General features: G+C 66.5%; 52 protein-coding genes, 2 tRNA genes and 1 other RNA gene (1 of these 55 running past the window's edge). 32 read left to right on the forward strand and 23 right to left on the reverse strand.

Annotated features, from left to right (window positions below; genetic code table 11):
* The first annotated feature begins 1,188 nt into the window (after nt 1-1,188).
* The 3 genes from ASE28_RS28830 to ASE28_RS28840 are packed head-to-tail and all read left to right on the forward strand — an operon-like array spanning nt 1,189 to nt 2,987.
* Nucleotides 1,189-1,839 (forward strand): OmpA family protein, encoded by a 651-nt coding sequence (locus ASE28_RS28830; protein ID WP_057269515.1) that lies wholly within the window; start codon nt 1,189-1,191, stop codon nt 1,837-1,839.
* The gene (locus ASE28_RS28835) at nt 1,836-2,432 is read left to right on the forward strand and encodes a DUF2894 domain-containing protein (RefSeq protein ID WP_057269516.1); all 597 of its coding nucleotides are present in this window, start codon (nt 1,836-1,838) and stop codon (nt 2,430-2,432) included. The genes ASE28_RS28830 and ASE28_RS28835 overlap by 4 nt, the downstream gene beginning before the upstream one ends.
* A 48-nt stretch (nt 2,433-2,480) precedes the next feature.
* Nucleotides 2,481-2,987, forward strand: coding sequence for a DUF2127 domain-containing protein (locus tag ASE28_RS28840; RefSeq protein ID WP_235516244.1), 507 nt, complete (start codon nt 2,481-2,483; stop codon nt 2,985-2,987).
* A 96-nt stretch (nt 2,988-3,083) separates the two neighbouring features.
* On the opposite strand, the gene ssrA is transcribed toward ASE28_RS28840, so the two are convergent.
* The 4 genes from ssrA to ompA form a co-directional block, all read right to left on the reverse strand.
* Nucleotides 3,084-3,470, reverse strand: a transfer-messenger RNA (tmRNA) gene (gene ssrA, locus ASE28_RS31715).
* Between the two features lie 12 nt (nt 3,471-3,482).
* On the reverse strand, nt 3,483-4,148 hold the full coding sequence (gph, locus tag ASE28_RS28845; protein WP_057269665.1) for a phosphoglycolate phosphatase: 666 nt from the start codon (nt 4,146-4,148) through the stop codon (nt 3,483-3,485).
* Between the two features lie 46 nt (nt 4,149-4,194).
* Nucleotides 4,195-4,920 carry a bifunctional 2-polyprenyl-6-hydroxyphenol methylase/3-demethylubiquinol 3-O-methyltransferase UbiG gene (ubiG, locus tag ASE28_RS28850; RefSeq protein WP_057269666.1) on the reverse strand — a complete coding sequence of 242 codons (726 nt, stop codon included), beginning with the start codon at nt 4,918-4,920 and terminating at the stop codon, nt 4,195-4,197.
* Nucleotides 4,921-5,124: 204 nt separating this feature from the next.
* Complete coding sequence (gene ompA, locus ASE28_RS33465; protein WP_057205917.1) at nt 5,125-5,769, reverse strand: outer membrane protein OmpA; 645 nt, start codon at nt 5,767-5,769, stop codon at nt 5,125-5,127.
* 222 nt (nt 5,770-5,991) lie between these two features.
* Between ompA and gyrA the strand changes: the two genes are divergently transcribed.
* The 16 genes from gyrA to mnhG all read left to right on the forward strand — a co-directional run bounded on the left by gyrA (nt 5,992) and on the right by mnhG (nt 24,772).
* A complete protein-coding gene (gyrA, locus tag ASE28_RS28860; RefSeq protein ID WP_057269518.1) occupies nt 5,992-8,664 on the forward strand; it encodes a DNA gyrase subunit A in 2,673 nt (890 codons plus the stop codon).
* Between the two features lie 145 nt (nt 8,665-8,809).
* A complete protein-coding gene (gene serC, locus ASE28_RS28865) occupies nt 8,810-9,919 on the forward strand; it encodes a 3-phosphoserine/phosphohydroxythreonine transaminase (protein ID WP_057205913.1) in 1,110 nt (369 codons plus the stop codon).
* 52 nt (nt 9,920-9,971) lie between these two features.
* Complete coding sequence (pheA, locus tag ASE28_RS28870) at nt 9,972-11,069, forward strand: prephenate dehydratase (RefSeq protein ID WP_057205911.1); 1,098 nt, start codon at nt 9,972-9,974, stop codon at nt 11,067-11,069.
* 99 nt (nt 11,070-11,168) lie between these two features.
* Complete coding sequence (locus ASE28_RS28875; protein WP_057205909.1) at nt 11,169-12,053, forward strand: prephenate dehydrogenase; 885 nt, start codon at nt 11,169-11,171, stop codon at nt 12,051-12,053.
* Entirely contained in the window at nt 12,053-14,104 is a 2,052-nt protein-coding gene (locus tag ASE28_RS28880; RefSeq protein ID WP_057269519.1) for a bifunctional 3-phosphoshikimate 1-carboxyvinyltransferase/cytidylate kinase, read from the forward strand. Before ASE28_RS28875 ends, ASE28_RS28880 begins: the two co-directional genes overlap by 1 nt.
* Before the next feature lie 195 nt (nt 14,105-14,299).
* The gene (gene rpsA, locus ASE28_RS28885; RefSeq protein ID WP_057205905.1) at nt 14,300-15,985 is read left to right on the forward strand and encodes a 30S ribosomal protein S1; all 1,686 of its coding nucleotides are present in this window, start codon (nt 14,300-14,302) and stop codon (nt 15,983-15,985) included.
* 73 nt (nt 15,986-16,058) lie between these two features.
* A complete protein-coding gene (locus tag ASE28_RS28890; RefSeq protein WP_057206225.1) occupies nt 16,059-16,409 on the forward strand; it encodes an integration host factor subunit beta in 351 nt (116 codons plus the stop codon).
* Nucleotides 16,410-16,521: 112 nt separating this feature from the next.
* Nucleotides 16,522-16,782: lipopolysaccharide assembly LapA domain-containing protein (locus ASE28_RS31720; protein ID WP_157422179.1), on the forward strand; the 261-nt coding region annotated here is incomplete at its 3' end.
* Between the two features lie 5 nt (nt 16,783-16,787).
* Nucleotides 16,788-17,942 (forward strand): lipopolysaccharide assembly protein LapB, encoded by a 1,155-nt coding sequence (gene lapB / locus ASE28_RS28900; RefSeq protein WP_057205903.1) that lies wholly within the window; start codon nt 16,788-16,790, stop codon nt 17,940-17,942.
* A 77-nt stretch (nt 17,943-18,019) separates the two neighbouring features.
* Entirely contained in the window at nt 18,020-18,427 is a 408-nt protein-coding gene (locus tag ASE28_RS28905) for a helix-hairpin-helix domain-containing protein (protein WP_057269521.1), read from the forward strand.
* Between the two features lie 137 nt (nt 18,428-18,564).
* Complete coding sequence (locus ASE28_RS28910; protein ID WP_057269522.1) at nt 18,565-21,546, forward strand: monovalent cation/H+ antiporter subunit A; 2,982 nt, start codon at nt 18,565-18,567, stop codon at nt 21,544-21,546.
* On the forward strand, nt 21,546-21,911 hold the full coding sequence (locus ASE28_RS28915) for a Na+/H+ antiporter subunit C (protein ID WP_057269523.1): 366 nt from the start codon (nt 21,546-21,548) through the stop codon (nt 21,909-21,911). Before ASE28_RS28910 ends, ASE28_RS28915 begins: the two co-directional genes overlap by 1 nt.
* Nucleotides 21,911-23,629, forward strand: coding sequence for a monovalent cation/H+ antiporter subunit D (locus ASE28_RS28920; protein WP_057269524.1), 1,719 nt, complete (start codon nt 21,911-21,913; stop codon nt 23,627-23,629). The genes ASE28_RS28915 and ASE28_RS28920 overlap by 1 nt, the downstream gene beginning before the upstream one ends.
* Nucleotides 23,629-24,123, forward strand: coding sequence for a Na+/H+ antiporter subunit E (locus ASE28_RS28925; RefSeq protein WP_057269525.1), 495 nt, complete (start codon nt 23,629-23,631; stop codon nt 24,121-24,123). The genes ASE28_RS28920 and ASE28_RS28925 overlap by 1 nt, the downstream gene beginning before the upstream one ends.
* Entirely contained in the window at nt 24,120-24,398 is a 279-nt protein-coding gene (locus ASE28_RS28930) for a K+/H+ antiporter subunit F (RefSeq protein WP_057205891.1), read from the forward strand. Before ASE28_RS28925 ends, ASE28_RS28930 begins: the two co-directional genes overlap by 4 nt.
* Complete coding sequence (gene mnhG / locus ASE28_RS28935; protein WP_057205889.1) at nt 24,395-24,772, forward strand: monovalent cation/H(+) antiporter subunit G; 378 nt, start codon at nt 24,395-24,397, stop codon at nt 24,770-24,772. The genes ASE28_RS28930 and mnhG overlap by 4 nt, the downstream gene beginning before the upstream one ends.
* Nucleotides 24,773-24,782: 10 nt before the next feature.
* Here mnhG and ASE28_RS28940 read toward each other — a convergent pair whose 3' ends face one another.
* Genes ASE28_RS28940 through ASE28_RS28950 form a run of 3 tightly spaced genes read right to left on the reverse strand, consistent with a single transcriptional unit; the run spans nt 24,783 to nt 30,016 of the window.
* Nucleotides 24,783-28,427: a hydantoinase B/oxoprolinase family protein gene (locus ASE28_RS28940; protein WP_157422180.1), complete on the reverse strand. Its 3,645-nt coding sequence runs from the start codon at nt 28,425-28,427 to the stop codon at nt 24,783-24,785.
* A gap of 2 nt (nt 28,428-28,429) precedes the next feature.
* A complete protein-coding gene (locus ASE28_RS28945; RefSeq protein WP_082604398.1) occupies nt 28,430-29,434 on the reverse strand; it encodes a TRAP transporter substrate-binding protein in 1,005 nt (334 codons plus the stop codon).
* A gap of 51 nt (nt 29,435-29,485) precedes the next feature.
* Entirely contained in the window at nt 29,486-30,016 is a 531-nt protein-coding gene (locus ASE28_RS28950) for a winged helix DNA-binding protein (RefSeq protein WP_057205885.1), read from the reverse strand.
* Nucleotides 30,017-30,189: 173 nt separating this feature from the next.
* Between ASE28_RS28950 and ASE28_RS28955 the strand changes: the two genes are divergently transcribed.
* The 5 genes from ASE28_RS28955 (at nt 30,190) to ASE28_RS28975 (ending at nt 34,389) form a co-directional block, all read left to right on the forward strand.
* Nucleotides 30,190-31,167 (forward strand): TRAP transporter substrate-binding protein, encoded by a 978-nt coding sequence (locus tag ASE28_RS28955; protein ID WP_057269527.1) that lies wholly within the window; start codon nt 30,190-30,192, stop codon nt 31,165-31,167.
* Between the two features lie 13 nt (nt 31,168-31,180).
* On the forward strand, nt 31,181-31,690 hold the full coding sequence (locus tag ASE28_RS28960) for a TRAP transporter small permease (RefSeq protein ID WP_057269528.1): 510 nt from the start codon (nt 31,181-31,183) through the stop codon (nt 31,688-31,690).
* Nucleotides 31,691-31,705: 15 nt separating this feature from the next.
* Nucleotides 31,706-33,013 (forward strand): TRAP transporter large permease, encoded by a 1,308-nt coding sequence (locus ASE28_RS28965; RefSeq protein WP_057269529.1) that lies wholly within the window; start codon nt 31,706-31,708, stop codon nt 33,011-33,013.
* 32 nt (nt 33,014-33,045) lie between these two features.
* The gene (crcB, locus tag ASE28_RS28970) at nt 33,046-33,432 is read left to right on the forward strand and encodes a fluoride efflux transporter CrcB (RefSeq protein ID WP_057269530.1); all 387 of its coding nucleotides are present in this window, start codon (nt 33,046-33,048) and stop codon (nt 33,430-33,432) included.
* A 93-nt stretch (nt 33,433-33,525) separates the two neighbouring features.
* Nucleotides 33,526-34,389, forward strand: a complete 864-nt coding sequence (locus tag ASE28_RS28975; RefSeq protein WP_057269531.1) for a TIGR00730 family Rossman fold protein — start codon at nt 33,526-33,528, stop codon at nt 34,387-34,389.
* Nucleotides 34,390-34,483: 94 nt separating this feature from the next.
* Here ASE28_RS28975 and ASE28_RS28980 read toward each other — a convergent pair whose 3' ends face one another.
* The 9 genes from ASE28_RS28980 to ASE28_RS29020 form a co-directional block, all read right to left on the reverse strand.
* Nucleotides 34,484-35,554: a FecR domain-containing protein gene (locus ASE28_RS28980; RefSeq protein WP_057269532.1), complete on the reverse strand. Its 1,071-nt coding sequence runs from the start codon at nt 35,552-35,554 to the stop codon at nt 34,484-34,486.
* 19 nt (nt 35,555-35,573) lie between these two features.
* Nucleotides 35,574-36,914 carry a surface lipoprotein assembly modifier gene (locus tag ASE28_RS28985; protein ID WP_057269533.1) on the reverse strand — a complete coding sequence of 447 codons (1,341 nt, stop codon included), beginning with the start codon at nt 36,912-36,914 and terminating at the stop codon, nt 35,574-35,576.
* Between the two features lie 174 nt (nt 36,915-37,088).
* Complete coding sequence (locus ASE28_RS28990; RefSeq protein WP_057205866.1) at nt 37,089-38,264, reverse strand: MFS transporter; 1,176 nt, start codon at nt 38,262-38,264, stop codon at nt 37,089-37,091.
* Nucleotides 38,261-40,042 (reverse strand): DNA recombination protein RmuC, encoded by a 1,782-nt coding sequence (rmuC, locus tag ASE28_RS28995; RefSeq protein WP_057269534.1) that lies wholly within the window; start codon nt 40,040-40,042, stop codon nt 38,261-38,263. The genes ASE28_RS28990 and rmuC overlap by 4 nt, the downstream gene beginning before the upstream one ends.
* A gap of 76 nt (nt 40,043-40,118) precedes the next feature.
* Nucleotides 40,119-41,105 (reverse strand): D-glycerate dehydrogenase, encoded by a 987-nt coding sequence (locus ASE28_RS29000; protein WP_057269535.1) that lies wholly within the window; start codon nt 41,103-41,105, stop codon nt 40,119-40,121.
* An 18-nt stretch (nt 41,106-41,123) separates the two neighbouring features.
* Nucleotides 41,124-42,533, reverse strand: a complete 1,410-nt coding sequence (locus ASE28_RS29005; RefSeq protein ID WP_057269536.1) for a sodium:proton antiporter — start codon at nt 42,531-42,533, stop codon at nt 41,124-41,126.
* 52 nt (nt 42,534-42,585) lie between these two features.
* Nucleotides 42,586-43,818 (reverse strand): nicotinate phosphoribosyltransferase, encoded by a 1,233-nt coding sequence (gene pncB, locus ASE28_RS29010; protein WP_057269537.1) that lies wholly within the window; start codon nt 43,816-43,818, stop codon nt 42,586-42,588.
* A 137-nt stretch (nt 43,819-43,955) separates the two neighbouring features.
* A complete protein-coding gene (locus ASE28_RS29015) occupies nt 43,956-44,423 on the reverse strand; it encodes a thioesterase family protein (RefSeq protein WP_057205856.1) in 468 nt (155 codons plus the stop codon).
* Between the two features lie 2 nt (nt 44,424-44,425).
* Nucleotides 44,426-45,394: a histone deacetylase gene (locus tag ASE28_RS29020; RefSeq protein ID WP_057269538.1), complete on the reverse strand. Its 969-nt coding sequence runs from the start codon at nt 45,392-45,394 to the stop codon at nt 44,426-44,428.
* Between the two features lie 200 nt (nt 45,395-45,594).
* Between ASE28_RS29020 and ASE28_RS29025 the strand changes: the two genes are divergently transcribed.
* The 3 genes from ASE28_RS29025 (at nt 45,595) to ASE28_RS29035 (ending at nt 48,437) form a co-directional block, all read left to right on the forward strand.
* Nucleotides 45,595-46,143 carry a phasin family protein gene (locus ASE28_RS29025; protein ID WP_057205851.1) on the forward strand — a complete coding sequence of 183 codons (549 nt, stop codon included), beginning with the start codon at nt 45,595-45,597 and terminating at the stop codon, nt 46,141-46,143.
* Nucleotides 46,144-46,489: 346 nt separating this feature from the next.
* On the forward strand, nt 46,490-47,542 hold the full coding sequence (locus tag ASE28_RS29030) for an extracellular solute-binding protein (RefSeq protein ID WP_057269539.1): 1,053 nt from the start codon (nt 46,490-46,492) through the stop codon (nt 47,540-47,542).
* Between the two features lie 136 nt (nt 47,543-47,678).
* Nucleotides 47,679-48,437 carry a 3-hydroxyacyl-CoA dehydrogenase gene (locus ASE28_RS29035; RefSeq protein ID WP_007857914.1) on the forward strand — a complete coding sequence of 253 codons (759 nt, stop codon included), beginning with the start codon at nt 47,679-47,681 and terminating at the stop codon, nt 48,435-48,437.
* Between the two features lie 76 nt (nt 48,438-48,513).
* Here ASE28_RS29035 and ASE28_RS29040 read toward each other — a convergent pair whose 3' ends face one another.
* Nucleotides 48,514-49,107, reverse strand: coding sequence for a GNAT family N-acetyltransferase (locus tag ASE28_RS29040; RefSeq protein WP_057269667.1), 594 nt, complete (start codon nt 49,105-49,107; stop codon nt 48,514-48,516).
* A gap of 74 nt (nt 49,108-49,181) precedes the next feature.
* Between ASE28_RS29040 and ASE28_RS29045 the strand changes: the two genes are divergently transcribed.
* Nucleotides 49,182-50,105: a LysR family transcriptional regulator gene (locus tag ASE28_RS29045; protein ID WP_057269540.1), complete on the forward strand. Its 924-nt coding sequence runs from the start codon at nt 49,182-49,184 to the stop codon at nt 50,103-50,105.
* Nucleotides 50,106-50,196: 91 nt separating this feature from the next.
* Here ASE28_RS29045 and ASE28_RS29050 read toward each other — a convergent pair whose 3' ends face one another.
* The gene (locus ASE28_RS29050) at nt 50,197-50,640 is read right to left on the reverse strand and encodes an SHOCT domain-containing protein (RefSeq protein ID WP_057269541.1); all 444 of its coding nucleotides are present in this window, start codon (nt 50,638-50,640) and stop codon (nt 50,197-50,199) included.
* A gap of 189 nt (nt 50,641-50,829) precedes the next feature.
* The gene (locus ASE28_RS29055; protein WP_057269542.1) at nt 50,830-51,387 is read right to left on the reverse strand and encodes a hypothetical protein; all 558 of its coding nucleotides are present in this window, start codon (nt 51,385-51,387) and stop codon (nt 50,830-50,832) included.
* A gap of 261 nt (nt 51,388-51,648) precedes the next feature.
* Between ASE28_RS29055 and ASE28_RS29060 the strand changes: the two genes are divergently transcribed.
* Nucleotides 51,649-52,005: a hypothetical protein gene (locus tag ASE28_RS29060; RefSeq protein ID WP_057269543.1), complete on the forward strand. Its 357-nt coding sequence runs from the start codon at nt 51,649-51,651 to the stop codon at nt 52,003-52,005.
* A 224-nt stretch (nt 52,006-52,229) separates the two neighbouring features.
* Here ASE28_RS29060 and ASE28_RS29065 read toward each other — a convergent pair.
* Nucleotides 52,230-52,305, reverse strand: a tRNA-Asn gene (locus tag ASE28_RS29065).
* Between the two features lie 88 nt (nt 52,306-52,393).
* Nucleotides 52,394-52,469: transfer RNA gene (locus tag ASE28_RS29070), tRNA-Asn, on the reverse strand.
* Between the two features lie 205 nt (nt 52,470-52,674).
* Between ASE28_RS29070 and def the strand changes: the two genes are divergently transcribed.
* A complete protein-coding gene (gene def, locus ASE28_RS29075; RefSeq protein ID WP_057269544.1) occupies nt 52,675-53,214 on the forward strand; it encodes a peptide deformylase in 540 nt (179 codons plus the stop codon).
* A 153-nt stretch (nt 53,215-53,367) separates the two neighbouring features.
* Here the strand turns inward: def and ASE28_RS29080 are convergent, their stop codons facing one another.
* Nucleotides 53,368-53,910, reverse strand: coding sequence for a GNAT family N-acetyltransferase (locus tag ASE28_RS29080; RefSeq protein ID WP_057269545.1), 543 nt, complete (start codon nt 53,908-53,910; stop codon nt 53,368-53,370).
* An 86-nt stretch (nt 53,911-53,996) separates the two neighbouring features.
* Here ASE28_RS29080 and ASE28_RS29085 point away from each other — a divergent pair, with 86 nt between their 5' ends.
* Together ASE28_RS29085 and ASE28_RS29090 are read left to right on the forward strand one after the other, a co-directional pair.
* Nucleotides 53,997-54,578, forward strand: a complete 582-nt coding sequence (locus ASE28_RS29085; protein ID WP_057269546.1) for an XRE family transcriptional regulator — start codon at nt 53,997-53,999, stop codon at nt 54,576-54,578.
* 117 nt (nt 54,579-54,695) lie between these two features.
* The gene (locus tag ASE28_RS29090; protein ID WP_057205816.1) at nt 54,696-54,932 is read left to right on the forward strand and encodes a hypothetical protein; all 237 of its coding nucleotides are present in this window, start codon (nt 54,696-54,698) and stop codon (nt 54,930-54,932) included.
* Nucleotides 54,933-55,075: 143 nt separating this feature from the next.
* Here the strand turns inward: ASE28_RS29090 and ASE28_RS29095 are convergent, their stop codons facing one another.
* Nucleotides 55,076-55,668, reverse strand: partial view of a molybdopterin-dependent oxidoreductase gene (locus ASE28_RS29095; protein ID WP_082608313.1) — the 3' portion only. 4 nt of this gene lie beyond the right edge of the window; only the last 593 of its 597 coding nucleotides appear in the window; its start codon lies beyond the right edge, outside the window; it ends in the stop codon at nt 55,076-55,078.

The raw sequence follows: 55,668 nt of genomic DNA on the forward strand, positions 1-55,668 counted from the left end.
GCGCGCAGGCGCCCAGACGGTGGAACAGCAGCGCGCCGTGGGCCAGGCCCTGGAAGGCACGGCCACGCAGCTCGACCGCGCGCTGCAGGCGGCCACGCAGTCCTTCGAGCAGCGCGCCAACGCCCTGCTGGCATCGCTGCAGGACACGGTCGCCCAATCCCACACGGCCCAGGTGCAGGCAGACCAGCAGCGCCTGGAGACCTGGAGCCGCTCCATGGAAGGCATGGCCGGCACGGTCACCGCAGAGCTGCAGCGCGCAGGCGCCCAGGCCGCGGAGCAGCAGCAGGGCCTGTACCGCACCCTCGAAGACACCGCCGCCCAGCTCACCGAGCGCATGTCCGGCCAGGTGCAGCAGACCCTGGGCAGCACTGCCCGGCTGATGGAGCAGTCCGACGCGCTGCTGCGTACGCGCGTGGACGCCGAGGCCCGCTGGGAGCAGGCCCAGGGCGAGCGCATGGACGCACTCACCGGCGTGTGGCGCACCGAGCTGGCGGCCCTGCGCGACGACGAGGCCGCGCGCGGCCAGGCTGCGGTGGACCGCCTGGACACCCTGCAGGCCGCCGTGGCCGGGCACCTGGCCACGCTGGGCTCGGCCCTCGAAGCGCCGCTCACGCGGCTGCTGCAGACCGCCTCCGACGTGCCGCAGGCCGCGGCCGAGGTCATCACCCAATTGCGCCAGGAAATGACGCGCCTGGGCGAGCGCGACAACATCGCATTGGAAGAGCGCACGGCCATGATGGAGCAGCTCTCCGCCCTGCTGCATTCCGTGAACGAGGCCGCAGGGCAGCAGCGTGCGGCCATCGAGTCGATGGTGGGCTCGGCCACGCAGGTGCTGGAACAGGCCGGCCAGCAGTTCATCGAAGCGCTGGGCACGCAGGCCGGCAAGGTCGACGAGGTGGCCGTGCATGTGGCCGCCAGTGCCGTGGAGCTGGCCAGCCTGGGCGAGTCGTTCAGCCATGGCGTGGGCCTGTTCACCGCCAGCAACGACAAGCTGGTGCAGGGCCTGCAGGGCATCGAAAGCGCCATCGGCCAGTCCCTGGGCCGCAGCGATGAGCAACTGGCCTACTACGTGGCCCAGGCGCGCGAGGTGATCGACCTGAGCATCTCCTCGCAGCAGGGCATCGTCGAAGACCTGCGCCGCCTGCATGGCCAGGCGGCCGCCGCAGCATCGGCGCAGGGAGTGGCCGCGTGACCAGCTACGACGACACCCTGGACGACGCCACCGAACAGACCGCCCCGGTCTGGGCCGTCTTCGGTGACCTGATGGCCGGCCTGCTGGGCGCCTTCGTGCTGATCCTGGTGGGCGTGCTGGTGGTGCAGATCGACCTGGTGGCCAGCCTCAAGCAGGAGGTGGAAAAGCGCCAGATGGAAGAGCAGCGCCGCATGGCCCTGGAGAAAGCCCTGGCCATCCCCCTGGCCAGCGGCCGCGTAACCGTGAGCAACGGCCGCATCGGCATCAGCGGCAGCGTGCTGTTCGGGGCCGGTTCGGCCGAGTTGCGGCCCGAAGGCCGCCAGTTGCTGACAAGCCTGGTGCAACCCCTGCTGGTTTACCTGCGCGAGCGTGACGAAATGCTGATGGTGAGCGGCTTCACCGACAACACCCTGCTGCGCAGCGGCGGCAACCAGCGCTTTGCCGACAACCTCGAGCTTTCGGCCCAGCGCGCATTGACCGTGACGCGCGCCCTGGCCGAAGAGGGCATGCCCTCCTCCCAGGTGTTCGCCGCCGCCTTCGGCGCTGAGCAGCCCGTGGCCGACAACGCCGACGAAAAGGGCCGCGCGCTGAACCGGCGTGTGGAGATGGCACCCGTGCCCAAGGCCCCCCAACCCAAGCCGCCATGAGCGAGCAGCCCACGCTGGAGTCATTGAAGGCGGATGGCAAGGATGGCCACGACGCCGCGCGCTTTCACTACCTGGAGGCGCTGGCGCGGCGCATGCAGGCGCAGCCGCCCGCCGTGCAGGCGCTGCTGCAGCAGCGGCTGCAGGCCGCCGTGGCCGACTACGCCGCGCGGGCCGGCACTGCGCCCGCCACACCTCCAGCACCACCCTTGGCCACTTGCACAACGGACTCGCCCCTGGCCCAGCTCAACCGCGACCTGGCCGCACGCGCCCAGGCCGAGGCCGACCACGTACGCACCAGCGAAAGCAGCAGCACCTCGGAGATGAAGAGCGTGCGCCAGTTCAGCGAGGTCTGGTCCAAGATCTCCGCCGAGCAGCAGGTAACGCAGGCACTGCACAAGGCGCCCGAAAACGCCGGCCCGCTCAACTCGCACAAGCTCATGCTGCGCTCGCTGGGCCTGATGCGCACCCTTTCGCCGGACTACCTGCGCCGGTTCATGGCACAGATGGATGCGCTGCTCTGGCTGGAGCAGACGAATGCCGATCTGGCGCGCCCGGCGCCCAGGGCCCCACGCACCAGCAAGCCCAGGCGATAGATACAGAGAGAGCGCGCGCGCGCATCGCCCGCAGCTACGATGGCAGGCATGCACCGACGACCCACCCCATCGAATCAGCCGCCTGCACGCCGCGATGGCGCCCCGCCCCATCGCCAGGCACTGCGCGCCATCGCCGCATTCGAGGCGCTCAAGGGCTTTGCAGCGCTGGCGGCGAGCCTGGGCTTCGTGGGCCTGCTGCACCACGACCTGCACCACGTCGTGGCATCGCTCATCGGCCATATTGGCCTCAAGCCCTGTGACCGCTACCCCGCCATGGTCCTCACCGACATCGACCAGTTGCTCAGCGCCGACCTCCGCCCCTTGTTGCTGGCCGCGACGGCCTATGTGCTGGTGCGCTTTACCGAAGCCTATGGCCTGTGGAAGGACCGGTGGTGGGGCGAGTGGCTGGGCGCTCTCTCGGGCGCGCTGTACATCCCGTTCGAGCTGTGGCACTTCGCGCACCACCCGAGCGTGGCATCGGCCGCCGTGGCGCTGGCCAACATGGCGGTCGTGGGATTCCTGGGGCAACAGCTGTGGCGGCGCCGGCAGGGGTGATCGTGCACCAATCCGCGCCAAATGGCACGAACTTGCAGGCAATGGCCAAGAAAAAAGGCGCTCATCCGATCAGGATGAGCGCCTTTGGTCGATAGGTGGTGGAGCTGGCGGGAATTGAACCCGCGTCCGCAAGCCTTCACCGGGCAGATCTACATGTTTAGCGGTCTGATTTGAGTCTCGCCACCTGTGTCGCGCAGTCGCACGCTACACAGGCCGCCAGTACCCTTAAGTCTCGCCCCAATCCAAGGTACCCGGATCGGAGCCAGCCCATGTAATTATCCTTGCAGCCGGGAGGCTCTGATTGCTCAGAACCCCCTTGCCCAGCCCATCGGCCAACTGTTGCAAGGCTCACTGGCAATTAAGCAGCGAGTGCGAAACGTTCGTCGTTTGCAGTTAGTTTGTTAAATCGAGATTTACGAGCGTGAATCAAGCTCGACATGCACCACACCGGCTCCGAACCCACGTCGAAACCAGGACAGCCCCAGACTTCCTATTTTAGGCCTGTCCCAGCAGTTGCAAGAGCTCGGAGGGAGATTTAATTGCAGCGTGTGCGCCCCAGGCATGCGGGGCCTGCGCGGAGCCCAAGTAGCCATAGGTAGCTGCGACCGTGCCCATGCCGGCGGCCAGGCCCGCCACGATGTCGCGCTCGTCATCGCCTACGTAGATGCATTGGCTGGCATCGATTTTCAAGCGGGCGGCCGCCTCCAGCAGTGGGGCCGGGTGCGGCTTGGCGTGCGGTGTGGTGTCGCCGCTGACCACGGCACCCGCGCTGGAAAACAGCGGCATGGCGCGCGTGAGCGGGTCGGTGAAGCGCATGGCCTTGTTGGTCACCACACCCCAGGCCAGGCCCCGGGCCTGCAGCGCCTGGATCAATGCCGGCACGCCGTCAAACACCTCGGTGAGCACCGTCATGCGCGCTTCGTAGTTGGCAAAGAACTCCTCGCGCAGGGCGGCAAACCCCGCATCCTCGGGCTTGAGCCCGAAGGCCTCGCCCAGCATGCCGCGCGCACCGGCACCGGCCATGGGGCGGTAGCGCGCCAAAGGCAAGGATTCCAGACCCCGGTCGGTGCGCATCTTGTCGGCGGCAGCAGCCAGGTCGGGGGCGCTGTCGATCAGGGTACCGTCCAGATCGAACAGCACGGCGCGGATGTTGTGGAAGATGGGTGTCACAGGGGGAGTCGTCACAGGCAAGGGTTGTCAGGTCGAATCAAGCGGGGCGCTGTGTAGCGAACATGTAGTTCACACTGGTGTCTGCACTGAGCCAGTAACGCTTGGTGATCGGGTTGTACTCCAGCCCGCGGGTCTGCTGCACGTCCAGGCCGGCAGCACGGCAATGCGAGGCCAGTTCGCTCGGGCGGATCATCTTGGCGTACTCGTGCGTGCCGCGCGGCAGCATGTTGAGCACGTACTCGGCCCCGACGATGGCCAGCATGAAGGCCTTGGCATTGCGGTGGATGGTGGAGAAGAACACCCAGCCGCCGGGCTTGACGAGTTCGGAACAGGCCTTGACGACGGATGCCGGGTCGGGTACGTGCTCCAGCATTTCCATGCAGGTCACCACGTCGAAGCTGGCGGGTTGCTCCGCAGCGAGCGCCTCCACGCTGATTTCGCGGTACTGCACCTCTTTGGTGCCGGCTTCGAGTGCATGCAATTGGGCCACGCGCAGGGCCTTGCTGGCCAGGTCGATGCCCGTCACGTCGGCCCCCTTGCGGGCCATGGAGTCGGCCAGGATGCCGCCGCCGCAGCCCACATCGAGCACGCGCTTGCCGCCCAGCCCGCACAGGGCGTGGATCCAGTCCAGGCGCAGGGGGTTGATCTGGTGCAGCGGGCGGAACTCGCTCTCCGGGTCCCACCAGCGGTGGGCCAGTGCAGAAAACTTGGCCAGTTCGGCCGGGTCGGCGTTGAGGGGGATGGTGGTCGTTTCTTCGCTCATGGTGTGCATTGTCAACGATGATGGCCGCCGCAATGACTTCGCGCCTAAAGCCGGGCTCCAGAGAGTTTTCGGACCGCGTCTATATATATGTGCAACGTGCCATGGATTCACCCCAGGGCACTTTGTACCAGTACAAAATTCGAAAAGGTCCAGACGAAAAAAAGCCCCGTTGCCGGGGCTTTCTTGTGCGGAGCAATCGAAAGATTACTGAGCGCGGGTGCCAACCACTTCGATTTCCACGCGGCGGTTCTTGGCGCGGCCTTCAGCGGTCTTGTTGTCAGCCACTGGTTGCTTTTCGCCCTTGCCTTCGGTGTACACGCGGTTCTTTTCGATGCCCTTGGACACCAGGTAAGCCTTGACGGCTTCGGAACGGCGGACCGACAGCTTCTGGTTGTAAGCATCGGAGCCCACGGAGTCGGTGTGACCCACAGCGATGATGACTTCCAGGTTGATGCCCTTGACCTTGGAGACCAGGTCGTCCAGCTTGGCCTTGCCTTCTGCCTTCAGCACCGACTTGTCGAAGTCGAAGAATGCGTCGGCAGCGTAGGTCACCTTGCTGGCCATGACTGCGGGAGCAGCAGGCGTAGGTGCAGCAGCGGCAGGTGCTGGAGCAGCGCCAGGAGCTGGAGCAGCAGCAGGTGCGGGAGCTGGAGCCACGATGGCGCCATCGCAGCCTGGAGCAGCGGTAGCCGGCGTCCAGTTGGCATTGCGCCAGCAGTATTCGTTGGTGCCGTTCTTCCAGACCAGTTGGCCAGAAGCATCTCTCCAGTTGTCAACGGTTTGGGCGCCAGCGGCGGTTGCGAGCGCTGCAGAGGCAAACAACATCGCCACTTTGTTCAGTTTCTTCATGGTTCTCCTCTTGGGGAAAAAGCCGCAGCCTCGCTGCGAATCAGGACGCTTGAGGTGACCATCACCCAAAGCGTTCAAACGATTGTGCCATACGTAACTAGGCAAAAGCGCCCGCACCGCATTGGGGCCCGTAGGACAAAACCGTAATTGCGACGATATGTTGCGGGAGCGCGACACGCTTTCCCCTCTAAAATGATTCTCCTTCGCCGCCACCGCCGTCCTATGACCCAGTTTGCCAAAGAAACCCTGCCCATCAGCCTCGAAGAGGAGATGCGGCGCAGTTACCTCGACTACGCGATGAGCGTGATCGTGGGCCGGGCCCTGCCCGATGCGCGCGATGGACTGAAGCCCGTACACCGGCGCGTGCTGTATGCCATGCACGAGATGGGCAACAACTACAACAGCAAGTACCGCAAGAGTGCCCAGGCGGTCGGCGAGACGATGGGTAAGTACCACCCGCACGGTGACTCGGCCATCTACGACACCATCGTGCGCATGGCCCAGCCGTTCAGCCTGCGCCACCCGCTGATCGATGGCCAGGGCAATTTCGGTTCGGTCGATGGCGACAACGCCGCAGCCATGCGGTACACCGAAATCCGCCTGGACAAGATTGCCCACGAAATGCTGGCCGACATCGACAAGGAGACTGTCGATTTCGGACCGAACTACGACGGCAGCCTGACAGAGCCGATCGTGCTGCCCAGCAAGCTGCCCAACCTGCTGGTCAATGGTTCGTCGGGCATCGCGGTGGGCATGGCCACCAACATCCCGCCGCACAACCTGAACGAAGTGGTCGATGGCTGCCTGCACATGCTGCGCAACCCCGATGCCACCGTCGATGATCTGATGGAGATCATCCCCGCGCCCGACTTCCCCACGGCCGGCATCATCTACGGCATCAACGGCGTGAAGGATGGCTACCGCACCGGCCGCGGCAAGGTGGTGATGCGCGCCAAGTGCCACTTCGAGGACATCGACCGTGGCCAGCGCCAGGCGATCATCGTCGACGAGCTGCCCTACCAGGTCAACAAGAAGACGCTGCAGGAGCGCATGGCCGAGCTGGTGCACGAGAAGAAGATCGAGGGCATCAGCCACATCCAGGACGAGTCCGACAAGTCGGGCATGCGCCTGGTGATCGAACTCAAGCGCGGCGAAGTGCCCGAGGTGGTGCTCAACAACCTGTACAAGCAGACGCAGCTGCAGGACACCTTTGGCATGAACATGGTGGCGCTGATCGACGGCCAGCCCCGCCTGTGCAACCTGCGCGACCTGATCAGCGTCTTTTTGCAGCACCGCCGCGAGGTGGTCACCCGCCGCACGGTGTTCGAGCTGCGCAAGGCGCGCGACCGCGGCCACGTGCTCGAAGGCCTGGCCGTGGCGCTGGCCAACATCGACGACTTCATCGCCATCATCCGCAACGCCCCCACCCCGCCGGTGGCCAAGGCCGAGCTGATGGCCCGCCCCTGGGACAGCAAGCTGGTGCGCGAGATGCTCACCCGCACGCGTGCCGACGGCGGCGTGATCAGTGCCGACGACTACCGCCCCGACTCGCTGGAGAAGGAATTCGGCATGGGCCAGGACGGCCTGTACCGCCTGTCGGAAACGCAGGCCCAGGAAATCCTGCAGATGCGCCTGCAGCGCCTCACCGGCCTGGAGCAGGACAAGATCGTTGCCGAATACAAGGAAGTCATGTCGGTCATCGAAGACCTGCTGGACATCCTGGCCAAGCCCGAGCGCGTCTCGACCATCATTGGCGAAGAGCTCACCTCCATCAAGACGGAGTTCGGCCAGAACAAGCTGGGCGCACGCCGCAGCATCGTCGAGTACAGCGCGCAGGATCTCTCCACCGAGGACCTGATCACCCCCACCGACATGGTGGTGACGCTCAGCCACACGGGCTACATCAAGAGCCAGCCGCTGTCCGAGTACCGCTCGCAAAAGCGCGGCGGGCGCGGCAAGCAGGCCACGGCGACGAAGGAAGACGACTGGATCGACCAGCTCTTCATCGCCAACACGCACGACTACATCCTGTGCTTCTCCAACCGCGGCCGGCTGTACTGGCTCAAGGTTTGGGAAGTGCCTGCGGGCTCGCGCGGCTCGCGCGGCCGCCCCATCGTGAACATGTTCCCGCTGCAAGAGGGCGAAAAAATCAACGTGGTGCTGGCGCTCACGGGTGACATGCGCACCTTCCCGGCCGACCGCTACGTGTTCATGTCGACCAGCATGGGCACCGTGAAGAAGACGGCGCTCGACGAATTCAGCAACCCGCGCAAGGGCGGCATCATTGCCGTCAACCTCGATGACGGCGACTACCTGATCGGCGCCGCACTCACCGATGGCCAGCACGACGTGATGCTGTTCAGCGACGGCGGCAAGGCCGTGCGCTTCGACGAGAACGACGTGCGCCCGCTGGGCCGCCAGGCCCGCGGCGTGCGCGGCATGACGCTGGAAGACGGCCAGAGCGTGATCGCCATGCTCGTGGCCGAGGACGAAACGCAAAGCGTGCTCACCGCCACCGAGAACGGCTACGGCAAGCGCACCAGCATCGTCGAGTACACGCGCCATGGCCGAGGCACCAAGGGGATGATCGCCATCCAGCAGAGCGAGCGCAACGGCAAGGTCGTGGCCGCCACCCTGGTGCATGCCGACGACGAGATCATGCTGATCACCGACAAGGGCGTGCTGGTGCGCACTCGTGTCTCCGAGATCCGGGAACTGGGCCGGGCCACGCAGGGCGTGACTCTGATCGCCATGGACGAAGGCTCCCAGCTCAGCGGCCTGCAGCGCATCGTGGAGAACGACGCCAACGTGATCGATCCCGAGGGTTCGGATGAGGGTGGCGCTGGCACCGAAGGCGATGCGGCGCCAGGCGCCGACGGCACTCCCGAGTCCTGACGACGAACCGCTTGCAGGCTGCGGCACACCGGGGCGCCGGGTGCCGCAGGCCCTACCCATCGGGCAGCAGGCAACAGCAGTGCGGGCCACAGCGGGCAGCAAGCCGCCAGGCCCATCGAACGACAGTCTTATTTTTCGTTTTCAGATGAACCGCCCCTACAACTTCTCCGCCGGCCCCGCCGCCATCCCCGCCGAAGTGCTGCAGCAAGCCGCCTCCGAAATGCTGGACTGGCATGGCAGCGGCATGGGCGTGATGGAGATGAGCCACCGCGGCAAGGAGTTTCTGTCCATCTACCAGCAGGCCGAGGCCGACCTGCGCACGCTGCTGGCCGTGCCGGCGAACTTCAAGATCCTGTTCATGCAGGGCGGCGGCCTGGCCGAGAACGCCATCGTGCCGCTGAACCTCTCGCGCGCCGCCGCAGTGGACTTCGTGGTCACCGGCAGCTGGAGCCAGAAGTCGCAGAAAGAGGCGCGCAAGTACGCCTCCGAGGTCAACATCGCCGCCAGCAGCCAGGACAGCGACTTCACGACCCTGCCCGACCCGGCCACCTGGAACCTGAGCCGCGGCGCCAGCTACCTGCACATCTGCAGCAACGAGACCATCAACGGCATCGAGTTCCACGAGCTGCCCGACCTCAAGGCCCTGGGCTCGGATGCCCCTCTGGTCATCGACTTCTCGTCGCACGTGGCTTCGCGCGGCGTCGACTGGTCGCGCGTGGGCCTGGCCTTCGGCGGCGCGCAGAAGAACCTGGGCCCTGCCGGCCTGACCCTGGTGGTGGTACGCGAAGACCTGCTGGGACACGCCTTGCCCGCCTGCCCGAGCGCCTTCGACTACAAGACCGTGGCGGACAACGAGTCCATGTACAACACCCCGCCCACCTGGGGCATCTACGTGGCGGGCCTGACCTTCCAGTGGCTGCTGCGCCAGCGCGAAGGCGAGCTGACCGGCGTGGCCGCCATGGAGCAGCGCAACATCGCCAAGGCCGAGCTGCTCTACAACGCCATCGACGCCTCGCAGCTTTATGTGAACAAGGTGGCCGCCAACTGCCGCTCGCGCATGAACATCCCCTTCTTCCTGCGTGACGAGTCGCGCAACGATGCCTTCCTGGCCGGCGCGCGCGAGCGCGGCCTGCTGCAACTCAAGGGCCACAAGTCCGTGGGCGGCATGCGCGCCAGCGTCTACAACGCCATGCCATTGGCCGGTGTACAGGCGTTGGTGGACTACATGCGAGAATTTGAACAAAAGCGCGCCTGAGCCCCTACCCCTCCCTCTCATCCGGACGCCAGCCCGAAAAGTTGCCTCTTACATGACCCAACCGCAAGCCTCCCCTGATCTCGCCAGCCTGCGCGTGCAGATCGACTCCATCGACCAGCAATTGCTCACGCTGCTCAACCAGAGGGCCCTGGTGGCCGAACAGGTCGGCGAGGTCAAGAAGCGCGAGGGCACGCCGTTCTTTCGCCCCGACCGCGTGGCCCAGGTCATCGACAAGATCCAGACCGCCAACCCGGGCCCGCTCAAGGGCCCGCACGTGGCCGCCATCTGGCGCGAGATCATGTCGGCCTGCCTGGCGCTCGAATCGCCCCAGCGCGTGGCCGTGCTCGGCCCCGAGGGCACCTTCTGCGAGCAGGCGGCCATCGAGTTCTTCGGTGGTGCGGCCGACCTGATGTACTGCGCCAACTTCGACGAAGTGTTCCACGCCACGGCCGCAGGCAGCGCCCAGTACGGCGTGGTGGGCGTGGAGAACTCCACCGAAGGCGTGGTCACGCGCTCGCTCGACCTGTTCCTGCACACCCCCACCCATGTGGTGGGCGAGGTCAGCCTGCTGGTGCGCCACAACCTGCTGCGCACCAGCAATTCGCTGGACGGCATCGAGGCGGTGCTGGCCCACCCCCAGGCCCTGGCGCAGTGCCAGGCCTGGCTGTCCAAGCACCTGCCGCATGCCGAGCGCCGCCCGGTGTCGAGCAATGCCGAAGGCGCCCGGCTGGCCACGACCAACCCTGCCTGGGCCGCGCTGTCGAGCGAACGCGCTGCCACCCAGTTCGGCCTGCACATCGTCTCGCATGCCATCCAGGACGATGCCTACAACCGCACGCGATTTGCCATCATCTGCCTGCCGCACACGCTGCAGACGCCCCCTCCCTCGGGCAAGGACTGCACCAGCCTGGTGGTCTCGGTGCCCAACCGGCCCGGCGCCGTGCACGACCTGCTGGTGCCGCTCAAGACCCACGGCGTGTCCATGACGCGCTTCGAATCGCGCCCCGCGCGCACCGGCCAGTGGGAGTATTACTTCTATATCGACCTGGACGGCCACCCCGCCCAGCCCCACCTGGCGCGCGCGCTCGAAGAGCTGCGCAGCCTGTGCGCCTTCTACAAGGTGCTGGGCACCTACCCGGTCGCGCCATGACGCCAGCGCGCACCGCCCGATGCCTGGCCACCGCCCCCCTGGGGACGGCTGCGCTCTCGCGGGGAACAGCCCCGCACCGATACATGCCGGAATCGCACCATGTTTGAACAATTGGGACTCATCGGCTGCGGCCTCATGGGCGGCTCCTTCGCCCTGGCGATGAAAAAGGCCGGCCTGGTCAAGCGCGTGGTCGGCTACAGCAAGTCGCCCTCCACCACCGACCGTGCGCGCCAGATGGGCGTGATCGACGTGGAGGCCCCCTCGGCCCTGCTGGCCGTGGCCGGCGCCGACATCGTGCTGGTGGCCGTGCCCGTCTCCGCCACCGAAGCCACGCTCAAGGCCATCAAGCACCTGGTCACGCCCAACATGCTGATCATGGACGTGGGCTCCACCAAGGCCGACGTGGTGCAGGCCGCACGCCGCGCGCTGCGCGACCAGGTGGGCTCGTTCGTGCCCGCCCACCCCATCACGGGCCGCGAGGTCGCGGGCGTGGAGCATGCCGATGCCGAGTTGTACACCGGCCGCCAGGTCATCCTGACCCCTACCGAGAAAACGCTGACCACCCAGCTCAGCCAGGCCGAGACCGTGTGGACTGCGCTGGGCTGCCGCGTGAGCAGCATGTCGCCCGAATCGCACGACGCGGCCTTTGCCGCCGTGAGCCACCTGCCCCACCTGCTGGCCTTTGCCATGATGAACAGCATCACGGGCCAGAACGATGGTGACGACTTCCTGTCGCTGGCCGGCCCCGGTTTTCGCGATTTCACGCGCATTGCCGCCAGCGACCCCAAGGTCTGGCGCGACATCCTGCTGTCCAACCGCGAGGAATTGCTGGCCCAGTCGCGGCTGTTCCAGCAGACCCTGCAGAACATCGAGCAGGCCATGCAGAAGGGCGACGCACAGGCTCTGGAAGACATGATCACCCTGGCCAGCGAGACCCGCGCGCACTGGCGCATGGGCGCGCAGCGCACGAGCAAGGGGCGCTGATGTTCAGCACGCCCTATCTCGACCTGCCGGCCCTGGACGCGGCAGGCGGCGAAGTCCACCTGCCCGGCTCCAAGAGCATCTCCAACCGCGTGCTGCTGCTGGCCGCACTGAGCGCAGGCACCACCACCGTGCACGACCTGCTGGCCTCGGACGACACGCGCGTCATGCTCGATGCCCTGCGCCAGATCGGCTGCACGGTGGACGAGGACGGCAGCAACACCGTGCGCATCACCGGCCTGGGCGGCGCCACACCCCGCTCACCCGCCCAACTCTTCATGGGCAATGCCGGCACGGCCATGCGCCCGCTCACCGCTGCGCTGTCGCTGCTGGGCGGCGAGTTCGAGCTATCGGGCGTGCCGCGCATGCACGAGCGCCCCATCGGCGACCTGGTCGATGCGCTGCGCCAGCTCGGTTGCCAGATCGACTACCTGGGCAATGATGGCTACCCGCCGCTGCGCATTGCGCACGGCCAGGGTGTACCGGCCCTGGCGCTGGCCGCGCCCATCCGCGTGCGCGGCGACGTGTCCAGCCAGTTCCTCACCGCCCTGCTGATGGCGCTGCCGCTGGCGGCGCGCACCCAGGACATCGTGATCGACGTGGTGGGCGAGCTGATCTCCAAGCCCTACATCGCCATCACGCTGCAGCTGCTGACCCGATTCGGCATCGAGGTCACGCACCAGGACTGGCAGCGCTTCACCATTGCCGCTGGCAGCCAGTACCGCTCGCCTGGCGACATCCATGTGGAGGCCGACGCCTCCTCGGCCAGCTACTTCATCGCGCTGGGCGCCATTGCCGCGGGACACGAAGGCCTGCCCGAAGGCATCCGCATCCATGGCGTGGGACTCGACTCCATTCAGGGCGACATCCGCTTTGTGGAGGCCGCGCGCGCCATGGGCGCGCACGTCACCGGCGGCGCCAACTGGCTGCACATCCGCCGGGGTGAGCCCGGCGAGGGCTGGCCGCTCCAAGCCATCGACCTCGATTGCAACCACATTCCCGACGCGGCCATGACATTGGCGGTGATGGCACTGTACGCAGAGGGCACCACCACGCTGACCAACATCGCCAGCTGGCGCGTGAAGGAAACCGACCGCATCGCCGCCATGGCCACCGAGCTGCGCAAGCTCGGCGCCTCGGTGGAAGAAGGCGCCGATTTCATCCGCGTGACCCCGCCCGCGCAGTTGGCCGACTGGAAGGCCGCCAGCATCCACACCTACGACGACCACCGCGTGGCCATGTGCTTCTCGCTCGCGGCGTTCAATCCGGCCAGGTTGCCGGTGCGCATCGAAGACCCCAGGTGCGTGGCCAAGACCTTCCCGGACTACTTCGAGGCACTGTTTTCGGTGGCGCATGCCGCCACCGAGCGCACCCCGGTGATCTGCATCGACGGCCCCACTGCGTCGGGCAAGGGCACCGTGGCGGCGGCCGTGGCCCAGCGCCTGGGCTACCGCTTCCTAGACTCGGGTGCCATGTACCGCATCACGGCGCTGGCGGCCATCCGCCAGGGCCTGGCCATCGACGCGGCGCACGAAACCCGCATTGCCGACATGGCCAAGACCCTGCCCGTGCACTTCGAGGGCGGGCGCGTGCTGCTCGGCCAGGACGACGTCACCGACGATATCCGCACCGAAGAGGCGGGCATGAACGCCTCCCGCGTATCGTCCCTGCCCGCCGTGCGCGAGGCCCTGGTGGACCTGCAGCACAGCTTTCGGCGCCTGCCGGGCCTGGTGGCGGACGGCCGCGACATGGGCACGGTGATCTTCCCCGAAGCCCCGCTCAAGGTGTATTTGACGGCCAGCGCCGCGTGCCGCGCGGAGCGCCGGTATAAGCAGTTGATTTCAAAGGGATTTTCAGCTAACATAGCCGACCTTCGTGCAGACCTAGAGGCGCGCGATGCGCGGGACAGTTCCCGCAGCGTCGCCCCCTTGAAGCCCGCGCAGGACGCCCTGGTGCTGGACAACTCCGAATTGACGATTGATGAAGCCGTCGATCAGGTACTTGTCTGGTGGCAGGAGCGGCAGCCTTTCGCAGCCCCGGCCGCGCAGGGCTGACTGGCAGGGCCGCAAGGCGCTGCAAGCCAGGGCGCAAGCCCTGCACGGCCCCAATGGCACCGCTCGCTCACCAGCGCACGGGCCCTGTGGATCAACCACCACCTAACCGCGGCTTTGCCGCAAAAAACCACCGCAAGCAGCTATAAAAACGGAAGCAATGGTGCTCCCGGAATCCTGTTTGTGGCAAGGAAACACATGTCAGAATCTTTTGCCGCCCTTTTTGAAGAATCCCTGCAGCGTACCGAAATGCGCCCAGGCGAAGTGATCACCGCCGAAGTCGTGCGCGTGGAACACAACTTCGTCGTGGTCAACGCCGGCCTCAAGTCCGAAGCCTACGTACCGCTGGAAGAATTCAAGAACGACAAGGGCGAAGTCGAAGTCCAAGTGGGTGACTTCGTGTCGGTGGCCATTGGCTCCATCGAAAACGGCTACGGCGACACCATCCTGTCGCGCGACACCGCCAAGCGCCTGGCTTCGTGGATGAGCCTGGAAAAGGCCCTGGAATCCGGCGAATTCGTCACCGGCACCACCAGCGGCAAGGTCAAGGGCGGCCTGACCGTTCTGGTCAACGGCATCCGCGCGTTCCTGCCCGGTTCGCTGATCGACACGCGTCCTATCAAGGACCTGACGCCTTACGAGAACAAGACCCTGGAATTCAAGGTCATCAAGCTCGACCGCAAGCGCAACAACGTGGTGCTGAGCCGCCGCGCCGTGGTGGAAGCCTCCATGGGCGAAGAGCGCGCCAAGCTGATGGAAACCCTGAAGGAAGGCTCCATCGTTCAAGGCGTGGTCAAGAACATCACCGAATACGGTGCGTTCGTGGACCTGGGCGGCATCGACGGCCTGCTGCACATCACCGACATGGCATGGCGCCGCGTGCGTCACCCATCGGAAGTGGTGACGGCGGGTCAGGAAATCACCGCCAAGATCCTCAAGTTCGACACCGAAAAGAACCGTGTCTCGCTGGGTCTGAAGCAAATGGGCGACGACCCATGGATGGGCGTGAACCGCCGCTACCCCCAGAGCACGCGCCTGTTCGGCAAGATCACGAACATTGCTGACTACGGCGCGTTCGTCGAACTCGAGCCGGGCATCGAAGGCCTGGTGCACGTCTCCGAAATGGACTGGACCAACAAGAACATCGCTCCCGCCAAGCTGGTTTCGCTGGGCGACGAAGTCGAAGTCATGGTTCTGGAAATCGACGAAGACAAGCGCCGCATCAGCCTGGGCATGAAGCAGTGCAAGGCCAACCCATGGCAAGAATTCGCACAGGACACGAAGCGCGGTGACCGCGTCAAGGGTCCTATCAAGTCGATCACCGACTTCGGCGTGTTCGTGGGTCTGGCTGCCGGCATCGATGGCCTGGTTCACCTGTCCGACCTCTCGTGGAACGAACCCGGCGAAGCCGCCGTTCGCAACTACAAGAAGGGCCAGGAAGTGGAAGCCATCGTGCTGGCCGTGGACGTGGACCGCGAACGCATCTCGCTGGGCATCAAGCAGCTCGACGGCGACCCGTTCACCACGTTCGTGACCGTGAACGACAAGGGCCAGACGGTGACCGGCAAGGTCAAGACCGTGGACGCCCGTGGCGCTGAAATCGACCTCGGCGAAGACATCGTGGGCTACCTGCGCGCTTCGGAAATCTCCCGCGACCGCGTGGAAGATGCCCGCAACGTGCTCAAGGAAGGCGACGAAGTCACCGCTGTGGTGGTCAATGTGGATCGCAAGACCCGCAACATCCAGCTGTCGATCAAGCAAAAGGACATGGCCGACGAGCAAGGCGCCATGGCCAACCTGAGCCAGCAATCGAGCCGCGAAAGCGCCGGTACGACCAGCCTGGGCGCCCTGCTGCGCGCCAAGCTGGACAACTCCGACAAGTGATAATCTGACCCCTTGAAGGTCAGTCAGCGGGCGCCTAGTGCGCCCGCTGCTCATTCACCCCTACATTGACGCCATGACCCGCTCTGACCTTGTTGAAGAACTGGCCGCCCGCTTTGGCCAGCTCACCCACCGCGATGCCGAATACGCCGTCAAGACCATTCTTGACGCGGTGGGCGACGCGCTGGTGCGTGGCCATCGCATCGAGATCCGGGGTTTTGGCAGCTTCTCGGTGAACCACCGTCCACCGCGCATGGGCCGCAACCCACGCAGCGGCGAAGCCGTGGCGATCCCGGAAAAGCGCGTGCCCCATTTCAAGCCAGGCAAGGCCCTGCGCGAAGCCGTGGACAAGCGCACAGCGGAGATGGAAGACGACGGTGCGCCCGCCCCGGCAGCCGCGGCCAAGGCCACGGGCACCTCGGGTTGACACGCCGGGCGAACGGATCGCCCACAGGGACGCGCATTCCCCACACGGGTGCGCACCATCCCAGGGACGGCTTCACCGCCGCCTTAGAATCTCCCCACCACCGGGGAGCCCCATGAAATACCTCCTGTGGCTGCTCAAGGCAGCCATTTTTTTTACCCTCTTCGCTTTCGCGCTGAACAACCAGCAGGACGCCACCGTGCACTTCTTCTTCGGCACGCAGTGGCGCGCGCCGCTGGTGCTGGTCGTGCTCACGGCCTTCTCTGCCGGCCTCATCGTGGGCGTGCTGGGCATGGTGCCGCGCTGGTGGAAGCACCGCAGCGTAGCCCGCCAGGCCCTCAAGCAGGCCCCACCCGCCACCCCCGCCAAGGCCGCCNATCCATGGAATTTGACCTCAGCTGGATTTTGCTGGGCCTGCCGCTGGCCTTCGTGCTCGGCTGGCTGGCATCGCGTTTCGACCTGCGCCAACTGCGTGCCGAGAACCGGCGCGCACCCAAGGCCTACTTCAAGGGCCTGAACTTCCTGCTCAACGAGCAGCAGGACCAGGCCATCGATGCCTTCATCGAGGCGGTGCAGAACGACCCCGACACCTCGGAGCTGCACTTTGCCCTCGGCAACCTGTTTCGCCGCCGCGGCGAGTACGACCGGGCCGTGCGCGTGCACGAGCACCTGCTCTCGCGCGGCGACCTCAGCCGCACCGACCGTGAGCGCGCCCAGCATGCGCTGGCGCTCGACTTCCTCAAGGCCGGCCTGCTCGACCGGGCCGAAGACGCACTGAACCGCCTGGAGGGCACGCCCTTCGAGGCCCAGGCCCGCCTGGCCCTGCTGGCCATCTACGAGCGCTCGCGCGACTGGCCGCATGCCACCACCATCGCGCGCAAGATGCACGATGCCGACCAGGGCGACTTCAGCACCCGCCAGGCGCATTACCTGTGCGAGCAGGCTGCCACCCTCAGCGGCCAGGCCGACCATGCCGGCGCCCTGGCCCTGCTGGAGCAGGCCGTGGCCGCCGCCCCCGGCGCCGCGCGCGCCCGCATCGACATGGCGCGCCTGCAGCACCTGATGGGCCAGCCTGCGGCCGCGCTGGCCACCCTGAAGGCGCTGGGCGAACACAACCCTGCCGCCCTGCCCCTGGCCGCACCGCTGATGGTCGAGGCCGCAGCCAGCACCGGGCGCAGCACGGAAGCCCAGGCACTGCTGCAGGAGCACTACGACAGCGCGCCATCGCTCGACGTGCTGGAAAGTCTGGTCGCCATCGACACGGCGCAGGGCGCAGGCGAAGGCGCCCGCCAGCGCTATGTGGACCACCTGGACAAGGAAAAATCCCTGGTGGCCGCCGCCAAGTGGCTGGCCGGCGAAAAGCTGGAGCACGAGTCCTTCCACCCGCAGGTCCAGCGCGCGCTGGACCACGCCGTCAAGCCGCTCACGCGCTACCGCTGCGCGGCCTGCGGCTTCGAGGCGCGCCAGCACTTCTGGCAATGCCCGGGCTGCCAGACCTGGGACAGCTACCCGGCTCGGCGCGTGGAAGAACTGTAGCGGTGGCACAAGCGACTTGATCCCCGGGCGCCGACCGATATGATGATCGGCACCACAATACCGAGGGAGTCGTATCCATGTTCAAGAAATTCCTGCTCATCATCGCCCTGCTGTTTGCGGGCACCGCATTTGCCGCCGTGGACGTGAACAAGGCCAGCGCGGCCGAACTGGACGGCATCAAGGGCATCGGCCCGGCAATGTCCGAGAAGATCATCAACGAGCGCAAGGCCAGCGAGTTCAAGGACTGGAACGACTTCATCGGCCGCGTCGGCGGCGTGGGCGAGAAGACGGCGGCCAAATTCTCGGCCGACGGCCTGACGGTCAACGGCAAGCGCTTCAGCGCCGCCGCACAGGCCAAGGCCGACAAGAAAAAGGAAGATGCCAAGGCCAAGGAAAAATCCTCCGCCAAGGACAAGAAGGAGCCCAAGGCCAAGAAGGACAAGGCCGCCGAGCCCGCAGCCCCTGCAGCCAGTACAGCCAAGTAGCAGGCAGCGCCCACTTGGCACCCAGGTACAGGCCCGCTTCGGCGGGCTTTTTCATGGGCGCCGCCAGCCCCCCGAAGGCGCCGTCTCTCCGGACTTCACAAAGGGACTTTCGAGGCACACCCTAAAATCGTTCGGGCATGCCCCTGATCACCCTCATCCTTCTCCCCTTCATCGGCAGTCTTCTGGCGGCCATCCTGCCCGCCAACGCCCGCAACACCGAGTCCACCCTGGCCGGGCTCATCGCCCTGTTCTGCACGGTGCAGGCGGCGCTGTACTTTCCGCAGATCGCGGGCGGCGAGGTGCTGCGCCAGGAGATCACCTGGCTGCCCGCGCTGGGCCTGAACCTGGTGATACGGCTCGACGGCTTTGCCTGGATGTTCTGCATGCTGGTGCTCGGGGTGGGGTCGCTGGTGGTGCTGTATGCGCGCTACTACATGTCGGCGGCCGACCCGGTGCCGCGCTTCTTCTCGTTCTTCCTGGCCTTCATGGGCGCCATGGTGGGCGTGGTGCTCTCGGGCAACATCATCCAGATCGCGCTGTTCTGGGAGCTGACCAGCCTGTTCTCCTTTTTGCTGATCGGCTACTGGCACCACCGCAAGGATGCGCGGCGCGGGGCGCGCATGGCGCTCACCGTCACCGGCACGGGCGGGCTGTGCATGCTGGCCGGCATGCTGGTGCTGGGCCACATCGTGGGCAGCTACGACCTCGATCATGTGCTGGCCGCAGGTGCATTGATCAAGGCGCACCCGCTGTACCTCACGGCGCTGGTGCTGATCCTGCTGGGCGCCTTCACCAAGAGCGCCCAGTTCCCGTTCCACTTCTGGCTGCCCAATGCCATGGCGGCGCCCACGCCGGTGTCGGCCTACCTGCACTCTGCCACCATGGTCAAGGCCGGCGTGTTCCTGCTGGCGCGGCTGTGGCCGGCGCTGGCAGGCACGGAGCAGTGGTTCTGGCTGGTGGGTGGCGCGGGCCTGTGCACGCTGCTGGTGGGTGGCTATGCGGCCATGTTCCAGAACGACCTCAAGGGGCTGCTGGCCTACTCCACCATCTCGCACCTGGGGCTCATCACGCTGCTCTTGGGCCTGAACAGCCCGCTGGCGGCCGTGGCGGCGGTGTTCCACATCATGAACCACGCGACCTTCAAGGCCTCGCTGTTCATGGCGGCCGGCATCGTCGACCATGAAAGCGGCACGCGCGACATCCGGCGCCTGTCGGGCTTGGTGCGCATGATGCCCATCACCGGCACGCTGGCCATGGTGGCCAGTGCCGCCATGGCGGGCGTGCCGCTGCTCAACGGCTTTTTGTCCAAGGAGATGTTCTTTGCCGAAACGGTGTTCGTGAACACCGTGCCCTGGCTCGAGGTTCTGCTGCCCGTGGCCGCCACTGTGGCCGGCATCTTCAGCGTGGCGTACTCGCTGCGCTTCACGGTCGACGTGTTCTGGGGCCCCCCCGCCACCGACCTGCCCCGCACCCCGCACGAGCCCCCGCACTGGATGCGCGTGCCGGTCGAGCTGCTGGTGCTGGCCTGCCTGGTGGTGGGCACTTTGCCTGCCTGGTCCGTGGGCGCCGTGCTGCAGGCCGCTGCACGGCCCGTGGTGGGGGGCGAGCTGCCCACCTACAGCCTGGCGGTCTGGCACGGCTTCAACACCCCGTTCGTGATGAGCCTGGTGGCGCTGGCGGGCGGCATTGCGCTGTACCTGCTGCTGCGCTGGCTGCGTGCGCGCGGCGCGCTCGACGCACCACCGCTGATGCGCCACATCAGCGGTCAGCAGTTGTTTGACCGCACCCTGGCGCGGCTTTCGCTGGCCGGGCGCAACGGCCGGCGACTGCTGGGCACCGGGCGCCTGCAATGGCAGATGCTGTGGCTGGTGGCCGCGGCCCTGGTGGCAGGCACACTGCCGCTGTGGGTGCGCGGCCTGCCCATCGGTGCGCGCGAGCAACTTCCCCTGTCGCCCGCGTTCGCCGTGCTCTGGTTCCTGGGCTCCATGTGCGCGGTGGCCGCTGCCTGGCAAGCCAAGTACCACCGGTTGGCTGCGCTCACACTGCTGGGCGGCGCGGGCCTGTGCACCTGCCTGACCTTCCTGTGGTTCTCGGCACCCGATCTGGCGCTCACGCAGATCGTGGTGGAGGTGGTGACCACCATCCTCATCCTGCTGGGCCTGCGCTGGCTGCCCCGGCGCGACGAGAGCCTGCGCGTGCCCACGCTGGCGCAGGAGCGCCGCACCCAGCTGCGCCGCTACCGCGACATGACCCTGGCCCTGCTCGCCGGCGGCGGCATGGCGCTGCTGTCGTTTGCCATGATGAGCCGGCCCTTCCCCGAGAGCACCTCCACCTTCTTCCTGGAGCGTGCGCTCACCGACGGCGGCGGCACCAACGTGGTCAACGTGATGCTGGTGGACTTCCGCGGCTTCGACACCTTCGGCGAGATCGTGGTGCTGGGCATCGTGGCCCTCACGGTGTATGCGCTGCTGCGGCGCTTTCGCCCGGCGCGCGAGGTGATGGACCTGCCGCCCCAGCAGCGCGCCGTACCCGCCGACGTGGCCACCGACCTGGCCAACCCGCGCCAGACCATGGACACCGCCGTGGGCTACCTCATGGTGCCCGCCGTGCTGGTGCGCCTGCTGCTGCCATTTGCGACCCTGGTGGCCGTGTACCTCTTCATGCGCGGGCACAACGAGCCCGGCGGCGGCTTCGTGGCCGGGCTGGTCTTCTCGGTAGCGCTGGTGTTGCAGTACATGGTGTCCGGCACCTCGTGGGTCGAAGCCCACCTGCCGCTGTACCCGCGCCGCTGGATCGGCACCGGCCTGCTGATCGCACTGGCCACGGGCCTGGGGGCGCTGCTCTGGGGCTACCCCTTCCTCACCAGCCACACGGCGCACCTGCACCTGCCGGTGGTGGGCGAGGTGCACGTGGCCAGCGCCTTGTTCTTTGACATCGGCGTGTTCACGCTGGTGGTGGGCTCCACCTTGCTGATCCTCACGGCCATTGCCCACCAGTCGGTGCGCAGCCACCGCTACAACGCCCGCGCTGCCGAGGAAGCGCTGGAGGAGCAGGCCGCTGCCATGGCCGCCGCATCGGTCGCCACTGCCCCCCACAACAACGTCCAAGGAGCCCACTGATGGAACTGATTCTGGCCCTGGCCATCGGCATACTCACCGGCTCGGGCGTGTGGCTGCTGCTGCGCCCGCGCACCTTCCAGGTCATCATGGGGCTGGCGCTGCTGTCGTACGCCGTGAACCTGTTCATCTTCAGCATGGGCCGCCTGGGCCTGGCCATCAACAAGGAGCCGGTCCTGCGGGCCGGGCTGCCGCAGGACCTGGCGCACTACGCCGACCCCATGCCCCAGGCGCTCACGCTCACGGCCATCGTCATCGGCTTTGCCATGACGGCGCTGTTCCTGGTGGTGCTGCTGGCCTCGCGCGGCATGTCGGGCACCGACCACGTGGACGGCACCAGCGCCAAAGACGCGCAGGAGATGCCATGATGGGCGAGCTGACCGCACATGTCACGGCGCTGCTGATGCCGCACCTGATCCTGGCGCCGATTGCGCTGCCGCTGCTCACGGCCGGCCTCATGCTGCTGCTGCGCGAAGAGCGCCAGCGCACCAAAGTCGTGATGAACGTGGGCTCCACCTTCCTCGGCCTGGTCATCGCCGTGCTGCTGCTGGTGCAGGCCAAGCAGCCCGGCGTGCAGACCAGCCTGGGGGTGTACTTGCCGGGCAACTGGCCGGCGCCCTTCGGCATCGTGCTGGCGCTCGACCGCCTCTCGGCCATGATGCTGGTGCTGGCCAGCACGGTGGCGCTTGCCACGGTGCTGTTCTCGGTGGCACGCTGGCACAAGGCGGGGGTGCACTTCCACCCGCTGTTCCAGTTCCAGCTCATGGGGCTGGCGGGCGCCTTCCTCACGGCCGACCTGTTCAACCTGTTCGTGTTCTTCGAGATCATGCTGGCCGCCTCCTACGGGCTGCTGCTGCATGGTTCGGGCCGGCCACGCGTGTCAGCGGGCCTGCACTACATCGCCATCAACCTCGCTGCCTCGTCGCTGTTCCTGATCGGCGTGTCCATGCTCTACGGCATCACCGGCACGCTGAACATGGCCGACCTGGCGCGCGGCATCGCGGGCATCGACCCGTCCGACCGGGGGCTGCTGCATGCGGCGGCCGGCATCCTGGCCGTGGCCTTCCTCATCAAGGCCGCGGTGTGGCCGCTCAACTTCTGGCTGGTGCCGGCCTACAGCGCGGCGACTGCGCCCGTGGGTGCGCTGTTCGCGCTCATGACCAAGGTGGGCGTGTACAGCATCCTCAGGCTGTGGACGCTGATGTTCAGCAGCGATGCCGGCGACTCGGCCCAGTTCGGCAGCCAGTGGCTCATCGGCGCGGGCCTGGTGACCATGGTCTTCGGCGCCGTGGGCATGCTGGGCTCGCAGCGCCTGGGGCACCTGGCGGGCCACGCGGCCATCCTCTCGTCGGGCACGCTGCTGGCGGCGCTGGGTTTCGGGCAGACCCTGCTCACGGCCGGGCTGCTGTACTACCTGCTGGGCTCCACGCTGGCCGTGAGCGCGCTCTTCTTGCTGACCGATTTGATCGACCGCTGGCGCAACGATGGCTCCAACCTCGCACCCTACGAGCAGACCGATGACGCCCCCTTCCTCACCCCCGACCTGGTGCCCGCGCAGGGCCTGAACCTGGACGACAAGGAGGAGGTGCTGATCGGACGGGTCATCCCCGCCGCCGTGGCCTTCCTGGGCCTGGCCTTCATGGCCTGCACGCTGGTGATCGCCGGGTTGCCGCCGCTGCCCGGCTTCGTGGGCAAGTTCGCCATGATCCATGCCCTGATCAACCCGCTGGGCCTGGGGCCATCGGGCGGGCTCGTGCTCGGGTCTGCGGGCTGGGCGCTGCTGGCACTGATGGTGGGCACGGGCCTGCTGGCGCTGATCGCGCTCACCCGTGCCGGCATACGGCATTTCTGGGCATCGCACGGGCGTGCGTCGCCCAAGCTGCTGGTGCTCGAAGGCCTGCCCATTGCCCTGCTGCTCACCGGCTGCGCGCTGCTGACCTGGCAGGCCGGCGCCGTGATGCGCTACACCCAGGCCACGGCCGATGCCCTGCACGCGCCCAGCACCTATGTGAAGGCCGTGATGTCCGCCAGGCCCGTCCCCAACCCGCCCGGCACGGCACCGGGCGCCAACGGAAGGCCGCAGTGATGATCAAGCGCATCCTCCCCGCCCCCCTGCTGTCGCTGGCGCTGCTCGCCTTGTGGCTGCTGCTCAACCGCTCGGTCAGCGCCGGCCACATCGTGCTGGGTGGCGTGCTGGCGCTCGCCATACCGCTGCTCACGGCCGGCCTGCGCCCCCTGCCCGTGCGCATCCGCGCGCCAGGAGCGGCGCTGCGCCTGGCGCTGACCGTCATGGCCGACACTGTGCAATCGAACATCGCCGTCTCCCGGCTGCTGCTGTCGCCCGGCCGCAGGCGCCACCCCTCGGGCTTCGTGCAGATTCCCCTGGAGTTGCGCGATGCCAATGCCCTTGCGGTGCTGGCCGTCATCGTCAGCATCGCCCCGGGTACGGCCTGGGCCGAACTCTCGGTGGACCGCAGCATGCTGATGCTGCACGTGCTGGAGGTGGACGATGAAGCGGCGTTCATTGCCCAGATCAAGCGGCGCTACGAGCACCCCCTCATGGAGATATTCGAATCATGACCCCCATCCTCGACTGGGCGCTCCCCGCCGCCCTCTTCATGCTGGTGCTGGCCATGGGTTGCGCGCTGGCCCGCCTGCTCAAGGGCCCCTCGGCGCAGGACCGGGTGCTGGCGCTGGACTGCATGTACCTCAACGGCATGCTGCTCATGCTGGTGCTGGGCCTCTTGTATGGCAGCAAAAACTACTTCGAGGCGGCACTGCTGCTGGCACTGTTCAGCTTCGTCGGGTCCATGGCCATGGCCAAGTTCCTGCTGCGCGGCGAGGTGATCGAATGACGAATACCGCCGCCCTGCTGCCCCTGTGGCTGGAGATCGTGATCGCCGCGCTGGTGCTGTTGGGCGCGGGCATGGCCCTGCTCGGCGCCACCGGCCTGCTGCGCCTGCCGACCTTCTTCGAGCGCCTGCATGCCCCGTCCATCGCCGCCACCATGGGTTGCTGGTGCATCATGCATGCCACCGTGATCTACTTCTCCGTCGCAGATGGCAGCCTGGCGCTGCATGCGCTGCTGATCGCGGGCTTCGTGGCGGTCACCGTGCCGGTGACCTCGATCTTCCTGATGCGTGCAGCCCTGTTCCGGGCCCGCCAGGCCGGGCAGGACGTGCCGCCCAGCCTGAGCAGCGTCACGCCTGCCGGCCGCAAGGACCTGTAGGCCCCGGCGGTCAGCCCGGGGTTCCGAAGCCTCCACCCCCGGGGGTGTGGATTTCGAACACATCGCCGGGCTGCATCTGCGCCTGGCCGATGTGGTCGAGCGCCTCCACCTTGCCATTGGCCCGCACCACCTTGTTGACGCCCACGGCCCCCGGCGAGCCGCCGGCCATGCCGAAAGCACCGCGGTGGCGGCCATTGGAGAGGATGCTGGCCGTCATGGGCTCCAGGAAGCGCACGCGGCGCACACCGCCGTCACCGCCCGCCCAGCGCCCCGCGCCGCCCGAGCCCTTGCGGATCTCGTAGCCTTCCAGGCGCACGGGGAAGCGGAACTCCAGCACCTCGGGGTCCGTCAGGCGCGAGTTGGTCATGTGGCACTGCACCACGCTCGTGCCGGCAAAGCCGTCCACCAGCGCACCCGAGGCATCCCACACGCCGCCGGCACCGCTGCCGCCCGAGATGGTCTCGTAATACTGGTAGCGCTCGCTGCCGAAGGTGAAGTTGTTCATGGTGCACTGCCCCGCCGCCATCAGGCCCAGCGCGCCATAAAGGGCGTTGGTGATGCAGGTGGAGGTCTCCACGTTGCCTGCGACCACCGACGCCGGCGGATTGGGGTTGAGCATGGAGCCCTGCGGGATGATGACCTTGAGCGGCTTCAGACACCCTGCGTTGAGCGGAATGTCGTCCTGCACCAGGGTGCGGAACACGTAGAGCACGGCCGCCATGCACACCGCCGTGGGCGCATTGAAGTTGTGCGTCTGCTGCGCGCTGGTGCCCGTGAAGTCGATCTCGGCGCTGCGGTTCTTGGCATCCACACGCACGGCAACGGTGATTTGCGAGCCATTGTCCAGCGGCAAGGTGAACTGGCCATCCTTCAGGCGCGTGATCACGCGGCGCACCGATTCCTCGGCGTTGTCCTGCACATGGAGCATGTAGGCCTGCACGACATCGAGGCCGAACTCGCTCACCATGCGGCGCAGCTCCTGCTGGCCCTTTTCGTTGGCGGCGATCTGCGCGCGCAGGTCGGCCATGTTCTGCTGGGGGTTGCGCGAAGGGTACTCGCCGCTCTCGAGCAGCGCGATCATCTCCGCCTCACGCAGCACGCCGCGCTCGACCAGCTTCACATTGTTGATCTGCACGCCCTCTTCCTCGATGCGCGTGGAGAACGGAGGCATGGAGCCCGGCGTGATGCCGCCCACGTCCGCATGGTGGCCACGGCTGCCCACGTAGAAGGTGGGCTCGGCTTCTTCACCGATATAGACCGGCGTGATCACCGTGATGTCGGGCAGGTGCGTGCCGCCGTGGTACGGGTCGTTGAGCACGTACACGTCACCCGGCTGCATGCGGCCCGCGTTGTCGCGGATCACGGTCTTGATGCTCTCACCCATGGACCCGAGGTGCACCGGCATGTGCGGCGCATTGGCGATCAGATTGCCCGCCGTGTCGAACAGCGCACAGCTGAAGTCCAGGCGCTCCTTGATGTTGACCGAGTAGGCCGTGTTCTGCAGCTGCAGGCCCATCTGCTCGGCGATGTTCATGAACAGGTTGTTGAACACTTCGAGCAGCACCGGGTCCACCGTGGTGCCTACGGCGTGCTGCACGGCACGCGCCACGCGGCGCTCCAGCAGCAGGTGGTCCAGGTCGGTGAGCTGCGCCTCCCAGCCGGGCTCGACGATGGTGGTGGCGTTCTTCTCGGCAATGATGGCCGGGCCGGGGATCACGTCGCCGGGGCGCAGGTCCTCGCGCACCACCAGGGCCGCGTCATGCCAGGCGGCCACGCCGTCGGTGCCGCCGGTGTACATGCGCACCGTGCTGCGGCGCGGCACCTCGCGCGCGGGCTGCAGGGCATGGCGCGGCTCCTCGGGCGCATCGCCCGGCACCACGGCCTCGACCGACACGGCCTCCACCACCAGGCCCTTGCCTTGCATCAGGAAAGCAAAGCGCTGGCGGTAGGCAGCCTCGAAGCTGACCGTGATGGCCTCGATGCTGCCAAATGGAACAATCAAAGCAGAGTCGCTGCCCTCATAGCGCACATGCACGCGCCGATGCACCGTGGTAGTGCCGTCGCCGGCCTGCTGCTCCAGTTCGGAGCGCGCGGCCGTGGCCAGGCGCTCCAGCGTGGACTCGATGCCCGCCAGGGCCTCGGGTGCCAGCTTGCACTCCACTGCCTGCTCGCGGATCACGTTCTGGTCCGCAAGACCCATGCCGTACGCGCTGAGCACGCCCGCCAACGGGTGCACGAACACACGCGTCATGCCCAGCGCATCGGCCACCAGGCAGGCGTGTTGCCCACCCGCCCCGCCAAAGCACTGCAGGGTGTAGCGCGTCACATCGTAGCCGCGCGCCACCGAGATTTTCTTGATCGCATTGGCCATCTGCTGCACGGCGATCTGGATGAAGCCGTGGGCCACATCTTCTGCGGCACGGCCCGTCTGGCCAGACAGGTCGGCGAACTTCTGCACGACCGCGTCTCCATCGAGCGCCTCGTTGGCCGCATGGCCGAACACGCGCGGAAAGTGCGCCGGCTGGATCTTGCCGACCATCACGTTGGCATCGGTCACGGCCAGCGGGCCACCACGGCGGTAACTGGCCGGGCCGGGGTTGGCACCGGCACTCTCGGGGCCCACGCGAAAGCGTGCGCCATCAAAGCCGAGGATGGAGCCGCCGCCCGCCGCCACGGTGTGGATGCTCATCATTGGGGCACGCATGCGCACGCCGGCCACCTGGGTCTCGAACTCGCGCTCGAACTCCCCGGCATAGTGGCTCACGTCGGTGGAGGTGCCACCCATGTCGAAGCCGATCACGCGCTGGTGCCCGGCCAGGCCGGCCGTGCGTGCCATGCCCACGATGCCGCCAGCCGGGCCCGAGAGGATGGCATCCTTGCCCTGGAAGGCATGCGCGTCGGTCAGGCCGCCCGAAGACTGCATGAAGAACAACGGCACGCCCGGCATCTCGCTGGCCACCTGCTCCACATAGCGGCGCAGGATGGGCGAGAGGTAGGCATCGACCACCGTGGTGTCGCCGCGGCTCACCAGCTTCATCATGGGGCTGGTGGCGTGCGATGCGCTCACCTGCGTGAAGCCGGCTTCGCGCGCCAGGCGGGCGGCGGCTTCTTCGTGTGCGGTGTAGCGGTAGCCGTGCATGAACACCACGGCCGCACTGCGCAGGCCGGCGTCATAGGCGGCCCACAGGCGCTCCTTCAGGTGCGCCTCGTCCAGCGCCTCGATCACCTCGCCATGCGCGCCCATGCGCTCCTGCGCCTCGATCACGCGGGTGTACAAGAGCTCGGGCAGCACGATGTGGCGGTCGAACAGGCGCGGGCGGTTCTGGTAGGCGATGCGCAGCGCATCGCGAAAGCCCTTGGTCGTGATCAGGAGCGTGGGCTCGCCCTTGCGCTCGAGCAGCGCATTGGTGGCCACCGTGGTGCCCATCTTCACGCACTCCACCACCTCGGGGGTCACCGGCTCGCCCGCCTTCAGGCCCAGCAGGTGGCGGATGCCGGCCACGGCCGCGTCCTTGTACTGCTCGGGGTTCTCGGACAGCAGCTTGTGCGTGACCAGACTGCCGTCGGGCCGCTTGCCGACCACATCGGTGAAAGTGCCCCCGCGGTCGATCCAGAACTGCCAGCGTGCGGGGTGGGTGGAGGCGGAAGATGCCATCGTCATGAAGTCTGTGTGTAGAAAGGAATGAACAATCGGGTGGCGTCGTTACCGACGGTGCGCACCCATTCGCGTGAAAAACGTTCGCCCAGGCGGCCGATCTCGCGGCCCAGGTCCAGCGACAGGCGCTCGACGGCCATGCCATGGGACTTGAGGTCGCCCACGGCATTGCGCAGCGCCGCCTCGCTCATGGTCCAGCCCCGGTCCTCGGCCACCTTGGCCGAGTCCAGCAGCCCCTTGCGCGCCGCGGGAGACAGCGCATCCATGGCCTTCTTGCTGGCGAAAACCATGTTCTTCGGAATCCAGGCATTGAGCTCGTAGTAGAACTTGGCGTGCGTCCACACCTGGCTTTCGGCCCCGGTGGCCGACGACGTGATCATGGCTTCGATTTGGCCCGAGGCCAGGGCCTTGGGAATGTCGGCCGTGGCCACATCCACCGGTGTGGCGCCGAGCAGCTCGGCAATGCGCACCGTCGTGGCGTTGTAGGTGCGCATCTTCAGGCCCTGAAAGTCTGATTTGGTGCGCACCGGCTTGACCGAGAACAGGCCCTGCGGCGGCCAGGCCACGGCATACAGAGGCACCAGCCCCTTGGCGGCCAGAGCCGTCTCGATCAGCGGCGCCTGGTACTGCCACAGGCGCCGCGCATCCTTGTAGGTAGACAGCACGAAGGGCACCGAGTCGGCCCCGGCCAGGGGCACGTCCTTGACGATGCCAGCCATCAGCACTTCGCCTGCCTCGGCCTTGCCCGACTGCACCGCCCCGAAGATCTCGGGCAGCTTGACCAGGCTGTTGTTGGAATGCACGGCGATGGCCAGTTCCCCGCCCGAGGCCTTGCCCACGTCCTGTGCGAAAAGTTCCGCATTCTGGGTGTGGAAGGTTTCCGGCTTGTAGCCAGTGGCCAGCTTCCATTGCACCGCGGCGCGCGCACCCACGCCCACCAGACCCAGGCAACCGCCCAATACGGTGGCACCTGCGCCACCCAGCCAATCACGTCGCTGCACAGACATAAATGCTCCCTTGAAGTGGATGAACATGCACCACCACAGCGCACACGGCCATCACAGGGATGCTGCCGAACGTGCTGCCTGGTCGTACATGCCCGAGAGCACACGCAGCAAACGGGCCAGCTCGCCGATGTCGCGGTTCAGGGCATCGTCGGCATGCAGCGCATCGATCAGGCAGCGCTCGCGGATCTCGCGGTAGCGCTGCACGTAAGCCCGGCCCACATCGGTGGCCGCATAGGTCACCTCCTTGCCGTTCTTCTGCGAGGCCACCACGCCCAGGTTCTGCAGCTTTTTCAAAGCGTAGTTCACCAGGTGCGTGTCTTCCACGTTCATGATGAAGCAGATGTCGGCCAGGCGCTTGTCACGCGCCCGGTGGGTCACATGGTGCAGCACCACCACGTCCAGCGGTGTCAGGTCCTTGAGGCCCGCGGCGGACATGCAGTGCACCACCCAGCGATGAAAGGCATTGCCCGCGACGATGAGCCCGAACTCGAACTCGCTCATTTCGGCGCTCTGCGCAGACACCAGGTGCGCTGACGAGACGATGGGGCCGGAATCGCCCTTGGCCCGGGCCGCAGGTTTCATGGAAAGCGCCTTTGCAGAAGTCGAAACTGGCACGGGATGTGCATGCGCTCATTGTAGGCAAGTCACCAATGATTTGTTGGCAATTTGTCAACGTTCAGGCAAACACCTATGCCGTAACGAATTGCTTCCTATACAGTGGCATACCCCCCGTTTTCTACCTTGCGGAGCTATCAATGAAGCGTCGAATCCTCCCCCTCACTGCGCTGGCCCTGGCCTGTACTCTGTCCGTTCCCTCGGCTTTCGCCCAGACCAAGTGGGACTTGGCGGCCGCCTATCCGGCCACCAACTTCCACACCGAGAACATGATGCAGTTGGCCACCGATGTGGACAAGGCCACGGGGGGCAAGCTCAAGATCACGGTGCATGCGAATGCGGCACTGTTCAAGGCTCCTGAGATCAAGCGCGCCGTGCAAGGCGGCCAGGCACAGATGGGAGAGATCCTGCTGGCCAACTTCCAGAACGAATGGCAACTCTTCGGCGTCGATGGCCTGCCCTTCCTGGCCGACAGCTACGACGAATCCAAGAAGCTCTACGCCGCGCAAAAACCCTTCCTTGAAAAGAAACTGGGCGAGCAGGGCATGACGCTGCTGTACGCAGTGGCATGGCCACCGCAAGGCATCTACACCAAGAAGGCCCTGGCGACCGCAGCCGACCTCAAGGGCATCAAGTGGCGCGCCTACAGCCCGGCCACTGCACGCATCGCCGAACTGGTGGGTGCGCAGCCAGTCACCGTGCAGGCTGCTGAGTTCTCGCAGGCGCTGGCCACGGGTGTGGTCGAGTCGACCATGACCTCCGGCGCGACCGGCGTGGACAGCAAGCTGTACGAACACCTCAAGTTCTACTACGACACCCAGGCCTGGCTGCCCAAGAACGCCGTGCTGGTGAACAAGAAGGCCTTCGACGCCCTCGATAAGCCCCTGCAGGACGCCCTGCGCAAGGCGGGCGCCGATGCCGAGGCTCGCGGCTGGGCGGCCAGTGCCAAGGTCAACGCAGACACCCTGGCCAAGCTCAAGGCCAACGGCATGGAAGTGCTGCCGCCCCCCGCCGCACTGAAGGCGGACATGACCAAGGTGGGCGACACCATGCTCAAGGAATGGCTGGAAAAAGCCGGGCCTGATGGCAAGGCGCTGATCGACGCATATCGCAAGTAAGCAAGCCGCCGACATGCGCCGACTGCTTGATTTCTTGTACGACAGCGCCGCCGCACTGGCGGCGCTTTTCATGGTTGGCCTGCTGGGGATGGTGCTGCTGTCCATCGTCAGCCGACAGCTGCATTTCCACGTCCCCGGAGCCGATGCCTATGCCGGCTACCTGATGGCCGCAGCGGGTTTTCTGGCGCTGGCGCACACGCTCAAGCGGGGTGAGCACATCCGCGTGACCCTGCTGCTCAACGCGCTCAAGGGCAAGGCCAAGAAGGCCTTCGAGATCTGGGCGCTGGCCATCGCCTGCCTGCTGGCGCTGCTGTTTGCCGCCTACAGCTGCAAGCTGGCCTGGCAGTCCCACGAGTTCCACGACATATCCACCAGCAACGATGCCACACCACTGTGGATCCCCCAGATCGCCATGGCCCTGGGCACCGTGATCCTGGCCATCGCCTTCATCGACGAGCTGGTGCTCGAGATCCTGGACAGGCGCAGCCAGGCATCGCCTGGCGAAGCCCTGCGAAACGAATGACACAAGGCCGCCCCCATGAGTGATATCGCCATTACCGGCCTGTTGGTTCTTTCGCTGTTCCTGATCCTGGGCAGCGGTGTCTGGATAGGGCTCACGCTGTCCGGCGTGGCCTGGATCGGCATGCAGTTGTTTGCCGCGCGCCCTGCGGGCGATGCCATGGCAGTGACCATCTGGGGCTCAGCCTCCAGCTGGACGCTGACGGCCCTGCCCCTGTTCATCTGGATGGGCGAAATCCTGTTCCGCACCCGGCTGTCGCAAGACATGTTCAAGGGCCTTGCACCCTGGGTCCAGTCGCTGCCCGGGCGACTGCTGCACACCAACGTGGTGGGCTGCACCATCTTCGCGGCCGTCTCCGGCTCCAGCGCCGCCACCTGCGCCACCATCGGCAAGATGACGCTGCCCGAGCTCACGCGACGGGGCTACCCGGAAAAGATGGTCGTAGGCACGCTGGCGGGCGCCAGTACCCTGGGGTTGCTGATCCCGCCATCGATCATCATGATCGTCTACGGCGTATCGGCCGAGGTCTCGATCTCGCAGCTGTTCATCGCGGGGGTATTCCCGGGCATTCTGCTGGCGGCCCTGTTCTCGGGCTACATCATGGTGTGGGCGCTGCGCAATCCCGACCAGGTTCCCGCTGCGGACAAAAAGATGACGTTCATGGAGAAACTCTCGGAGTCGCGCAGCCTGATTCCGGTGGTGCTGCTGATCGTGGCGGTGTTGGGGTCCATCTACACCGGCTTTGCCACCGCCACCGAAGCCGCAGCCGTGGGCGTGGTCGGCTCGCTGGTGCTCTCCACGGTACAGGGCTCCATGAGTTGGAGCACCTTCAGGGATTCGCTCATGGGGGCCACGCGGCTGTACTGCATGATCGCACTGATCCTGGCGGGCGCCGCCTTCCTGACGCTGTCCATGGGCTACATCGGTCTGCCCCGGCACCTGGCCGAATGGATCGCGTCGCTGGGGCTGAACAAGGCCCAGCTGATCGCTGCGCTGGCCGTGTTCTTCATCATCCTGGGCTGCTTCCTGGACGGCATCTCGATGGTGGTGCTGACCATGGGTGTGCTCATGCCCACGGTACAGGCGGCTGGCATCGACCCCATCTGGTTCGGCATCTTCATCGTGCTGGTGGTGGAGATGGCTCAGATCACGCCGCCGGTGGGCTTCAACCTGTTCGTGCTGCAGGGCATGACCAATCGCCAGTTGCCCTGGATCGCCAAGACGGCCATGCCGATGTTCCTGCTCATGTGCGGCGCCGTGGCGCTGATCTACATCTTCCCGGGCATCGTCACCTGGTTGCCGCAGCAGATGGCAACGACGCGCTGAACGCGCTGCCGCCGCGCTGGTACATTGGCGCCATGCTGCCCATTCTCGCCATCTGTATCGGTGCCAGCCTGGGCGCGCTGGCCCGCTGGCGCTTGGGCCTGTGGCTCACCACAGGCACCTCCCTTCTGCCCTGGGGCACGCTGGCGGCCAACCTGGTGGGCGGCTACCTCATCGGCGTGGCCGTGGCGGTGCTCCAGGCCCTGCCGCAGCTTGATCCGGCCTGGCGCCTGGCGCTGGTCACGGGCTTCCTGGGCGGGCTCACCACGTTCTCCAGCTTTTCGGCCGAGGTGGTGGCCATGCTGATGCAGCAGCGCTATCTGCTGGCACTGGGCACCACAGGCCTGCATGTCGCGGGCTCCCTGGTACTCACGGTGCTGGGCATCCAGAGCGCCACCTGGTTTCTGGCCCAGCGCGCCTGATCCACCAGGTCTGCCTTGCAGGCGGGTCGGATTTCCTCACAAAAGAGCGACCCTGCACCGGAAACTGCCATGGAACCTCGGCACAATGGCCCCATGGACGCCAATACCCAACTCAACGAGAGCCGCCTGGCCGATGCCTGGGCCGAACTGCAGACGCATGCCTCCCAAGGCAACCCGCTGCATGCCGATGCCTACCGCCTGGCGTTTGCCGACCCCGAATTTTTGTTCCGCCGCGAGACGCGCGGCATCCGCTTCCAGCTGGAGATGCTCAAGCCCGACCTGGGCCAGGCCGCGCAGGGCATCGAGAGCACCGTGGTGGTCTATGGCAGCGCCCGCTTCGTTGCCCCCGACGAGGCCGCCGAACAGCTGACCGCAGCCGAGGCCAGCGGCGACGAGGCCCTCATTGCCAAGGCCCGGCAGGCCGTGCGCAATGCGCGCTACTACGATCTGGCGCGCCAGTTCGCCCGCCTGGTGGCCGAGCACAGCGAACGCAATGCGCCGGCCGACCGCATCTACGTGTGCACCGGCGGCGGCCCCGGCATCATGGAAGCCGCCAACCGCGGCGCCCACGACGTGGGCGCGCTCAACGTGGGCCTGAACATCGCCCTGCCCCACGAGCAGAGCGGCAACCGCTTCATCTCGCCCTCGCTGTGCTACAAGTTCCACTACTTCGCACTGCGCAAGATGCATTTCATGATGCGTGCCAAGGCGCTGGTGGCCTTCCCTGGCGGCTTCGGCACGCTGGACGAACTGTTCGAGGTGCTGACCCTGGTGCAGACCGGCAAGGCCAAGCCCGTGCCCATCGTGCTCTTTGGCACCGACTACTGGAAGCGGCTGGTCAACTTCGACGTGCTGGTGGAAGAAGGCACGATCTCGGAGCAGGACCTGAAGCTCTTTCACTACACCGACGACCCCCAGGAAGCCTGGGACCTGATCAAGTCGTTCTACAAGATCTGAACGCTTCGCGCCCCGGCGCGGTCGGGGGCGGCAGCGGCAACCCATGGGGCCGTCAAGTGGTGAGCGCCACTGAGCCTGCTCTGCTGGAACGGAATCAGCGTATCGGGGGCGGTGACGGAGGCAGCAAGATCACCCCTGGCGGCAGCACGAAGATGGGCGTGAACGTGGGCGGCGGCGGCACGGGTCGGGGTGGCGTTGTGGCGGGCGGTGTCGTCGTGGCGCCTGGCGTGGTGCCCGTGCCGGCACTGGGCGGTGGCGGCGCAGGCACGACCTCCGGAGGCGGCACCGGTACCGGCGCAGGACCCGGTGCAGGTATCGGCGGCTGAACCGGCCCCGGTGGCGGGGGAGGTGGCGGCGGTGGTGGCACCGGAACAGGGGCTGGCGGTGGCAGTGGCGGCGGAGGTGGTGGCAAGGGCACGACCGGATCCACCACCGGCGGCGGAGGCGGCACGTGCACCGGCGGTGGGGGAGGAGGAGGTGGTGGCGGCGGCGGAATGACGAACACGCTGGTGCGGTGGCCATCGCCGCCCAACTGATCGCCCGCCATCTGCGGCAGGGGCAGCGCGGGCAAGGGCAGCAGTGCGCGCGTGTTCGTGTACACCGGCAGCTTCTGGCTGGAGAGCACCAGCACCGCCTCGCCGGCCTTCACGCCGACGCAGCCCGCCTCGGTACAGACCTCGATTTCGTCCTGTTCGCCGGCCACCGTGAGCTGGCCCTGCGCATTGAAGCCCACCAGGAAGGCCGAGCCCCGGATACCCACCACGGCGGTGGGTGTGATGACCTTGTAGCTGCCCGGGTTGCGCTTGCCGATCAGGCCCGTGATCGCACGCATGCCGCCGCGCAGCAAGGTCACCGCAAAGCCGTCCTGCGCCAGGTCGCCGCTGTCGGAATACCGAGTCACGGTGAACTGCGAATCCGGGTACAGCGCCACCAGGCCACCGTCTGTGAAGCGGATCTGGGCCCGCCCCGCACTGCCGGTGAGGAGCACATCGCCCGTGTCCACTTCGGCGCCCTTGGCCACGCCGCTGGTGGCATCGCCCCGGCGCAGGCTGACCTCGCCGGTGGCAAATTGCACTAGGCCAGCCGCAGCCAGGCCCGATGCCGGCCAGGCGGCCACCATGGCCATGAGCAGGGCAATACGGGACAGGCGAGGTTCGGTTTTCATGGCTGCACCTCTTCTGTGTTCAAAACTCGCGCCGAACGGTGACGGACCAGATGCGCCGCCGGTATTCGGAGACTGGCAGCGTGGAATCGTTGTGCGTACCGGTCCACTGCGGCGTGATGCGCCAGGCCGTGGCGGGAACCCATGACACCCCCAGCGAGGCATTCACCTGCCGGTCACGCCGCACCACGGCGAAGAACGGGTCGGCCGCGCCATAGCGGCGCCGCTCCCAGTCCAGGTTGGCGAACAGCGCCCAGTTGCGGGCCAGCGCCAGCTGCCCGCCCGCACGCACGCCCACCAGGCGGTGGCCGAGGTAGTCCACACCGGCCGCGTCGGGCTCCTCGCGCCCGCCATGTACGCCCGCATAGGCCACGCTGCCTTCGCGGAACACATGGGCGTAGGTGGTACCCAGCACCGTGCGCTGCACGTCGCGCAGCGGCTGCGTGGGGTAGTGCAGGCGCGCCGACTGCACAAAGCTGCCCCACTGGCGAAAGCCATCGAGCCGGTAGATCCACTCGCCCAGCACCCCGCCGATGCTGCGCAGCCGCGTGCCATCGAGCGCGTAGTAGGCGCCCTGCCCCTGCACGATGAATTCATGGCGCTCCGAGCGCCAGGACACACCGGCGCTGGCATCGAGCTGGTCGGAATCGAATGCGCCGGCGCCGCCCTCGTTGCGGCGCGGCGTGCCTGCCGCAGCGCCGACCAGGGACCAGCGTGCGTCCATCACGTAGCGCCCGCGCACCGCCACCAGCGCCGCCAGGAAATCGGTCGACCGCGCCAGGGCCGAAGGCGCCAGCGTCCATGCCGGCGTGCCCGGCACCGGAGACGGCAGCAGCATCGAGGCCGGCCCTGCGTTCACATTGGAGTCGTGGCCCAGCGCCAGCTCGGCATAGCCCTTGAGGCTGGAGCCGCCATCGCTTGCGGCCCGGTCGTAGGAGACCAGGAACTGGTCGATGCTGAGTGCTGCATCCACCGGTATGCCCTGTGACCGGGCGAGTTCGGACAGGGCCAGCGCACCGCGCTGGTCCCCCACGGCATACAGGGCACGGGCCAGTGCCACCTGCGCAGCCATGTTGTCCGGCTGTGCGGCCACCACGCGCTCCCAGGCCATCACGGCGCGGCTGTACTGGCCTGCGGCATGGGCGGCGCTGCCCATCGCGGCATCGAAGGCGGGGTCGCCCGCGCGGGCCGCCTCCTGCGCATCGAGCAGGTCAAAGGCCTCGCGGGCAGACCCACGTTGCACCAGGGCTGACGCCTGGCCGATCAGCGCGTCGGCCTGCGCCGCCACCACGGGCGCCAGCCACAGCAGGGATGAGAGGGCCAGCGGCCCCGCGCCACAGCGGGCGAGACGAAAAACACCCATGGGAAGTCTCCTCATGCGGGTTGGGCGTCTTGCCCCGAGAGAGCCGCAAGGCCACCAGGCCGGCACCCCAAAGTTGGGCCGGCCATGCAGCTTTTTGCAAACGATGTGAGCAGACGCTACCGAAATCTACTCCGATTTCAGCAGCACAGGCGTTTTTTTACAAAAGGGCCGCCATCAGTGCACGGCCTGCGGCTTGCCCATGTTCCAGGCCAGGCGCGCACCGGCCCCCACGGCGGCGCCTACCACCCAGAACACCCCGCCCACGCCGATCACGGCACCGGCGGTGCCGAACAGCATGGGCATGAGCACGCTCGATGCGTTGATGGCCATCAGGCGCAAGCCCAGCGCCTCGCCATGGCGGTGGGAGGGCGTGATCTGGTGCAGCAGGCTCATCACCATGGGCTGCACCGAACCCAGCGCAAAGCCCAGCAGCACCGAGCACACGCCCATGGTGAGCGCGGTGGGCATCACCGGGTACACCGCAAACAGCGCCGCCGTGGCGACCATGGCCGCGGCCACCACCACGCGCTCGCGCAGGTGCTCGGCCACCAGGGGCATCAGCACGCGAATGACCGCAGCGGCAATCGCAAACGCCCCCAGGATGGAGCCAATGACCGATGCCGACAGCCCGCGCTCATGACCGATCAGCGGCACCACGAAGGTGTGCACATCCCAGCACGAGGAGAGGATCCAGTTGACGATGAGCAGGCGCCGGAACGGCACCTCGTTCATCAGATCCCAGGCGCGCTGGGGCGGACCGCCGGCCGCAGCGATCACCGGGGGCAGCTCCACCGTGTCGCGCACCCAGAACCAGGTGGCCAGCGGCAGCAGCGCCATGAGCGCGAACGCAGCGCGGTAGCCCTGGGTGTCGCCGGCGATGACGCCGGCATGGTCGATCATGAGCCCGGCGCAGAACGGCCCGATGAAGTTGGACACCGCCGGCCCGATGGCCAGCCAGCTGAACACCTGCTTGAGCGCCGTGGCATCGTGCGCGGCGCGCCCCACATGGCGCTGCAGCGCAATGGTGGCCGCGCCCGTGGCGCCCCCGGTGGCCAGTGCCGCCAGGCACAGCACGGGGAACACCGGGAACACCAGCGCGGCTGCAGCGCCCGCAGTGGCCACGGCTACGGCATAGCCCACCGGGCGCTTGAGGCCATGGCGGTCGGCATAGCGTCCGGCCGGCAGCGCCAGGAACACCTGGGTGAGCGCGAACAAGGCCAGCAGCACCCCTACGGCGGCGGCGCTGTAGCCTTCGCGCAGCGCCAGCAGGGGGGCGGCCAGGCGCATGCCCGCCATGCAGGCGTGCACGCAGATCTGGCCGGCGATCAGGCGGGCCAGCGCCGCGTTCACAGCAGCTCGTCCTGCGCGTCAGCCGCCGACATCGGGGGCCGCAGCACGGGGACGCCTGCCACATCGGGTGCGGGCAGGTCCTGCACGTCGCGCAGGCGCTTCTGGATGGCGCGGGTGCGCACACCCACTTCTTCAAAGCGCTTGGCGGCCGAGTCGATGGATTTCTTGGTGGCCTCGACCACGTCGCCGAACTTGGCGAACTCGGTCTTGACCATGCCCAGCAGGCTCCAGACCTCAGACGAGCGCTTTTCGATAGCCAGCGTCTTGAAGCCCATCTGCAGGCTGTTGAGCATGGCCGCCAGGTTGGCGGGGCCGGTGATCATCACGCGGCAGTCGTTCTGCAGCGCTTCCACCAGGCCGGGGCGGCGGATCACCTCGGCGAACAGGCCCTCGGTGGGCAGGTAGAGCACGGCGAAATCGGTGGTGTGCGGGGGCGAAACGTACTTGGCAAAGATCTTCTTCGCCTCAAGCTTGATCGAGGTCTCGAAGGCGTTGCCGGTCGAGGCGATGAGCCCCTTGTCCGCTGCGTCCTGCGCGTCCATGAGGCGCTGGTACTGCTCCACCGGGTACTTGGAGTCGATGGGCAGCCACACGGGGTGCTCGTCGCTCTTGCCCGGCAGGCGGATGGCGAACTCCACCAGGTCGTCGCTGCCCGGCACGGTCTTCACGTTGCGCGCGAACTGGTCGGGCGTGAGCACGTTCTCGATGATGGCGCCGAGCTGCATTTCGCCCCAGGTGCCGCGCGACTTCACATTGGTCATCACGCGCTTGAGGTCGCCCACACTGCCGGCCAGGGTCTGCATCTCGCCCAGGCCCTTGTGCACCTGCTCCAGGCGGTCGCTCACCAGCTTGAAGGATTCGCCCAGGCGCTGCTCCAGCGTGGCGTGCAGTTTTTCGTCCACCGTGCGGCGCATCTCTTCGAGCTTGGTGGAGTTGTCGGCCTGGATCGCAGCCAGGCGCTCGTTGAGCGCGTTGCGCAACTGCTCGGCATTGGTCTGGCTGCCCTGCAGCATGCCGGTGAGCTGCTGCGAGACGGCGTCCTGCAGCACCGAGAACTGGTGGCGGATCTGGTTGCCGTTGGCTTCGAGCTGGTCCTTGAGCGCGCCGGACATGGTGCCCAGCTGGCTCTGGATGTCGCCCTTGAGCGAGTCGAGCGTGGTGCGCGTGGCCAGGGTCAGCGCCTCGAAGCGCTCCTGGATGCGTTTTTCGAACAGCACCCCGCTCTCGGCCATGGCCTCGCGCGACTTGACGCTCTCGGCCGCCAGCCCGGCCGTGGTGGTGGTGAGCTCGGTGCGAAAACCGGTGAGCGTGTCCGACAGCTCCTTGCGCGCCACGGCCGAATCGGCCTGGCCCTGCGCCAGGTTCGCCAGCAGGGCCTTGCTGCTTTCTTCCAGCCGGCCAGCCACGGACTGCTGCAGCCCGTCGAAGCGCTTGGCCAGTTGCCCCTCGAACACGCCGAACGCGGCCAGCAGCTCGGCGCGGCCATTGCGCGACTCGGTCACGGCCTGGGCCAGGCGCTCGTCCACCGCGTGGCGCACGGTCTCGAGCGTGGCCTGCGTGGTCTGCGTGAAGCCACGCATCTGCTGGGCCAGGGCCTCCATGGCCCCGTCATTGCGGGCCACCGCCAGTTGCGTGGCCTGGGCCGTCTGCTCCAGCGCCTGCAGGCGGGCGGCCAGCTCGGGCGGCAGATCGACGCGCGGGCGGCGCAGCAGCACGAGCACCAGCAGCAACAGGACAAGGGCCAGCGCGGCCAGCAGGATGAGGGTGTCGGTAGTCAAAAAAGAAGCCTGGCTAGGAGATTGCGCACCGATGCGGTGCGCGGTGGCAGGCGGCTATTGTGTATGCAAAAACGGATCAGCGTGCGCGTGGCACAGGGGTGTTGACAGGGGTCAGCGGCGCCCCGGCTTCGAAGAACGCGATCAGGTTGTCCGCCGCCAGATTGGCCATGGCACGGCGCGTGGGCACGGTGGCGCTGGCAATGTGCGGGGTGAGCACCACATTGGGCACGGTGAGCAGATCGGGGTGCACGCTGGGCTCGCCCTCGAAGACGTCGAGCCCCGCCGCCGCGATGCGCTGTTCGCGCAGGGCCACGGCCAGGGCCGCGTCGTCCACGATGCCGCCGCGCGCAATGTTGATCAGCGTAGCCGTGGGCTTCATCAGCGCCAGCTCGGCCGCGCCGATGGTGTGGTGCGATGCCGGCGTGTAGGGCACCACCAGCACCACATGGTCGGCCGTGCGCAGCAGTTCTTCCTTGCCCACGTAGCGGGCCCTGCATTCGGCCTCCAGCTCAGGCGACAGGCGCGATCGGTTGTGGTAGACCACGTTCATGCCAAAGCCGTGCGCGCCCCGGCGCGCAATGCCCTGGCCGATGCGGCCCATGCCGATGATGCCAAGCGTGCTGCCGTGGATGTCCGAGCCCGAGAACATGTCGTAGCTCCACTTGGTCCACTGCCCGGCGCGCAGGTAGTGCTCGCTCTCGGTCATGCGGCGCGCGGTGGCCATCAAGAGCGCAAAGCCGAAGTCGGCCGTGGTCTCGGTCAGCACGTCGGGCGTGTTGGTGCCCTGCACGCCTGCGGCGGTCATGGCCTCCACGTCAAAGTTGTTGTAGCCCACGGCCATGTTGGCCACGATGCGCAGCCGCGGCGTGGCCGCCAGCAGCCCTGCGTCGATGCGCTGGCTGCCGGTGGTGAAGGCGCCGTCCTTGTCGGCCAGGCGCTCGGCCAGCTCGGCCGGGGTCCAGATCACGTCCTCGGGATTGCCCTGCACCTCGAAATGCTGGCGCAGGCGCTCGACGATGTCGGGGAAGATCGCGCGGGCGACCAGGATGCGGGGCTTGCTCATGAAAGTTCGATCTCCAGATCAGCGAAACCAGATGTAGGTCATCACGACGAACAGCGGCACCAGAATGCCGCCCGACCACAGCATGTAGCCGAAGAAGCTGGGCATCTTCACGCCCCGGTCTTCGGCAATTGCCTTGACCATCATGTTGGGTGCATTGCCGATGTAGGTGTTGGCGCCCATGAACACCGCGCCCGCCGAGATGGCGGCCAGCGTGGGCGCCAGCGTGGTCATGAGCACGGCCGGGTCGCCGCCGGCGGTGTTGAAGAACACCAGGTAGGTGGGCGCGTTGTCGAGGAAGGAGCTGAGCGCGCCGGTGGCCCAGAAGTACATGGCCGGGTCGGGCGAACCGTCGGGGCGCGTCACGGCCGAGACCACGGCGCCGAACGGACCGCTGGTGCCGGCCTTGAGCATGGCGATCACGGGGATGATGGTCAGGAAAATGCCCGCGAACAGCTTGGCCACCTCCTGCATCGGGCCCCAGCCGAACTGGTTGTCCGCATGTACCTGGGCGGGGGTGAGCTTGAACGATACCAGCGCCACGACGATCAGGCCGACATCGCGCATCAGCCCGGGCAGGCCGACCTCGGCGCCGGCTATGGTCCAGGACACGGGCGACTTCCAGAATCCGCTGACCAGCACCAGCGCCACCACCACGCCCAGCAAGGCAAAGTTGACCTTGCCGTCGAAACCGATGGCCCGGCTGTCGGGTGTCGGGTCGGCCGGCAGCAGCTCTTCGCGCCGGTGGTAGAACCAGGAATCGAGCGCATAGAAGATGGCCAGCAGCGCGCCCACAAGGAACAGGGTTTCAGGAAAAATCTGGCGCACTGTCCAGAAGAAATCCACGCCCTTTAGGAAGCCCAGGAACAGCGGCGGGTCCCCCAGCGGAGTGAGCGAGCCGCCAGCGTTGGAAACGATGAAGATGAAGAACACCACCACATGCGCCACATGCTTGCGGTTGTCGTTGGCGCGGATCAGCGGGCGGATCAGCAGCATCGACGCACCCGTGGTGCCCATAAAGCTGGCCAGCACCGCGCCGATGGCCAGGATGGCCGTGTTCAACCCCGGGCTGCCATGCAGGTTGCCACGGATGTAGATGCCGCCGGACACCGTGTACAGCGCCGTCAGCAGGATCACGAACGGGATGTACTCGGCCACCAGCGCATGCACCAGGCTGATGCCTGCGGCCGGGGCACCGAAAGTCACCGCGAACGGCGCCAGAAAGGCCAGACCCCAGGCAGCCGCCACCTTGCCGAAGTGGTGGTGCCAGAAACTGGGCGCCAGCAAGGGCATGAGGGCGATGGACAGCAGCAGGCCGGCAAACGGAACACCCCACAGCACGGACAAGGCGCTGCCATCGATGTCCGCCGCCATGGCCATGCCCGGCAGCGCGGCAAGGCCCGCAAGGGCCAGCCAGCGTGAAATCTTCATACGCATAACTCCATCAACTCAAAAATCGGGGTGCGCCGCTGGCGCAGAGCGGTCAGGCGCTGGCGCTGGCGCTGGCGGGAATGTCGAACACCTGGCGCAGGTAGGCCAGGTACTTCTCGTCATCGCACATGCCCTTGCCCGGTGTGTCCGACAGCTTGGCAACGGGCTGGCCGTTGCACTGCGTCATCTTGATCACCACCTGCAGCGGCTCGTGCTCGGGCGGGCTGCCCAGGTCGTTGGTCAGGTTGGTGCCGATGCCGAAGGCCAGCTGGCAGCGGCCACGGAACTGCTGGTACAGCTCGATGGTGCGCGGCACGGTGAGCGCGTCGCTGAAGATCAGCGTCTTGGTCAGCGGGTCCACGCGGTTCTTGCGGTAGTGGTCCAAGAGGCGCTCGCCCCAGGCGAACGGGTCGCCGCTGTCGTGGCGTGCGCCATCGAACAGCTTGCAGAAATACAGGTCGAAGTCGCGCAGGAAGGCGCTCATGCCGTACACGTCGGACAGGGCGATGCCCAGGTCGCCCCGGTACTCCTTGGCCCACACCTCGAAGCCGAAGACCTGGCTGTCGCGCAGGCGCGGGCCCAGCGCCTGGCAGGCCTGCAGGTACTCGTGCGCCATGGTGCCCAGCGGCGTCACGCCCAGCTTCATCGCATACAGCACATTGCTGGTGCCGGCGAACTGGCCGGGCCCCACGGGCGCACCGGGCCGGCGGTCACCCGTGCCCAGGCGCGCGCACAGCACGCGCAGCACTTCCTCGTGCCAGGCGCGGCTGAAACGCCGGCGAGTGCCGTAATCGGCGATCTTGAGCTCCGACAGGCCATCGGCCTGCAGCTGGGCTATCTTGGTGTCCAGGCGGCGGCGACCTTCGGGGAAATTGGGCACCTTCTGCGTGTTGCGAAAGTAGACCTCGTTGACGATGGCCAGCACCGGGATCTCGAACAGGATGGTGTGCAGCCAGGGCCCGCGGATGGTGATCTCGATCTCGCCGTTGTGCTGCGGCGTGATGGTGATGTACTTCTCATTCAGGCGGAACAGTCCGAGAAAGTCCACGAAGTCGCTCTTGATGAAGCGCATGGAGCGCAGGTAGGCCAGCTCGGCGTCCTGGAAATGCAGGCTGCACAGCGAGCGGATCTCGTCGCGGATCTCGTTGGCGTACGGCGCCAGCTGCACGCCGGGGTTGCGGCACTTGAAGCGGTACTCGACCTGCGCCCCGGGGAATTGGTGCAGCACCACCTGCATCATCGTGAACTTGTACAGGTCGGTGTCGAGCAGGCTGGTGATGATCATTGTCGAAGCGGGCCGCGGCAGATGGCCCAAGGAGCGCCGCCAGTCAGGGGCAGCAAAGCCGCAAAGTGTAGGCCATCGGGCGCCTTGCTGCAGGGCATGTCCGCCCGGGGTTTGCGCCTATGGACGGACGGCCTGGATCAGCCAGCCACCTGCAGTGCCTGCAACACCTGGCGCAGCGCTTGGGGCACCGGCACCGGGCGGCGCGTTGCGCGGTCCACATACACGTGGATGAAGTGCCCGGCCGCAGCGCAGAGCGGCTCGCCTTCGGCGAACAGCCCCACCTCGTAGCGCACGCTGGAGCCCCCCAGCCGCGCCACGCGGATGCCGGCCTCCACCATCTGCGGGAAGGCCAGCGGCGCGAAGTAGTTGCACTGCGTCTCGATCACCAGGCCGATGGTGGTGCCGGCGTGGATGTCGAGCACGCCCTGCTCGATCAGGTGCGCGTTCACGGCCGTGTCGAACCAGCTGTAGTACACGACGTTGTTCACGTGGCCGTAGACATCGTTGTCGGCCCAGCGGGTGCTGATGGAGCGGAAGGCGCGGTAGGCGCTGCGCGGCTGCGGGGCTGGCCGCGCGGAGGCTGCGCAAGAAGCGGTATCGGTCATGGTCAAACAGAGGGTTGCAAGAAATTCTGCCAGCGCTGCTGGTACTGGTGGGCCACGCGCCAGGTGGTGAGCTGGGCCTGCACGGTGTCGGCAATGTCCGTGCCGTAACCGCCGCCCATGGCAAAGGCCACGGGCACGCGCCGCTGCCAGGCCCAGTCGAACACGCGCCGGTCACGCGCCTCCAGCCCGTCGTGGCTGATGTGCAGGCGCCCCAGGCGGTCGCCCACATGCGGGTCGGCCCCGGCCAGGTAGAGCACCAGGCCGGGAGCGAAGCGCTGGTCCAGCGTGTCGAGCGCCTGCTCCAGGGCCTGCAGGTAGTCGTCGTCGCCACAGCCGTCGGGCAGCTCCACGTCCAGGTCGCCCGCTTCCTTGCGGAACGGGAAGTTGCGCGCGCCGTGCAGCGAGAGGGTGAACACCGAGTCGTCGCCCTGGAAGATGCGCGCCGTGCCGTTGCCCTGGTGCACATCGAGGTCGATCACGGCCACCCGCAGCGGCAGCGGGTTGGCGCCCATGGCCGAGGCGGCGCGCGCATGCTCGTCCTGCATCAGCCGCGCGGCCACGGCCATGTCGTTGAACACGCAAAAGCCGCTGCCCTTGTCGGCATAGGCGTGGTGCGTGCCGCCAGCCAGATTGCCCGCGATGCCGCCCCCCTCGCCAGCCGCCATGGCCACGCGGCAGGCCGCGATGGTGGCGCCCACCGAGCGGCGCGCGCGCTCGGCCATGGCCGGGCTCCAGGGAAAGCCGATCTCGCGCTGCGCGGGCGCCGGCAAGGTGCCGGTGGCGATGGCGTCGATATAGCCCGGCGTGTGGGCCAGGGCCAGCTCGCGGTCGGTCGCGGGCGGCGCCACCTGCAGCGCCACGCCCGGCAGGTGCGCAGCCACGGCGTCGCGCAACAGGCGGTACTTGGCCATGGGAAAACGGTGCCCCTCGGGCAGCGGCAGCACAAATTGGTCTGCGTAATAGGCATGCATGACGCCATTGTGGCAACGGCAGCGCTGTTGGGGTGTCACCTCTAAATTGCTGCAGCGCAACAAAAAGCACTTGCAATCATCCACCAAGTCCCTAAAATCCAACCCATGCTGCACTGCAACATGACTCACCAGGTCAACGACAGCGCAGATTGTCTGTAAACCACCTCGGCCCCCCGGGCCTTACTTTTAGGAGATATGACATGTCGCTGACCGCTGAACAAATTCTGGCATCCCACAAGGCCAACATCGAAACCCTGTTTGGTCTGACCACCAAGGCTTTCGAAGGCGTCGAAAAGCTGGTCGAGCTGAACGTGACCGCTTCGCGCGCTGCCCTGTCGGAAGCCTCCACCCACACCCAGGCTTTCCTGGGCGTGAAGGACGCACAAGAACTGCTGGCCCTGCAAGCCGGCCTGTTCCAGCCCCTGGCTGAAAAGACCGCTGCCTACAGCCGTCACCTGTACGACATCTCTTCGGGCACCGCAGCCGAATTCGGCAAGGCTATCGAATCGCAAGCTGCTGACGCTCAAAAGAGCTTCACCAACCTGGTCGACAGCGCCGCCAAGAACGCCCCAGCCGGTTCCGAAACCGCCGTGGCCGTGATGAAGAGCGCCGTCTCTGCTGCCAACAACGCGTTTGAATCGGTGCAAAAGGCCGTCAAGCAAGCGTCGGACGTGGCCGAAGCCAACTTCAACGCCGTGGCCAGCACCGCTGCCAACGCCGCCAAGACCGCTGCTCCCCGCAAGCGCTAAGCCATCTACTGCGTCTGGAGTGCAGACTCTAGGCGCAACGCAGGGATTACCCTGATAATTCAACCCATGGCCCGGAACGCAGTTCGGGGCCCCCAGTTGTCTCCTTGGATCCTCTCGAAACCCCCGTTTCCTGGATCCAATTCAAAGCCCGGTAACCCCGGGCTTTTTTTTGCCTGGTTTGCTCCTCATTTGATAGCATTCAGGCGGCCTGCGATTTCGCTTGCCATGGATGGATCCACGCCCGTGGGGCACGGCATCAAATCCATCCCTCCCCCTTGGTTTTATTAAGAATAATTCGCGTTTGCTTTATCATCGCACCGTCGTTACACCTCGAAAGATGCATTCCATGTCGAAGACCGTGAAAGCCCTGCTGACCGCCTGCGCACTGGCCGCAGCCGCTGGCGCCGTATCTGCCCAGGAGCAGGTGGTGAACCTGTACTCGGCGCGCCACTACTCCACGGACGAAGCGCTGTACACCGGCTTCACCAAGGCCACGGGCATCAAGATCAACCGCGTGGACGCGGACGACGCCGGCATCCTGGCGCGCCTGAAGGCCGAGGGCACCGCCTCCCCCGCCGACGTGATCCTGCTGGTGGATGCAGCCCGCCTGTACAAGGGCGAGGTCGATGGCCTGTTCCAGCCCATCCAGTCCAAGGTGCTGAGCGACGCCATCCCCGCCAATCTGCGCAGCTTGCCTGCGGCCGATGGCGGCATTGCCTGGTTCGGCCTGTCCACCCGCGCCCGCGTGATCGTCTACAACAAGGTCAAGGTGCAAAAGGAAGACGTTGACACCTACGAGGAACTGGGCGACCCCAAGAACAAGGGCAAGCTGTGCATCCGCTCGGGCTCGCACCCCTACAACCTGAGCCTGTTCGGCGCCGTGACCGAGCACATGGGCGAGCAAAAGGCCGAGGCCTGGCTCAAGGGCATGGTGGGCAACCTGGCCCGCGCCCCCAAGGGTGGCGACACCGACCAGATCAAGGCCGTGGCATCGGGTGAATGCGATATCGCCGTCACCAACAGCTACTACCTGGCGCGCATGATGCGCTCGGGCAAGCCCGAAGACGTGGCCGTGGTCAACAAGGTGGGCGTGGTGTTCCCCAACCAGCAATCGTGGGGCACGCACCTGAACATCGCCGGCGGCGCCGTGGCCAAGAACGCCAAGAACCGCGACAACGCCATCAAGTTCCTCGAGTACCTGGCCAGCGCCGAAGCGCAGAACTACTTTGCCAACGGCAACAACGAGTGGCCTGCCGCCAAGGGCCTGCACATCGACAACCCGGCGCTCAAGGCCATGACCGGCAATGCGCCATTCAAGAGCGAGACCATCCCGATCAGCGCCGTAGGCGCCAATGTGACCAAGGTGCAGCAGATGCTGGACCGCGTGGGCTTCCAGTAAGCCCGCCACCCTGCCCCGGCCCCGGCCGGCGGCACCCCGATCAAGCCCGGCAGCGCCCGGGCTTTTTTGCGCCCGTGTGGAGCTGGGCCATAATTGACGTTTACGTTAACGTCACTTACTTTTCAGGAGACAGCACATGGACATCAAGGGCAAGGTATTCATCGTGACCGGCGGCGCATCTGGCCTGGGCGAAGGCACGGCGCGCATGCTGGCCGCCCAGGGCGGCACCGTGGTCATTGCCGACATGCAGGCCGACAAGGGCGAAGCCGTGGCCAAGGACATCGGCGGCGCCTTCGTGAAGTGCGACGTGAGCAACGAGGCCGACGGCCAGGCCGTGGTGGCCAAGGCCGTGTCGCTGGGCAAGCTGGCCGGCCTGGTGAACTGCGCCGGCATCGCCCCCGCGGAAAAGACCGTGGGCAAGAACGGCGCGCACGCGCTGGCCGTGTTCAGCAAGACCATCACGGTGAACCTGATCGGCAGCTTCAACATGATCCGCCTGGCCGCCGAAGCCATGAGCAAGAACGAGCCCGAAGCCACCGGCGAGCGTGGCGTGCTGATCTCCACTGCCAGCGTCGCCGCGTACGACGGCCAGATCGGCCAGGCCGCCTACGCCGCATCCAAGGGCGGCGTGGTCGGCATGACCCTGCCCATCGCCCGCGACCTGGCGCGCAACGGCATCCGCAACATGACCATCGCCCCCGGCATCTTCGGCACCCCCATGCTGTTCGGCATGCCCCAGGAAGTGCAGGACGCGCTGGCCGCCGGCGTGCCCTTCCCCAGCCGCCTGGGTACGCCGCAGGACTATGCCAAGCTGGTCAAGCACATCCTCGAAAACGACATGCTCAACGGCGAAGTGATCCGCCTGGACGGCGCGATCCGCCTGGCACCGAAGTAAGCTCTTTGAAGGAACCGACAACGCCCTGGCCTGCGCCAGGGCGTTGTCGTTTACGGAGCCTGCCCAGGCGCCAGCGTCACGCACCGGCCGCAGCCACGCTTGCGGGCAGTGCGCCGTCACCCACACCCAGGGGCCGCTGCATCAGCACCGTATCGAGCCACTGCCCGTGCTTGAAGCCCACCGACCGCAGGGCCCCGATGCGCGTGAAGCCCATGCGCGCATGCAGCGCGATGGAGCCCGCATTGCCATCGCCCTGCCCTATGGTTGCCATCATTTGGCGCCAGGGCCCTGCCTCGCAGCGCGCGATGATCGCGGCCAGCAGCGCCGCACCAAGGCCCTGCCCCGCCATGCCCTGCGCCACATAGACCGAGTCCTCCACCGTATGGCGGTAGGCCGAGCGCGGGCGGTACAGCGTGGCATAGGCATAGCCGGCCACCGCGCCATCGACATCGGCCACCAGGTAGGGCAGGCCCGCGGCGCGCACAGCGGCAAGGCGTGTGCGCAGCTCGTCCACGCCGGGTGGCACCTCCTCGAACGAGGCCAGGCCATGGAGCACGTGGTGGGCATAGATGGCCTGGATGGCGGACAGATCGGCATCGGCCGCATCGCGCACGTGCGGCGCCGCGACAGAGGAGGAAAGTGGCGAAGTAAGCGCTGAAGAAGAATGCATGGCACCAGTGTGGCGCGCCACAGCCCATAAAAGAAGCTTTCACAGCTTATGCAAAGTATGAGAAATTCTTTGGTATGGAACGCATCAACCTCGACCAGCTGCACGGCTTTGCCACTGCCATCGAACTGGGCAGCTTTTCGGCCGCCGCCCAGCGGCTGGACCTGACCCAACCCGCCGTGAGCCTGCAAGTGCGCCAGCTAGAAAAACGCCTGGGCACCCCGCTGGTGGAGCGCGTGGGCCGCGTGCTGCGCCCCACGGCCGCCGGCGCAGAGCTGCTGGTGCACGTGGCCCGCATCGATGCCGCCGTGGCCGATGCGCTGCACGCCGTGGCCCACCACGCCAGCGGCACGGCTGGCCGCGTGCGCCTGGGCACCGGCGCCACGGCCTGCATCTTCTTGCTGCCGCCGGTGCTGGGCGCATTGCGCCAGCGCTTTGCAGGCCTGGAGATCACCGTACGCACCGGCAACACCGCCGACATCGTGCAGGCCGTGGAAGACAACACGCTGGACGTGGGCCTGGTCACCCTGCCCGCCAGCGGCCGCATGCTCGACGTCACGCCCGTGCTGCAGGACCCATTCGTCGCCATCGCGCCCAAAGGCACCGCCCTGCCCAAGAAGGTAACCGCCGCCGACCTGGCCCGCCACCCCGTGCTGCTGTTCGAGCCCGGCGGCCAGACCCGCCGCATCGCCGACGCCTGGTTCGCCCGCGCCGGCGTGGCCCTGCAGCCCGCCATGTCGCTGGGCAGCGTGGAGGCGATCAAGGAGCTGGTCGCCGCCGGCCTGGGCTGCGCCGTGCTGCCCGGCATGGCCGTGCAGGGCACGCATGGCAGTGCCGTGGAAGTGCGGCCGCTGTCACCACCCCTGGCCCGCACCCTGGCCGTGGTGGTGCGCAAGGACAAGCGGCTGCACCGGGGGTTGCGGGAGACGGTGGCGGCGCTGAAGGCGCTGGGCCATACGGGCAGCCAGCAACGCGAGGCGCTCAAGGCTGCCAGGCGTTGACAGCAAATCGCTCATCCCAGACCAGGGCACGCGGCAGGGCCGTGGCACACATCCCGTCGGCCCGCGCTTGCGCAAGGCAGCCCCGCAGACTCTACGACAGGATCTTTTTCTTGGCGGCCTGGAATTCTTCTTCCGTCAAGATGCCCTGGGCCCGCAGGGATGCGAGCTTGACCAGTTCGTCCCCTATGCTCACAGGGCCTGCGGAGGCCTGCCCGACGGGAGCGACAGCCTGTTCAATGAATTCCTTGATTTCCGTCACCCGCGCATTGTTGTTGTCGCTGTTGGAAAAAATGAACGAGTTTTCATCCTTGGCCGCCGAAAACACACCGCCCATGTTTTCTGTGCCACCAAGGATCGTGAACTGCAGAAAGCCATTGGCAATCCATCCGGCCTCTCGATGCTGCACAGCTTTGATGGAGGAAAAAGGGATTGTCTTGGTACCTTGAAGACCTTTGTTCAAAAAGCCAAGGACTCCCTTGGGCGTGATCGTCAGCCTGTCCTCAAAGACCTCCAGCGTGTCTTGCACGCCTTTCATGGAATACCGCAGTCCCATCAACCCCTCCAATCATTTCTCTGGCACAAAAGATAAACAGGCTTGGCCTGGCAGGCCTGCGCGGCCCGTTCCGTCCCGTCCCGTCCCGCACAGCATGGCTGTCCGTTCACCAGCCCGCCAACGAACAGACTTTACCGAAGACGGGCGCATGCCGCGCTGGCACCCAACCTGCTAAGGAAAGCCGCGCAAGCTCCTGTCCTTTCTGGCTTGCTCCAGCCGGCGCTGGCGCCCCTCCTTGTCAACCGCATCCATCTCCTCGTCCAGCAGCACCTGCCAGTCGTAGCCGACCCGGGTTTCCTTCGCCATCGTCAAGCCGATCTGCACTGTGTACTGGTTGTTGGGGTTCTGCCGGTCCGGTGAGTAGATCTGGATGGTGAGCTGGTACTGGCCGCAGCGCATGTCCAGCACCACCCCGCCAAAGCCATCCCGCTCACGAACGCACTGCGCGCGGTAGAGCGTGGGCAACAGGTCTCTGTACTTTTCGGCCAGGGTGAAGGCAGCCGTTCTCTCCGGCAGGCTCTTGCTCGCGTAGATGTTGCCGATGGTGTAGGTCTTGGGGGTGGTGAGCAGCTCGAGCTTCTCGAACTCGGGCGGAATCTCCGGCTTGTCGACAATGATGATGGCCCGCCCCTGGCTCCAGTAGCCCATGGTGGCCGGGGTCGTCACGAGACGGGCGCCCAGGCGGTGGCCGAACAGGTCACCGTCGGTCACACCAGCCGATGCGGCCATGCCAAAAAGGCCGCAACAGGCCACGGCAATGCACGACCTCAGTGCTCCCGCCTGCCAACCCGATCGAGGCCTTTTGCGGATCATCATTAATGTTCTCCTGCGCATAGCCTGCCCACCTGACCTGTGCAAATCGTACTGGTTTACGCACCGTGACAGTACAGGCCCCGCCCCAGGCCATCGCTCTCGGGCAGTTGTCCTACAGGCTGGAGATTGGCGGGCCGCAGCGCAAAGCAAGCCTTTCGTGACCAAGGAGGGGGACGGATGGGCATGGTGCACCTGGCCAAGAAGGACAAGCTACCGAGCTGGGCCGAGCATTCCAGTTTCAACTTCACGGTGACGAAGGGCTTGGTGCTGGAAGACATCACGGTGGAAACCCGCGACGTCTCCCGGTTGAACGAGATCGTCCAGTCCATTGGCGCCCGGTTCGGCGCTCCTCAAAAGACCTCCATGAAACCGGGACAAGGCGTAGCCACTTGGTCCGCGCCAGAGGTTCGGATCAGGATGCAGTGCGATACCAAGTGCTGGGTTAGCTTTCTCACCCCGGATGCCCAAGCCAAGAGCGACAAGGAGATCGAGGCCAGCAAGGCAGCGAATGCAGCACGGCCTGTGTCGCCTTAGCGGGCGACCAGAAACACCAGCAACGACAGCAGCTCGGGCGCCCAGAGCGGCAACATGCCGGCATGCGCAAGGACGGATCAGAGCCAATCCCATCCGTCAAATTCAGCACCGACATCGATGCCTGCAGCCGTCCACCGAAGATGGCAGCATCGAGGTGCGCGATGATGTGCGACCCCAAAGCAAAAAGGCCACCCCGCAAAGGGTAGCCTTTTACTGCCAATGAATGGCTCCTCAACCTGGGCTCGAACCAGGGACCTACGGATTAACAGTCCGGCGCTCTACCAACTGAGCTATTGAGGAATGATTGGTACTAATTCAAGCCAGCCTGCTCATCGGCTGACTAAGTGAAAGGCCCCGCGTACACATGCAGGGCCTGGCACTGAATTTTTGGCTCCTCGACCTGGGCTCGAACCAGGGACCTACGGATTAACAGTCCGGCGCTCTACCAACTGAGCTATCGAGGAACATCAAGACTTAGATTATATACACAAAACTTGGGCGTTTTCCACTCGGCGCGATGATCTTGGCCATCGGGCTGTGTTCCGCGCGGAACATGCACGGGTGGCAAGGGGCTCGCGGGCCCTGTCGCTGCGGGGTTGGCGGCCTTGCGGCATGATGTGGCCGACCCTGATGACAGCACGCATTCATCCACTCATTGCTTCCAGCCCCATGACCATACACACCATCCTGAAGATGGGCGACCCGCGCCTGCTGCGCGTGGCCCAGCCCGTGACCGCGTTCGACACGGACGAGCTGCACCTGCTGGTGCGCGACATGCTGGAGACGATGCAGTCCGTGAACGGCGCGGGGCTGGCGGCGCCGCAGATCGGGGTGGACCTGCAACTGGTGATCTTTGGCTCCAACGAGCGCAACCCGCGCTACCCGAGCCGGCCCATCGTGCCACCCACGGTGCTGATCAACCCGGTGATCACGCCGCTGGGTGATGAGGAAGAAGAGGACTGGGAGGGCTGCCTCTCGGTGCCAGGCCTGCGGGGCAAGGTGCCGCGCTGGGCGCGCATTCGCTACACGGGGTTCGACCTGTATGGTGACCCGATTGACCGCACGGTGGACGGCTTCCATGCCCGCGTGGTGCAGCACGAGTGCGACCACCTGATCGGCAAGCTGTACCCGATGCGGGTGCGGGACTTTACCCAATTCGGGTATACGGAGATTCTCTTCCCCGAAATCAGCGCCCAAGAAGACGATTGAGCGTCTGGAGAAAACTCTTCTGGCGTTGTTGCTGCGTCTTGTCGTACTAGTCGTACTGCCTGCGACGCAGCGCCTAGCGAGAACCGCTTCGCTGAGTTTTTCCAGCCGCTCTCCTTCTTCAAAAAGAGGGAGAAGCCGGCTCAAAACACCGACTTAGGCACCACCTCGCCCTGCTCCATCAGGATCCGTTCGCGCATCGAGCTTGAGTTGCAGAAAGGCCAGGTCCAGCCATTGGCCGAACTTGGTGCCCACTTCGGGCAGCAGGCCCACCTGGGTGAAGCCCAGGCGCTCGTGCAATTGGATCGATGCGGTGTTGCCGGCCTCGATGCCGGCCACCATGACGTGCTTGCCGATGGCGCGGGCACGCTCGATGAGGGCCTGCATCAGCAACTTGCCCAGGCCTGCGCCGCGGGCGTTCTGGTGCACGTAGACCGAATGCTCGACGGTGTGGCGGTAGCCGTCGAAGGCGCGCCAGTCGCCGAACGAGGCGTATCCAGCCACGGCGCCCTGGTCGTCGATGGCGACGAGCACGGGGTAGCCCAGGCGCTGGCGGTCGGCCAGCCAGGCGGCGCGGTTGGCGGCGTCCACCAGGGTTTCGTTCCAGATTGCGGTGGTGTTGGCCACGGCGTCGTTGTAGATGGCGAGAATGCCTTCGATGTCGCCCGCATGGGCATCGCGTATTTGTAGGGTGGTCATGGCTGTCAGGGATTGCAAGGTTCTCCATCCACTATGATGGACGAATAACGTATTTTGGTGGATTATTGTCCACCATGATGAAACACATGTCCACCAAAGTAGATAGCGTAGTCGATAGCCTGAGCCAGCGCATTGGCGCGCGCGTGCGCATCGAGCGCGAGGGCCGGGGTTGGTCGCTGACCGACCTGGCGGCGCACTCGGGTGTGTCGCGGGCCATGGTGCACAAGCTGGAGCGGGGCGAATCGAGCCCCACGGCGACCTTGCTGGCGCGGTTGTCGGGCGCGTTCGGGCTGAGCATGTCGCAGCTGATCGCCCGCGCCGAGGCCAAGGAGGGCCGGCTGCTGCGCCGGGCCGACCAACCGGTGTGGACCGACCCGCAGACCCGCTATGTGCGCACGCATGTGTCGCCCCCCTCCGACCTGCCGCTGGACCTGGTGCAAGTGGTGCTGCCTGCCGGTGCGCGGGTGCCCATGCCTGCAGCGGCCTATACGGCGAAGCGGCAGCTGATATGGGTGCTGGCCGGCTCGCTGGTGTTCATGGAGGGCGACACCCGGCATGCGATGGATGCGGGGGATTGCCTGGAACTGGGGCCGCCTGCGGACTGCGTGTTCAGCAACGAGACGGCGGCGGATTGCACCTACGCCGTGGTGCTTTTGCGCAGCAATTGAACTACCTACTGCCAAAGCGTTGGCAGGACGGCGAGCACCGGCGCAGCCGACAGGGTCCTACAAGCCGCCATGGGTAGCGCGCCTAGCATGAAGGCTTAAATCCCCCAGGAGCACGCCATGCCCAGCAACACACCCAAGCCCGGCTACAACCAGTATGGTTTGAAAGACGAAAGCGGCACACCCGGCCCAGCGTACGCCAACCGGCCCGGCGGAGAGCAGCCCGGGGTGGGGCCGGTGGATGCGGTAGACCCATCGGGGCATCGCTTGGGCGCCATTGAAGAGCATCCCAACCCCAAACCGGCATCGCGGCAGGGCACCGGCGTGACAGGCGAGACCGACGACAAGACGCGTTGAGAAACGGCTGACAAAACTCTTCTGGCGTCGTTGCTGCGTCTGGCCGGACGACTCCTGCTGCCTGCCTGCACCAGTTGCCGCTGAGAAGGGATGCGATGACACCTATAGAGGACTTTCTGAGATGCCGGCATCAAAGTCCAGGCTCAAGCTTTCACGTCGATGTGGTACATGCCCCAGGGGCACAGTGCAAAGCGTTCCTTCACGGGCTTGTCCTTGAAGGGGGCCACATTGTCGGCGTCGTACACCGCCCACTGCGGCCCCAGGCCGCCGAGCGCCATGGGCTGGCCGTCGATGCGGGTGGCAACGATCATGCGGTACTGCGCGGCGTCGGCCAGGCTGATGGCAACGTTGTAACCATCCACCGCGCGCAGGCCCAGTTGCACATTGCTGCCGCGTGGCACGCCAGCGGCCTCGAGCACCGTGACCAGCAACGGGCCTTCGAGAGTGTGGGGCTTGCCGTCGTATTCGAGCGTGGGCTTGATGGTCACTGCGGGCAGGCGCTGCAGCGCGGCCGCGTCGAACGCGAAGGCCTTGCTGAACTGGATGCTGTGCTTGCCCATCATCTGGTCGATGACGGGGTCGAGCGCGCCGCGGTTGGTCTTGCCGACGGCGCCGCTCACCGTCAGCAAAACGGGTTGCGCATTGCCGGCTTTGTTGCCGGGGGCTGCGATGGCATTGGCAGCCGGCAGCATCACCCCTGCCAGGCCGACGCTGGCGACAAAATCACGCTTGTTGA

Origin of the sequence: Acidovorax sp. Root219 (genome assembly GCF_001428665.1) — a bacterium.
Lineage (GTDB): Bacteria > Pseudomonadota > Gammaproteobacteria > Burkholderiales > Burkholderiaceae_C > Acidovorax.

What these genes read in the sequence shown, in the direction of transcription:
- ASE28_RS28835 (WP_057269516.1), top strand. Translation starts at nt 1,836, where the DNA reads ATGAGCGAGCAGCCCACGCTGGAGTCATTGAAGGCGGATGGCAAGGAT.
- ASE28_RS28840 (WP_235516244.1), top strand. Translation starts at nt 2,481, where the DNA reads ATGCACCGACGACCCACCCCATCGAATCAGCCGCCTGCACGCCGCGAT.
- ubiG (WP_057269666.1), bottom strand. Translation starts at nt 4,920, where the DNA reads ATGAGCGAAGAAACGACCACCATCCCCCTCAACGCCGACCCGGCCGAA.
- ompA (WP_057205917.1), bottom strand. Translation starts at nt 5,769, where the DNA reads ATGAAGAAACTGAACAAAGTGGCGATGTTGTTTGCCTCTGCAGCGCTC.
- gyrA (WP_057269518.1), top strand. Translation starts at nt 5,992, where the DNA reads ATGACCCAGTTTGCCAAAGAAACCCTGCCCATCAGCCTCGAAGAGGAG.
- serC (WP_057205913.1), top strand. Translation starts at nt 8,810, where the DNA reads ATGAACCGCCCCTACAACTTCTCCGCCGGCCCCGCCGCCATCCCCGCC.
- pheA (WP_057205911.1), top strand. Translation starts at nt 9,972, where the DNA reads ATGACCCAACCGCAAGCCTCCCCTGATCTCGCCAGCCTGCGCGTGCAG.
- ASE28_RS28875 (WP_057205909.1), top strand. Translation starts at nt 11,169, where the DNA reads ATGTTTGAACAATTGGGACTCATCGGCTGCGGCCTCATGGGCGGCTCC.
- ASE28_RS28880 (WP_057269519.1), top strand. Translation starts at nt 12,053, where the DNA reads ATGTTCAGCACGCCCTATCTCGACCTGCCGGCCCTGGACGCGGCAGGC.
- rpsA (WP_057205905.1), top strand. Translation starts at nt 14,300, where the DNA reads ATGTCAGAATCTTTTGCCGCCCTTTTTGAAGAATCCCTGCAGCGTACC.
- ASE28_RS28890 (WP_057206225.1), top strand. Translation starts at nt 16,059, where the DNA reads ATGACCCGCTCTGACCTTGTTGAAGAACTGGCCGCCCGCTTTGGCCAG.
- lapB (WP_057205903.1), top strand. Translation starts at nt 16,788, where the DNA reads ATGGAATTTGACCTCAGCTGGATTTTGCTGGGCCTGCCGCTGGCCTTC.
- ASE28_RS28905 (WP_057269521.1), top strand. Translation starts at nt 18,020, where the DNA reads ATGTTCAAGAAATTCCTGCTCATCATCGCCCTGCTGTTTGCGGGCACC.
- ASE28_RS28910 (WP_057269522.1), top strand. Translation starts at nt 18,565, where the DNA reads ATGCCCCTGATCACCCTCATCCTTCTCCCCTTCATCGGCAGTCTTCTG.
- ASE28_RS28915 (WP_057269523.1), top strand. Translation starts at nt 21,546, where the DNA reads ATGGAACTGATTCTGGCCCTGGCCATCGGCATACTCACCGGCTCGGGC.
- ASE28_RS28920 (WP_057269524.1), top strand. Translation starts at nt 21,911, where the DNA reads ATGGGCGAGCTGACCGCACATGTCACGGCGCTGCTGATGCCGCACCTG.
- ASE28_RS28925 (WP_057269525.1), top strand. Translation starts at nt 23,629, where the DNA reads ATGATCAAGCGCATCCTCCCCGCCCCCCTGCTGTCGCTGGCGCTGCTC.
- ASE28_RS28930 (WP_057205891.1), top strand. Translation starts at nt 24,120, where the DNA reads ATGACCCCCATCCTCGACTGGGCGCTCCCCGCCGCCCTCTTCATGCTG.
- mnhG (WP_057205889.1), top strand. Translation starts at nt 24,395, where the DNA reads ATGACGAATACCGCCGCCCTGCTGCCCCTGTGGCTGGAGATCGTGATC.
- ASE28_RS28940 (WP_157422180.1), bottom strand. Translation starts at nt 28,427, where the DNA reads ATGGCATCTTCCGCCTCCACCCACCCCGCACGCTGGCAGTTCTGGATC.
- ASE28_RS28945 (WP_082604398.1), bottom strand. Translation starts at nt 29,434, where the DNA reads ATGTCTGTGCAGCGACGTGATTGGCTGGGTGGCGCAGGTGCCACCGTA.
- ASE28_RS28950 (WP_057205885.1), bottom strand. Translation starts at nt 30,016, where the DNA reads ATGAAACCTGCGGCCCGGGCCAAGGGCGATTCCGGCCCCATCGTCTCG.
- ASE28_RS28955 (WP_057269527.1), top strand. Translation starts at nt 30,190, where the DNA reads ATGAAGCGTCGAATCCTCCCCCTCACTGCGCTGGCCCTGGCCTGTACT.
- ASE28_RS28960 (WP_057269528.1), top strand. Translation starts at nt 31,181, where the DNA reads ATGCGCCGACTGCTTGATTTCTTGTACGACAGCGCCGCCGCACTGGCG.
- ASE28_RS28965 (WP_057269529.1), top strand. Translation starts at nt 31,706, where the DNA reads ATGAGTGATATCGCCATTACCGGCCTGTTGGTTCTTTCGCTGTTCCTG.
- crcB (WP_057269530.1), top strand. Translation starts at nt 33,046, where the DNA reads ATGCTGCCCATTCTCGCCATCTGTATCGGTGCCAGCCTGGGCGCGCTG.
- ASE28_RS28975 (WP_057269531.1), top strand. Translation starts at nt 33,526, where the DNA reads ATGGACGCCAATACCCAACTCAACGAGAGCCGCCTGGCCGATGCCTGG.
- ASE28_RS28980 (WP_057269532.1), bottom strand. Translation starts at nt 35,554, where the DNA reads ATGAAAACCGAACCTCGCCTGTCCCGTATTGCCCTGCTCATGGCCATG.
- ASE28_RS28985 (WP_057269533.1), bottom strand. Translation starts at nt 36,914, where the DNA reads ATGGGTGTTTTTCGTCTCGCCCGCTGTGGCGCGGGGCCGCTGGCCCTC.
- ASE28_RS29000 (WP_057269535.1), bottom strand. Translation starts at nt 41,105, where the DNA reads ATGAGCAAGCCCCGCATCCTGGTCGCCCGCGCGATCTTCCCCGACATC.
- ASE28_RS29005 (WP_057269536.1), bottom strand. Translation starts at nt 42,533, where the DNA reads ATGAAGATTTCACGCTGGCTGGCCCTTGCGGGCCTTGCCGCGCTGCCG.
- pncB (WP_057269537.1), bottom strand. Translation starts at nt 43,818, where the DNA reads ATGATCATCACCAGCCTGCTCGACACCGACCTGTACAAGTTCACGATG.
- ASE28_RS29015 (WP_057205856.1), bottom strand. Translation starts at nt 44,423, where the DNA reads ATGACCGATACCGCTTCTTGCGCAGCCTCCGCGCGGCCAGCCCCGCAG.
- ASE28_RS29020 (WP_057269538.1), bottom strand. Translation starts at nt 45,394, where the DNA reads ATGCATGCCTATTACGCAGACCAATTTGTGCTGCCGCTGCCCGAGGGG.
- ASE28_RS29025 (WP_057205851.1), top strand. Translation starts at nt 45,595, where the DNA reads ATGTCGCTGACCGCTGAACAAATTCTGGCATCCCACAAGGCCAACATC.
- ASE28_RS29030 (WP_057269539.1), top strand. Translation starts at nt 46,490, where the DNA reads ATGTCGAAGACCGTGAAAGCCCTGCTGACCGCCTGCGCACTGGCCGCA.
- ASE28_RS29035 (WP_007857914.1), top strand. Translation starts at nt 47,679, where the DNA reads ATGGACATCAAGGGCAAGGTATTCATCGTGACCGGCGGCGCATCTGGC.
- ASE28_RS29040 (WP_057269667.1), bottom strand. Translation starts at nt 49,107, where the DNA reads ATGCATTCTTCTTCAGCGCTTACTTCGCCACTTTCCTCCTCTGTCGCG.
- ASE28_RS29045 (WP_057269540.1), top strand. Translation starts at nt 49,182, where the DNA reads ATGGAACGCATCAACCTCGACCAGCTGCACGGCTTTGCCACTGCCATC.
- ASE28_RS29050 (WP_057269541.1), bottom strand. Translation starts at nt 50,640, where the DNA reads ATGAAAGGCGTGCAAGACACGCTGGAGGTCTTTGAGGACAGGCTGACG.
- ASE28_RS29055 (WP_057269542.1), bottom strand. Translation starts at nt 51,387, where the DNA reads ATGGCCGCATCGGCTGGTGTGACCGACGGTGACCTGTTCGGCCACCGC.
- ASE28_RS29060 (WP_057269543.1), top strand. Translation starts at nt 51,649, where the DNA reads ATGGGCATGGTGCACCTGGCCAAGAAGGACAAGCTACCGAGCTGGGCC.
- def (WP_057269544.1), top strand. Translation starts at nt 52,675, where the DNA reads ATGACCATACACACCATCCTGAAGATGGGCGACCCGCGCCTGCTGCGC.
- ASE28_RS29080 (WP_057269545.1), bottom strand. Translation starts at nt 53,910, where the DNA reads ATGACCACCCTACAAATACGCGATGCCCATGCGGGCGACATCGAAGGC.
- ASE28_RS29085 (WP_057269546.1), top strand. Translation starts at nt 53,997, where the DNA reads ATGTCCACCAAAGTAGATAGCGTAGTCGATAGCCTGAGCCAGCGCATT.
- ASE28_RS29090 (WP_057205816.1), top strand. Translation starts at nt 54,696, where the DNA reads ATGCCCAGCAACACACCCAAGCCCGGCTACAACCAGTATGGTTTGAAA.